The following is a 57,671-nucleotide window of genomic DNA, read 5'->3' on the forward strand; positions in this document are numbered from 1 at the left end:
TCCTACTGTCACGAGAAGCAAAAGATAAGTTTCAGCGCCCGGCTCGGAGTATTTTCCTGTCATAACAAAGGTTGTGATGACAATCGATAGTAGAAATACAATCCCCCCCATTGTCGGGGTGCCCGTTTTCTTTTGGTGCGACTGAGGACCTTCATCCCTGATGCTCTGACCAAACTTCAACCTTCGCAAGAAGGGAATAAATACCGGAGAGAGCAGAACGGTGATGAGAAATGCCATAATAATTGTGAAAAATATAACTTGCTCAAGCACTCTATTCCCCTCCTTTCTTACCTTGGTCCATATCTTCCAAGTTTTCTACATTCACTGCTGTTTTTAAATCAGATTCACTATTACAAATAAACTTCGTCATAATTTCCCACTTTTCTTCATTGGTTTTTTGTCTGTAAAAATGTTTAAGTTCCCGGTAAGCTGCATGGATATTATCGACCATGAACAACGGAAAATGGTTCGGTACAAATAGAGGAACCGTTTCACTTCTCTCCCATAAAGAAGCAACGGCACCATTGGTGATGCTGTCAAATAGCTTCACATGGGAATTTAATGGAATATATAACCCCTTCTCCAGTTTGACGCCGGAAAGCGGGGAAACCGTTTGAAATGCTGTCCCCCTCAGTTCGACACCCCGTGTATTTGGAAACAGTTTCTTGACATCTTCATAAAAAAGCATGATTACAGCTCCCTGATGATTTGCCTTGCAACTTCACGATCATCGAAGTCACATACATCATTCCCGATAATCTGGTAAGTTTCATGGCCTTTGCCCGCAATAAGGACAATGTCTCCTTCTTTTGCCTGAAGGATGGCTGCTTTTATTGCATCTTTTCGATCCGCAATCAACTTATATTCTTTTCCGACGACACCGGCTTCCATATCTTTTAAGATATCGATGGGGTTTTCCGTTCTTGGATTATCTGATGTAAAAATAGCAAAATCACCGTACTCACAAGCAATTTCTGCCATGATGGGCCGCTTGATTTTGTCCCTGTCGCCGCCGCATCCCACAACGACGATGATTTTACCGTCCGCTATGGATTGAATGGTCTCCAGGACATTTTTCAACCCATCAGGTGTGTGGGCATAATCAATGATCACAGAAAAAGGCTGGCCCTCCGACACCGCTTCAAACCTCCCTCTTACTCCCTGTGCGTTTTCAAGGGACTTAACACTTTGTTCGACCGGTATTCCGGCAGCTGCAGCTGCAGCAATCGCAGCGAGTGCATTATATACATTGAATTTCCCTGCAAGAGAGAGAACCATTTCCTTCTCTCCAAACGGACTGATCAGAGTAAAGGAAGATTCTGATGGATTTAATTGCAGGTCCCTGGCACGGAAATCTGCTTTCTCTGATAGACCATACGTGAATACATGCGCTGCTGTGGATTTGATAAAATAGTCCGCTGCATCGTCATCTTTGTTGATGATGGCATATTTAGGAGTTTTTTTATAATAAGTATTTCCTAATTGTGAAAACAATAAGCCTTTTGCATTGCGATACTCTTCCATGGAACGGTGATAATCCAAATGATCCTGCGATAAATTTGTGAATACGGCAATATCATAGTCACATCCATGAACCCTCCCTTGATCGAGTGCATGGGAGGAAACCTCCATGATCGCAGAAGTGACCCCTTTTCTGCAAAACCTGCGGAACGTCTGCTGCAGAGTCAAGCTGTCCGGCGTCGTATTATGACTCACCTCAAGCTCGTCGCCTGCTTTGATATGCATCGTCCCTATAAGCCCTGTCTTCATTCCATTGCTGGTAAATACCTGATCAATCAGATGAGTCGTTGTAGTTTTGCCATTCGTGCCTGTCACACCAACCAGCAACAACTGATGTGAAGGCTGTTCATAAAAATGATCCGAAAGAACAGCCATCGCTTTTTTCGTGTCCGGTACAATGATTACGGGTATAGTAACATCCACTTTCCTTTCTGCAAGGATAGCAGCTGCACCGTTTTTCTCTGCAATATGGGCGAGCGAATGACTGTCAACCTCCAAACCTTTGATGCAGATAAATAAATCCCCATTCTTTACTTTCTTATGGTGGTTTGCGATGTTTGAAATAGCCGGATTTCCTTCACCCTGTACTTTGTAAAACGGCAGTACTTCCAGCAAAGCGTGCAATCTCATCATTTCAACTCCTCACAGGTAGAAAGCAACCTTTTTATATTTTACATAAAAATAGTCTTGAAAGCTATCAACCTTTTAACTTAGTTCGTAACTTTCCTTTGACGCCCATTTATTCAGCCAGGTAAATCCGGACTGTGGAACCCTGTTTGATTTTCACACCCGGATCAGGTGACTGGTTTACAACCTTATCCCCGCTTCCACTTATATCAAGGTTTAAATTGACCAGTTGTTCCTGCAGATCTTTTTTGGTCAAACCGATTAAGTCGGGAGTTTCAATGAGAGGGATGTCATCCCATTTCATTTTCTTTTCAATTTGATCCTTTCTCTTTGGTACGCCCATTGCCACAAGACTATCCCCGATGATGCTACCGGCAATAGGGGCAGCTACGACTCCTCCAAATTGTATGGTTCCTTTTGGATTGTCGACGGCAACATACACGACGATTTCAGGATCATCAGCTGGTGCCACACCCATGAATGAAACAATATGATTATTCTCCAAGTACTTTCCATCCTTGGCTTTTTGGGCAGTCCCGGTTTTCCCTCCTACCCTGTATCCATCCACGAATGCATTGCCGCCTGTACCTTGTGCCACTACACTTTCGAGCGCTTCACGAATTTGTTTGGATGTTTCTTCCGAGATTACTTTCCTCTTTACCTGAGGTGACTTTCTCATCACAACTTCATTTGTCTCGGGATCAATCAGTTCTTTTGCGATGTATGGCTGGTACAGGGTCCCCCCGTTCACAGCGGCAGAAACGGCAGCCACCTGCTGGATCGGTGTTACGGCGACTCCCTGACCGAAAGCAGTGGTTGCCTGTTCAACAGGCCCTACACGGTCTAAATTAAACAGGATCCCTTTTCCTTCACCTTGAAGATCGATTCCTGTCTTTTGTCCGAATCCGAAGTCTTTAATATATTTAAATAATGTTTCCTTTCCAAGGCGCTCCCCCAGTTCTACAAACCCCGGGTTGCACGAATTCTGGACAACTTCGAGGAAGGTTTGAGTGCCGTGTCCCCCTCTTTTCCAGCAGTGAAGGGTAGAACCTGCCACCTCGACATGACCGGAATCATGAAATCTCTCTTTGTATAAATCTACCTTCTTTTCTTCCAGGGCAGCTGCCAGAGTAATAATTTTGAAGGTTGAACCAGGTTCATACGTACTCCATATTGGAAGGTTCCGGTTGTAAATTTCCTGTGGCACATTTCGGAAATTCGCAGGGTCAAATGTGGGACGGCTGGCCATCGCTAAAATTTCACCGTTCTTCGGATTCATCGCTATAGCAATCATGCCGTCAGGGTTATAAGTGGCCTGGGCAATATCAAGCTCCCTCTCCACGATCGTTTGAACCTTCGTATCAATTGTAAGTTTCAGGTCAAGTCCGTTCTCGGGATCTTCGAAATCATCCGCCATATCCCCCATCCTTTTGCCTTTCGCATCAGAGAAGAACTTGACATATCCTTTATCCCCCGTCAATTCTTCATCATAGGATAATTCAAGCCCCATCAGACCCTGATTATCAATACCTGCAAATCCCAGCACATGGGACAGATAACTTCCGTAAGGGTAATATCTCTTGGAATCTTCCCCAAGGTAAACCCCTTTCAAATTTAGTTCAGTGACTTCTTTTGCTTTATCATAGGATATCTTCCTGGCTTCTTTAATCAAAACCATACTGGCCTTCTGTGTTACATATTTATATGCAGTTTCTACTGAAATATTAAGAACAGGCGCCAGCTTCTCAGCTGTTTCCTGCGGATCGGCTATTTGCCTTGGAACGACAAATATCGTCGGGGCACTTTGATTACCCGCCAGCTCAACCCCGTTCCGGTCCACTATTTTCCCCCGTTCAGGCTGAAAGGGGATATTCCGGCTCCAAGAATCTTTTGCTCGGCTTGTCAGCATATCCCCCATAAAAAACTGCACATAACCAAGCCTTAAGTCAATGATGGAAAATATCAACACTCCCACTATCAGAGCAATCGCCAATCTCTTCCTTACTGTTACGTTCGATACTCTTTTCACAAATGGACCTCCCCTTCTATGGCTCGTTCCATTATATGCTTGGACACAGAGGGGTATGTATTTCTTTATCGGACAAACCATTTTCTGAAAAGGGACAAGGGTCCGCAGGCAATCCCATCTGGCTTCAAGCAAAAAGAAAAGGACGATTCTTTCGAAGCGCCCTCCAGCTCCTTGACGAAACCGTCCAGTGAGCATGGAAGGAAACATCTAATCGTCCATCCTTCTTTGCACTTATCAAATTCTATGGCCTTCCTTCTTCCGTGTCATCCTCTTGTTCTTGCTTTTGCAGTTGTTCTTCTGGAGTTTCAAAGTTAACTACAAGGGGCTCATCCTCTTTCACAGGAGTATCCGGCTGTATATTTTGGCTTATTGCAAATCCCTTGCCAACCATATTGATTCTAAGACCGGAAATATTCGCTACCTTGAATACATCCCTTATCGACCATCCCTTCATATTCGGTATGGTGACTTCTCCGTCCGTTCTCAGAATGATCTTTCCTCCTTCAAGGATCTCGTTTCCTGCTTGAGGAAGCTGTTTGATGACTTCTGATCCGTTCCCTACAATCACAGGTTCTCCTCCTGCTTCTTTGATTTCAGCCTTTGCTTTTTCCAAATTAAGGCCTGACAGGTCCGGAATTTGTTCCTGTTTCAAGTTTACCTTTTCCTGCGGCTTGATGTTCAAATATTTCAGGCTGTTCTGCATGACAGGTTTAAAAACTTGCGAGACTGGGTCGGACCCTATTTCGGTAGCCTCTAATTCCGGCTGCTGTATCCCTACATAAACAATCAACTGAGGGTCATCTGCAGGGGCCATCCCCATAAAGGAAAATAGATAGTTTTCCTTTCCGTATTGATACCCCCCTGTTTCCGGGTCGGGGATCTGGGCAGTTCCGGATTTACCGGCTACACTGTAGCCTTCTATCGCAAATCTCTTGCCGGTACCATTTTCCGAAGTTACAGTCGTCGCTAAATATTCTCTTGTCTTCTCTGCCGATTCCTTCGTTATGGGATTACCCGCCACCTGAGGTTTTGTTTCTTTCACTGTTTCTTTTGTATTTGGATCGACCACTTTCGAGATGATATATGGTTTCATCATCTTTCCATCATTCGCAATCGCTGATTCCGCCTGAATCATCTGCAGAGGGGTAACGGTCGTACCCTGACCGAAGATGGTGGTATATTTCTCGATTGGATAGTGGTAAAGGATAGAGCCTGAAGCCTCATGAGGCAGGCCGACATTCGTAGGTTCCCCGAATCCGAAATCGTGAAGGTATCCTTCAAACTCTTTAAAACCGATTTTATCCAACAGATATGCAAATGCAACATTGGATGATCTCTGAACACCTTCAAGGAAAGAAATGGACCCCCACCCTTCGCCGCCGTTGTGATCCCGGATAGGATTCGGTACATTATCCACTTTATAAGTACCAGATTGATATGCTTCATTAGGATTGAATTTCCCTTCATTCACTGCTGCTGCAAGCGAAAAAGACTTCATTGTAGAACCTGGTTCAATGGTTTCTTCCACGATGGTATTCGTCCAGTTATCCGTCAGTCCCACCCTCGTATCAGGATGGAATGTCGGGCGCTGGGACATCGCAAGAATTTTCCCCGTTTTGGGATCCGATACTATTGCGAACATATTCTTCGGCTTATACTGTTTTTGCACTTGATTCATGGCTTCTTCCAGGAACGTCTGGATTTTCTTGTCAATCGTCAAATAAATATCATTTCCATCCTTCGGAGGGGTGACATGCTCTTCAGAATTGGGAAGGAGATATCCCCATACATCACTTTTGTATTCAACTGAACCATTTTCACCGCCAAGGATGTCATTAAAGCTTTTTTCAATTCCCATCTTTCCTGTTGTAACGGGCTTGCCGTCCTCATTAGTCGACTTTTGCGCAAACCCGATCAGATGGGATGCGAAGGTACCATTGGGATAAAACCTTTTCGCTTCTTTCCTGAATGTAACTCCAGGAAGCTCTTCATCTTTTATGTCAAGCATCATCTGATGGGTAAGAGCCCTTCCTGCTGCACCGAATTCAACCTGGTAAGCACCCTCGGTTGTCAGTTTTTCATAGATTTCACTTTCATCCATTTCGATGTAGTCAGAAAGTACACTTGCAGTCTTTTTTGGATCGGTTACATGTTTTGGATTATCGGGATCGCTTGTCACTGTCGGGCTGAGGATGGCAACCAACGTGTAGGCTGAGGTGTCCTCTGCTATGACTTCCCCTTTTTGATCATATATGGTTCCTCTGTGGGCTTCCAGGATACGGCTTTTGATATATTTTTCAGCTGCCTGTGATGCCAGCACTTTCCCGTCTGCCTCACCAGTGACCTGGATTGTGATAAAACGAACCATTAATACAAAAAAGAGCAAGCCGAAAATCCCGAAAAGGATGGCTGCCCCTATGTTCATGCTTGGTCTCTTTTTCATTATTGTTCAACAACCTTCACGTTCTTTTCTTTTAAGTTAAGTCCAAGTTCCTTTGCTTTTTCCAAAATACGTTCATAAGTACTTAACTCGCTGATTTGAAGCTTAAGGTCATTATTTGCCTTCTCCTGCTTTTCAACGGCTGTTTCCATTACCTGCACTTCTTTATTCACGTCGTATATGGCTGCTTGAGTCTGGACGATTTGGACAGCCAGGAAGCAAAATACCACAGCAAAGAGTGCTACCAGAATCTTTTCCCCCGGTGTAATGACAGATCGCTGCTCTCTTCTTAGGGGCTGGGGATTCACCCCGACAGTTTGTGAAGACTGTTCAACTTGCTCCCTTTCATACTTTCTGGCTAAGTTACTCATTGTTTCTCCCTCCCATTTCCTTTTTTATTATCTATTTTTTTCTGCTATTCTTAACTTTGCTGATCTCGCTCTGTTATTTTCTTCTAGTTCCTCTTCACTGGGTAATATCGGTTTTCTCGTGACGAGCTTTAACACCGGCTCGTATTCTTCAGGAATGATAGGGAGCCCTGGCGGCAGTTCCGGGCCGGAGGCTTTCTCTTTAAACATCGTTTTGCACATGCGATCCTCTAAAGAGTGGAATGTGATAACACTGACCCTTCCCCCTTTTCCAAGCACATCGATCGCCTGTTCAAGGGAATCCTCGAAAGCCCCGAGTTCATCATTGACTGCAATCCTGATTGCCTGGAACACCCTTTTGGCAGGGTGGCCTCCTTTTCTCCTTGCAGGTGCCGGAATGCCTTCCTTTATCAATTCAACCAGCTCTCCAGTCGTTTCTATTGGTTTTAATTCACGTGCAGCTTCGATCTTCCTGGCGATCTGCTTTGAAAATTTTTCTTCCCCATACCGATAAAAGATACGGACAAGGTCTTCGAATGACCAGTGATTCACTACATCGAATGCAGTCAGATCACCTTCGAGGTCCATCCTCATATCCAGCGGGGCGTCGTGGTGATAGCTGAAGCCCCTTTCTGGTGTATCAAGCTGTGGTGATGACACACCAAGATCATATAGGATGCCATCTACATTATGTACCCCAAGCTGCTCAAGCTCATGTTTCAAATTTCGGAAATTCGATTGAACAAATGTCACTTTTCCTTTATAGGGGGAAAGTTTTTCCTGAGCGTGGCTGATTGCCGTTCCATCTTGATCAAAGCAGTACAGATGCCCCTTGTCGGATAATTGGCTCAGCAGGTATTCACTGTGCCCTGCACCACCAAGCGTACAATCCACATAAACGCCATCTTCTTTAATATTCAATCCATCTACTGTTTCCTTCAATAATACCGTTGTATGTTTAAACATGTTGACGTCACCTTTCCAATCGAACATTTTTGAGCTGTCAAATATCAAACCCTATCATATTCTCAGCTAATTCTGCAAAAGAATCTTCAGACTCTGTGAAGTAGTCTTCCCATAATGCCTTACTCCAAATCTCAATCCGATTGGAAACTCCAAGGATGATGCATTCTTTATCAAGCTTTGCGTAATTGACAAGAGTTGAAGGGATGTTGATCCTGCCGGTCTTGTCCAACTCACTTTCAGTTGCCCCAGAAAAGAAGAAGCGTGTAAAGGCACGGGCGTCTTTCTTTGTAAGCGGCAGTGCTTTCAGCTTTTCTTCAAGTGCCCGCCATTCATCCATGGGGTAGCCAAATAAGCATTGGTCCAATCCACGGGTAATCACGAAAGACTCGCCGAGTAGATCGCGGAACTTGGCAGGCACTATTAAACGGCCTTTATTATCAATGTTATGTTGATATTCGCCCATGAACATATGCACTGCCCCCACTTTCTATCACAAATGTACCACATCCCCCCACTTTTCTCCACTGTTTTCTAAATTCTCTTTTTATAAAATTTCCCCTTTAATTTTTCTTTTCCTTTTTCCCCCTTTTCTTGACAGGGAAAGGAAGAAAAACTTGTCTTTTTACCACACAAAAAGGACTTCTTTCGTCTTTTATTACGAAAGAAGTCCTTTTTTATTCGTTACTTATAATCAAATGTAAACAACTTTATGGGTTCCGTCAAAATCCATCGGGAGGGATGCCAGTTCCCGGATGAAATCCTCTCCATATTTATTAAGGAAGTAAAGCGCATTCCAAGTTCTTTCCTGGGGACCGTCGTTTGGGCGGAGACAGTTTTCCACCTTGGCGAAGTCTGAGAACGTCTTGTCATGTTTATCCCTCAATGCCTTATCTGTTCTTGCCCTTAAGAAATTTAATTGATGAAGATGGATAGATAGATTCTTTTCCGCTATTTGATCCAACCCGTATCCGATCTGTTCTGTCTTATGACGGATATCTTCATACTTTTTCTGCAGCATTTGTTCGAGATCGGATATTTCCATTTCCAGTCTGGGTAACTTAATGGAGTCCCAGTATCTCTCACGCTCTTCAGTCACACCATTCATTAATACCTGAGACAACGACAGGCCAAGGAGATTCATTTTCTTCTCCACGTCCCTTTCAATCAGGGTGATATTCAGCCTTGGAACGACAGGCGGGATTTTTAATCCGGCGTATTCGAAGGCTTTTTTCAATTCACCCCAATAGGCAATCTCACCTGGTCCTCCGATAAACGCAAGGGTCGGAAAAAGCCATTCTTGCATAATCGGCCTCGTTACCACATTGTTACTGAATTTTTCAGGGTTTTTTTCAAGCATCGACAGCAGTTCACCGGCCGGAATCACACTGCCGGTATTTTTTTCAGTAAAGCTGAAATCTTCTCTTTCCAGTAACGCTCGTTCGTTGTTTAAGTTGATGAATATATTCGCTGCATCAGGAGAGATATCCAATTGGGTGTTGAACCCATTTCTTTTTATTTCATCCTGCTGCTTTAGAACTGCATTCGTAATCTGCTGACTTCCCTCGATCAGATGATGAAAGTGGTGCTTTTCAAGGGACCGTATTTGCGGGTAGGCGGAATCGATCACAAGCAGTCCAAAGTCTTTGAACAGGTGCATGACGAAGTGGGCGAAGAATCTTACAATATCGTTCTGCTCTTCTATCATTTCTGTCAATTCGCCTGCCAGTTTTTTTGTATGCGGGGTTTCACCGAGGGTCTTTAGAATTTCTGTCACCCAGCTCTTCATCACGTTTTTATCATATAGAATGTCTGAAGTCATTTTCTTTCCAGACACTCTCTCCGGGTAGCCTTTTTTCTCGATTATGTCCCCTTTCTCGAGATAAATGTGATTCACTTCCTGATAATCATGATCTTCCCCGGCAATCCAAAAAACAGGCACTACAGGATGATTCAACTCTTTTTCCTGCTGTTTTGCCAATTTAATGACAGAGATGATTTTATGTATCGTATATAATGGACCTGTTAACAAACCAGCCTGCTGCCCAGCCACGACGGTGACTGCATCCTTGTTCAATTTTTCAAGGGAATCACATACTTCCTGCGATGCCGGCAGGCCTTTCATATACGAAGCGATACAATCCGTCAGCTCTTCACGAGGAAATTCTCGGGGCATCAAATCATTCAACCTCCGGGAATAGACATCGTGCTGATTTATATTATAGTGAAAAAAAGAAGTCACTGGTTCTTTTTGCTCTATATATAATGAAGCAAACTGATTGATCGCCGGAATGTTCAGACTCTCCAATTCCATATGAACTACTACTCCTTTTCTGGCTCTTTATTTCCTAACGATGAGTATAACATCTCACTGACCGAAAAGAAAAAAAACTGCCTGCAAAAAAAGACTAATTCAGTTCGATTATTCTTATGATCAGGCCCGTGATCATCAATGTTATATAGGCCGTGAAAAACAGAAGGAAATTGATCCGCCAAACACCCCTGATGAGCTTCGGATAATGGATTTCCCCTTTTGCCTTCCAATATAATACGGCAAATATCAATCCTATACAGCAAACACTAAGAAAGATAAGCCATAAATATGAAGTGTTCCAGATGGCCAGCACAATGAAGTGGACTGAAACCATCAGCAAGAATGTGGTTACGTCAATCGCCAGATGAACCGCTTTCCGGTGATTTTTCATTACTTCCTTTGCAATGATAAAGCTGATGAAATACCCCAAAAATGGGATAATGACAAAAATGGCAATGATTGTAGAAAAAATGGAAGCCATTTTACCCCCCCTGACCTTCTCTTTCGATTCCTTTTACTAATTCGTAAAGTGTTTTCATGATGGGTAAAAAATGGTTTTCTTTTTCGGCCTTTATCAATAAGGCTCCCAAAATGGTTTCAACCTCTGTATTTCTTTTCTCTTCTATATCCTTGAGCATGGATGAACGATTAGATGAAGTGCTTCTGGCTATATCCACCACTTCCTGAAAGCGGATATGGTCTTTCATGTGAGGAAAAAGAATCTGCAATTCATCGAATAACGTACGCTGTAAATGAAGGAAATGCGGGTTTTCCGCCAGCCTGCCATTCTTTATACGGGCAATTGAGGTTAGGGGATTAATCAGAACATTAATAAATAATTTCTTCAAAACCATTTTTTCATAGTCGTCTTGGAGTGAAAAAGGAAAATATTTTATTTCCTGTATTAATAGTTCTTCTATCCCCTTCGATTCTCCTCTTATAAAAGCTATATTTGTTCTGCCATTACCAGTGTGTACGACCGAGTGATCGTTTTCTTTAAGTGCTCCATGTTCGACTGAGCCTGCCAGAATGGTTTCATGAGGGAGATTTTTCACACGCTCTATGTGGCCTATGCCATTTTGCAGGAATAATAACGGGACTTTGACATCAGTATTTGACAATGCATTTATAACCGGTTCAAGGTCATATTCCTTTACAGCAATAATGAGCGCGTCAAACCCCAAGCTGCTTTCCCGGAGCATCTCTGTTTTGATAAAAGAATGATCATAACAATCATCCCTCTTAAGGGTTATACCATAACTGTTTATATCTAGTACTTGCTCAGCTCGCCTTGCCAGCAGGGTGACATCAAACTTCTTACTTAAATAATGGGAGAAAAGAAGTCCGACTGCGCCTCCCCCAATAATACCTATCTTCATGATATCTCCTTTTTTAAACAGATTATGTACTACTCATATTTTAGCAAATATTTCCCTTAAGGAAAACTCAGGAAAAACAAGCCATTAAAAAACTTGTTCCTGAATTTCTCAGGAACAAGTTGCTGTTAAAACTTTATACCGGATATACCGGATGCTTTCTTTCACTGAAAAGCACTTCTTTTGTTTCGTACAGTTTAAACCGCTCAATCAACACGGAACGCAGCTCATTAGGAGCAGTGATTTCATCGACGATCAATTCTGAAGCCAATTTATAAATATCGATGTGTTCTTTATATTCCTGTTGTTTCTCTTGAACGTATTTTATTCTTTCTTTCGGGTCTTCTATTGCCTGGATCTTATTCGAATATACGGCGTTGACTGCTGCTTCCGGCCCCATTACTGCGATTTGTGCAGAAGGGAGGGCAATGCAAACATCCGGATCGAACGCAGGACCCGCCATTGCGTACAATCCTGCGCCATATGCTTTTCTCACAATAACAGAAATCTTTGGTACAGTCGCCGAGCTCATGGCTGCAATCAGTTTGGCACCGTGCCTGATAATTCCCGCTCTTTCAACTTTCGTTCCAATCATAAATCCTGGGACATCTGCAAGGAATAGCAAAGGAATATGAAATGCATCACACAGCTGGATGAACTTGGCCCCTTTATCCGCTGAATCATGGAACAAGACCCCGCCTTTAACCTTCGGCTGGTTGGCGATAATCCCGACTACTTTTCCATCCATGCGGGCAAATCCTGTAATCAGTTCCGGCGCGAATAATTTCTTCATTTCAAAGAAGCTGCCTTCATCAATCAGAGTATTTATGCCTTCGTACATATCAAATGGTGCATTTTGATGCTGAGGTATGATATCTTCAAGCAATCTTTCAGCTTTTGGAGCCAACCCTTCTTTAACCGACGGCTTCTCCTTATAGTTAGCAGGGAAATAACCCAGATATCTTTTTGCCTCTTCGATTGCTTCTTCTTCAGATGAAGCCAGCAAGTCACCGCAGCCGCTGACGGAACAGTGCATTCTGGCACCGCCCATTTCTTCAAGCGTAACTTTTTCTCCTATAACCTTCTCCGCCATACGCGGTGACCCCAAGTACATTGATGCATTCCCATCAACCATGATGACGATATCACAGAAAGCCGGGATATACGCCCCGCCTGCCGCGGATGGGCCGAAAAGGATACAGACCTGAGGGACCATCCCGGACATTTTCACTTGGTTGTGAAAGATCTTACCTGCCCCCCTGCGATTCGGGAACATCTCAAGCTGGTCTGTAATACGGGCTCCGGCTGAATCGACTAAATAAAAGATAGGGACCTGTAGGCGCAGGGCCGTTTCTTGGATGCGGATGATTTTTTCTACAGTCCTCGCACCCCACGATCCTGCTTTAACCGTAGAATCATTGGCCATTACACAGACAGTTTGTCCGCCTACTTTGCCGATGGCTGTTACAACACCGTCTGCAGGAAGGTCTTCCGCTTTGTTGTTTGCGAACATGCCGTCTTCCTGATAATCCCCATTATCAAATAACAGCTGAAGACGATCACGGACAAAGATTTTGTTTTGTTCTTTTAATTTTTCGTGGTATTTCGGCTGACCGCCGGCGCTTATTCTTTCTTTTGTTTCGTTGAGTGTATCTATGAATGTTTTAGATGCAGTCATATGAATCCCCCTTTGTTCGTTATGTAGTGTTTGTACCCCTCTGAAAACGCTATTTTCATCTACTTTAAGTCATTTAATACGTTATGGCTATTCAACTCCGCTGTTGGTTTCCATGCAAGACTACGCTTTTCGCTGGTGACCCGTGAACTCGGCTTATTCACGGGTGAAGGAACTGTCCAGCTCCAGGGCTTAGAGGCACATGTCATAAGCCAAACCGACCAAGAAGGCAAAGAACGCCTTCTAGGCCGCTTCGTCTTATGCCACACGCCTCTGAGCAAAGCCCTTCCGCTTTTCTAGTAGGAGTCTTCGTCTTCCACTCCAACAAACAGCTGGAACAGTCTCTTACCATAAAATCACTTTTTATCATTATTCATTAGAATGTATCTTCATCAATATACGTCCGAAAATTAAAACATACCAATATCCATAGCTCTCTTATCCTTCAAGGACTAGAAGTACGTCGCCTTCGTTGACGAAGTCGCCGATGTTTACTTTTATTTCTGAGACTTTCCCTTGGGCTTCGGCCTCGACCGGGATTTCCATTTTCATTGATTCAAGCATGAGTACTGTATCACCTGCAGCGACACTCCCCCCATTTTCTACCAATACATTTAATACTGTTCCTGCCATTGCTGCTGTAATTTCTTTCATTTTCATTTCCTCCAATTGTGAGTTATCATCTTATGCTCTATTTGCGGTTAAATAATCCTGAAGCCACTTGGTTGTATACGTACCATCAAGAAACTCTTTTTCCCCTATGATTTCCTTGAAGAGACTTACATTTGTCTTCAGGCCTTCTATTTGTACCGCAGAGAAAAATGCTTTTGCCTTTTCAATTGCTTCTGTTCGGTTTTCACCTGTTATGATGCATTTTGAAATCATCGGATCATAGAAAGGTGAGACTTTATTTCCTTCTTCGTATCCAGAATCTATTCTTACATCTTCACTTCCGCCCCAATCAAGCACCTTTATCACACCAGGTGAAGGATAGAACGTTTTAGGATCTTCAGCATAAATCCTGAATTCCAGCGAGTGACCTTTAGAAGTGATTTCTTCCTGTTTCATTAAAGGCAGCCGCTCTCCCGCAGCCACCAGGAGCTGCCATTTAACAAGGTCAAGACCGGTGACGGACTCCGTAACCGGGTGCTCCACTTGAAGCCTTGTGTTCATTTCAAGGAAATAGAAGTTTTCTTCACCATCCACTATGAATTCAACCGTTCCCGCATTGATATAGTCAACTGCCTTCCCCGCTTTGACGGCAGCTTCATACATCGCTTGTCTTGTCTTCTCTGACAGGACAGGTGAAGGGGATTCCTCTATTACTTTCTGGTTGCGTCTCTGAACTGAACAATTCCTCTCAAATAAGTGGACAATGTTCCCATGGCTGTCACCGAATATCTGAACTTCAATATGACGCGCATTCTCCACACATTTCTCAAGGAAAACTTCATCTTTACCGAAATAAGCTTTTGCACGGTTTTTTGTAGAATCGAAGCTTTGAACGAGCGCTTGCTCATTTTCACAGCGGATCATACCGATCCCGCCCCCGCCTCCGCTAGCCTTAAGCATGACAGGATACCCGATTCTTTTGGCAAGTTCCTTGGCAGTGTGAATACTGTCAACCCCGCTTTCACTTCCCGGGACAACCGGGACCCCGGCCTGCTGCATAACCTTCCTGGCTTCTACTTTATCTCCCATTTTCCGGATGGTACTGTGGGATGGCCCGATGAAGGTAAAACCTTCTTCAGATACTCTTTTAGCAAAATCGCCATTCTCAGATAACAGGCCATATCCTGGATGGATTCCGTCTACCTTTTCCTTCCTGGCCACTTCAAGAATATGATCTATAACTAAATAAGATTTGTTTACGGGCGGTTCACCGATTCGATGAGCGATATCTGCATCCTTGACAAAAGGCAGGTCCTCATCTGCATCAGAGTAGACAGCAACCGTCTGAATGTTCAAATGTTTACACGTTTTAATGATTCTTGAAGCAATTTCTCCCCTGTTTGCAATTAAAACTTTTTGCACACTATCTCCCCTTTCGATACAAAAAAACTGCAATACATATAAAGATTTCTACAAAACTCGCCGAAATCCTCCTCTCTATTGTAAACGTTTTCTTATTTGAGTGCAGAATTTTTTGTTTATTTGTTATATAATAATAGTAAATAATTTATTTTTTTAAAAAAAATTTGCAAATGGATTCAGGACGAACCATTTATGCAGGTACTAAAGGAAGTAATAGTAGGAGGTAAAAAGGATGGCAGTAAAAGTTGAAAAGTTAAAAGTGAATTATAAAACTCTCGAAGAGTTTAAGAAGTTTAAAGAATATGGTGTACAGGAGTTATCCATGCTTGAGGACCTTCAGGCCAATATTATCGAAAACGACAGTGAGTCCCCTTTTTACGGTATCTATTTCGGGGATACATTGATAGCACGGATGAGTCTGTATCAAAGGGAATCCCGTTTTGATCAATATTTCGATCCTCCGCAAAGATATCTGGAATTGTGGAAGCTTGAAGTTCTGCCTAAATATCAAGGCAAAGGCTACGGCAAGCTGCTTGTTGAATTCGCAAAAGGGTTCGGCCTGCCGATAAAGACGAATTCCCGGATTAAATCCCAAGGTTTCTGGGAAAAGATGGGCTTTGAGCCAGTCACATATGATGTAGAAAGAGATCTTGGTGAAAACCCGATGGTCTGGTATCCTGAAGGTGTAAAAGAACAGAAAATCAGTTGAACATTTTAAAGGCTGGCTAATATAGCCAGCCTTTTATATTCTCTTTTATTTGTTGACCCTCTGAAGATTCCCATTCTTATCCATCTGGAATTTTACTTTTTCTTCATTCCCTTGCAGAAGGGCCATCTTTCTCGCTTTTTCAAAAATCGTCAACAGGGATTTATGATCTTCTTCCAGTAAGGAGAATTTGCTTTTATATTCTTTTAATTCCGATTCAACCTGTTCAAACTTATGTGTTAATTGAGAGATTTGTTCATGCAGCTGTTCATTCTCAAGCTTTACCTTGGCTTCATTACTGACCGCTTCTTCCGCTTTCTGTAAATACTGGATCATGCTGCTCATCGAGAAGTGCTCAGGTGAGATTTCCCCGATATCTGTTTGAAAAGTTGTTGTTTCCTGTGGAAGTTTTTTCACCGGCGGGGTATGTTTTTTTGCTTGTTTCCTTTGTTTCTTTGCTAACTCTATTCCGGATTTATATTGTTTACGCACAAATGAATTCCACCGGAAACCGCATGCGGCGGATGTCCTCGATAGCTTTCTTCCAACTTCTTCAAACGCCTTTAGCTGAGTGCCGCCTTCTCGTATATGGCGCAATACAACTTCAGCAAGTATTACATCCTCATCCTGACTCCAAGCATCCTGTCTATTTGAAGACATTTCCATCCCTCCTGTTAAGATCCATTTATTCATGCATATGCACTTACTAGAGAAGATAGAATCAACAGAATACTTGAGTTCAAAATAATTGGTTCGGTATTGCTATCTGGCTAAGAAACGGTCAACCGCCCTGTGATGTTCCTCCTTAGCCCACAACCTGGAGCATTCACGGATTTCACTTTCGATACTATCCTCCATCGCAGCTTGGTCCCAACTGTTCAACTGCTGTTTTTTGTATGCTTGGAGTACCCCGGCGGCCTTAGTCGATACAGCTTTTAATAACGGCAGTTCCCTTATATCTTCCGTCTCCTCCAGAAGTTCATTTATGAATCCAAATTCGTATAAATTTTCAGCTTCATGTACGCTTGCTTCCATGAGAAGGGATAATGCTCTTGGAGAGGAAATCCTTTTGTGCAGCAAAGTTCCTCCTCCCCAGCCGGTTGTAATGGCAAGGTTCCCTTGTACAAATCCCATCTTCACACCTTTCCTGGCAATCCTTACATCGCATGCAGCCGCAATCTCACAGCCTCCACCGATTGCCGTCCCATTGATAAATGCAAATGCCGGTTTTGGAAGGAATGCAATCCTTGTTAAGATACTCCCCATCCTCCTGAGCATTTTATAGCTTTCCTCTTCGGTTTTCAGCAGGTGAAATTCTGATAAGTCCCCTCCTGAACAAAAGGCTTCTTCACCGCTGCCTGTGATGACAAATGCTTTGACGGACGGATTCACATTACACTCATTTAACGCTTTATCCAAACCGTCCATGATTTCATAATTGATTGCGTTTCTTTTTTCAGGTCGGTTGATTATAAAATGAAGTATGCCTTTTTCATCTTTATGTATGATGTAGTCCCCCATGTTTTATGCCCCTCCTTTTTACTATAGTGTAATCGGATTCATCGGACTTGAACAGGGGCTCAAATAAAAAAAGCGTGAAGAGCCATGGTCTCTTCACGCTTTTTTTTATTGCAAACAAAATTATTTGCTTACAACTTCTTTTCCTTTATACGTTCCGCACTCTTTACAAACACGGTGTGCTAGTTTCATTTCACCACAGTTTGGGCATTCTACCATACCAGGTACACGTAGTTTGAAGTGTGTACGACGTTGTCTTTTTGCTGTTTTAGATGTTCTTCTAAAAGGTACTGCCATTCTTCCCACCTCCTTAAAGAGATAAAAATATTATGAAGCCAGAACGAACTGGTACTTCGCTTTTAAGAGTTCTTGTTTTGATCAAGAAGCTTTGCTAAATCAGCGAGCCGAGGATCAACTTTATTTTCTTTTTCCTCTTCGACTTCATAAGCTTGTTCTTCGGTCAGTACTTCCCAGTTCTTTCCGGAAGGAAGCTTATCCTGTTCTCTCGCTTCATCGCTGATTACCTGCAGTGGAATCTCAAGTAACAGCAATTCTCTGATTACTGGTTTTAAATCAATTACATCCCCTTCGATGCGGTGGACTTCTTCCTCTTCATATTGATCATATTCTGTCTCAGAAAGAAGGAAGGTTTCAATCGTTTTAAGATCGATCGGCAAATCCACGTCCAGAAGGGTTCTTGAACAAGGTAAGACCATATGCCCGGTTATGTTAAGATGGAATGTGACGCGATTTGTTCCGATGTCAGCCTTTCCACTTACATGGATCGGGGAAACTTCCCTGACTTGCGGATCAATTTCTTTGGGATCGTCGAAAGTCACTGTTTCATCAAGGGTAAGTCCTTTATCCCTGTACTTTTGCAATTGTATTATCGACCATTTCAATGTCATCACCTCAAGGCAACAAAGGTAATTATAGACTTGATATTACCGTTTGTCAATATTTTTTCTTTACACTTATTACTGTGTCAGTGTTGCAATTATAACGCTTTATGATAACCGGTTTCAAATATTTTTGAATATCCGATATGATACTTATAGATATTTAACATGTATTCATCCATTTTTTGCAGAAGGAGTGACATTTACTATGAAAGCAACAGGGGTAGTAGTTGAGTATAATCCGTTTCATAATGGACACCTGCATCATCTGACTGAGACAAAAAAAACATCGGAGGCTGATCTTGTAATCGCATGTATGAGCGGGCATTTCCTTCAGCGCGGTGAACCCGCCCTAGTCTCAAAGTGGGCAAGGACAAAAATGGCTTTGGCTGCAGGGGTCGATATAGTCATTGAACTGCCTTATGCATTTGCGACACAGCATGCAGAAACGTTCGCAAAAGGATCCATTTCCCTGCTCCGTGAAATAGGATGTGAGAGCTTTTGTTTTGGAAGTGAAGACGGGGGACTATCCGCATTTGAAAAAACGGTCGAATTAATCCTGAACAACCGGAGTGCATATAATGCATCGGTAAAAAACTATATGAAGGAGGGCTTAAGTTACCCTTCCGCTTTATCCAATGCTTTCAAGGATCTGGAAGGCAGCGAAAAACTGATAGACTTAAGCAAGCCGAATAATATTCTGGGGTTTCATTACATCGAAGCAAGAAATAACGCCGCTCCGGATTTAAAAGCTTTTACGATAACCCGCGAATCGGCAGGCTATCATGATGAACACTTTGCGTCTCCTTCAATCGCAAGTGCCACCAGTATCCGTAAGAATCTTTTTGATCCGGAACAAGAAGAAAGCGTGATTAACCGATACATACCATCCGCCACACACGGAATATTGGAACATTACAAGAAGGAATTCGGAGGGTATCACAGATGGGAAAATTATTGGCCATTGCTTCAATATAAGATCATGTCCTCTTCACCTTCCCAGCTCCGGGAAATCTATGAAATAGAAGAAGGCATCGAAAACAGAATGATCGAAAGCTCAAAGTCAGCGATTTCGTTTGAAGATTTCATGAAGAGGGTGAAATCCAAAAGGTATACGTGGACGCGCCTGCAGAGAATGGCGCTGCATATATTGACCAATACAACAAAAAGTGAAATGAATGAAAGGCATGCTGCCCCTTCTTACATCAGATTGCTGGGGATGAATAAGACCGGACAGCAATACTTGAATAAAATGAAAAAATCATTGGAACTTCCGCTGGTCAGCAAACTTTCCAGTGCTGATAAAAACGATATACATTTAGACATGAAAGCTGCCGAAATCTATTCACTTGGTCTTTCCTCTAATGAAGTAAAGAAAAAGCTCCTTCATCAGGAATGGTCTCAGCCTCCGATCTTGATGGGATAAGATGAAAGCAAAAAAGAGACTGCCTGCGCAGTCTCTTTTATTGTTTATTTCACAGGAAGTGATTGTAAGAATTTTATTGCTTCATCGAATGTCTTGATCGGAATGATTTTCATGTCTGTCCCGATGTCTTCAGCCGTCTTTTTGGCTGCTGAATAATTGGATTCAAGTTCTGGGTTCTCTTTCTTTATTTCCTCTGCAATTGTATCATCAGGGGCCAGGAAATACTCTGCACCAGCTTTATCAGCTGCGATGATTTTCTGCTCGATCCCCCCGATTCTGCCAACTTGCCCATCTTCAGAAATTGTTCCGGTCCCTGCGATGGGATACCCTTTAGTCAAATCCGGTTTCGTCAATTGATTATAAATTTCGAGACTGAACATCAAGCCGGCTGACGGACCGCCGATTTCTTCGGTATCAAGGGATACCTCAGGGTCGGTGACAATATCCTTGTCGTCACTTAATGAAATGCCAAGTCCCACTTTATCCGGCATTTCCGGAAATTCCTGTAATGGAACTGTTTCAATTTTCTCTTCATCATTTCTAATAAACTTTATCTCCACTTTATCGCCTTTTTCTTTCTTCCCGACATACTGGATGAACTCTTCAGAGGATTCAAATTCCTTTCCATCAATGGCTGTCACCCTGTCGCCCGGTTTCAGGATTTCAGAAGCAGGCATTTCTGGATACACATTCAAAACATAGATCCCTTTATAATTATAATGATAGGGTTTATTTGCTGCTTTGAAGGCAACTTCAATCGCGTGATTTTGTGAATTTTCCATGAGCTGAAGTTGTCTCAGATTATATTCTTCATCACTTTCATGAGGATTCCGGATTTCTTCAACAGGATAAATATACTCGTATTTTCTTAAACTGGCGATAAGATAGGCATATATATTGGCTTTCCCCATCCTTACTGTGGTAAGCATAAATTCACCCTCATCATCAAAGCCGTCTTCCACTTTTACGATGGGATCCAGCTCATGGGCGCCGCCTGGCTTCGTTACATAATATGGAAGATAATAAAAAGATGTTGCTACGATAAATACCGTCATCACAACCATAATTCTGATCAGCGTTCTGTTCTTCATAGATTTTACCCCTTCCATTCCTCAAGCGCTTTTTTAATAGAAGGAATAACCTTCCTCGCCTCCTCTTCCCCCATATCAATTATTTCTTCGATATTTTTGAAAGCCCGTGTACTGTACATTTCAACATGCGGGCGGATCATGAAATCAGAAGCGATTTCCCTATGTGCCACAATTTCAAGCTGAAGGATATCAATGCTCTGCATAATGACATCATAAATAGTGGTGATTTCAGCATTACGCTTGACGTGGGATACATCAACGCCGATAACCAGGTCGGCCCCCATTTCTTTCACGACTGAAACAGGTACCCTGTCGATGACGCCCCCGTCCACCAGAAGGCGGCCATTAATCTTCTCCGGAACGAATATGCCTGGAATCGCAATGCTTGCCCTTACTGCACTTGCAACCGGACCTGATGTGAAGACCACTTTTTCACCATTTGTGATATCCGTGGCAACAACACTTACAGGTATGTTCAGATCTTCGATGTTCTTATTATGAGAAAACAATTGAATGAATTCTTTTATACGCTTTCCTGCGATGAAACCCATCTTTGGGACTGTAAAATCCAAATAATATTTCCTTCTGAAGGTAGTCGATAATTTGTAGAGATCTTCCATTTTATGACCGACCCCATACAAACAGCCTACCAGTGCACCCATACTGCTCCCTGCAATCATATCGACAGGTATGCCTTCATCTTTAAGAGCCTTCAAGACACCTAAATGTGCAAATCCTCTAGCTCCACCTGAACCAAGGGCCAAACCTATCTTTGGTCTTTTCATATGAGTACCCCCTTCACCCTTAGTTAGCGGTTCAATTCATCATATGGTCTATTTCTAATATGTATGAGTATATTGATTAATATGAGGACAAGTTGAGGTTACTCTCATTTTATCATTCTTTCTGTGTTTCACAAGAATTTGACATAGCTCTCGGAGGAGGAGTCCGGTTGTTGAAGTCGAAATTGAAAACGTTGGTTTTATCGGCAAGTGTAACAGTTTTTGCTGCGGCATTAATTCTGATGCCTGATGAATCTTTGGAGGCTTCGATCAGGGGACTGGATATGTGGTGGGAAATTGTCTTTCCTTCACTGCTGCCTTTTTTTATCGTTTCCGAAATGCTGATCGGTTTTGGTGTTGTAAGATTTATAGGAGTGGTCCTTGAACCGATGATGCGTCCATTATTCAGGGTGCCGGGGACAGGCGGGTTTGTATGGGCGATGGGAATGGCATCAGGCTTTCCTGCAGGTGCCAAATTAACTGCACGCCTTCGTCAGGAAAAACAGCTTACTAAGATCGAGGCAGAGAGATTGGTTTCTTTCACCAACTCTTCAAATCCTCTATTTATATTTGGAGCTGTATCAGTGGGCTTTTTTCAGAATGCAGCACTGGGGGTCGTGCTTGCTGCTGCTCACTATATAGGGAATTTTTGTGTAGGTCTTGCGATGAGATTCTATGGAGGGAAAGACGAAGAAATCCTGGAATGCAGAACCGCTGAAAAGAAACGATTCTTTCTTAGGGAAGCATTCTCTGCCCTTCATCAAACGAGATTGAAAGATAATCGCCCGATCGGTAAACTGCTTGGAGATGCCGTAACTTCCTCTATCCAGACTTTATTGATGATTGGCGGGTTTATCATTCTTTTCTCTGTCATAAACAAAATGCTGTATCATCTTCATGTCACCACGTTTGCAGCTGCAGGTTTTTCTGCTTTGTTCCAGCTGGCCCATTTGACCGAACAACTGAGCATTCCCTTCATTTCCGGCTTATTTGAAATAACCCTGGGATCAAAATTGACAAGCGGTACGACTGAAGCAACACTGCTGCATCAGGCGATCATTACAAGTTTCATCCTCGGGTTTTCCGGTTTTAGTGTTCAAGCCCAGGTTGCCAGTATCCTTGCCCAGACCGATATCCGGTTTAAGCCTTTTTTCTACGCCCGATTTCTACACGGTGCAGCCGCTTCTATCGTGACCCTCATTATCTGGAAACCGGTCTATGAGAGGTTATCCGATGAACAGCTTTCAAATGCCGTACCCGTTTTTTCATATCGGAGTGAATATATATGGAATGAGATCCTTTACTGGCTGAAATCCGCAGGACCTCTCATTACCATCATCAGTTTAACACTCTACATTCTCTTATACAGCAGAAGGATGCTGAAAAAGGTTCATTAATCAAAAAGGGCGGTTCATGTGTTCGAATTCAGCATGAACCGCCTTTCTTTATTCACTTACAGTATACTTTTCTTTCAATGCGTTTTTGACCGGAGCAGGGACCAATTCGGAAATATTCCCTCCGTACTTTGCCACTTCTTTCACAATGCTCGAGCTCAGGAAAGAATACTGATTGTTTGTCATAATGAAAAACGTTTCAATATCCTCTTCGAGTACCCTGTTCATGGACGTTATCTGCATTTCATATTCAAAATCGGATACGGCTCTCAATCCCCTGATGATCGCGCTTGCTTTCACGCTTTTGGCATAGTCGACAAGAAGTCCCTGAAATGAGTCGACCACGACATTCGGAATGTCTTTGGTGGATTCACGGATCAACTCGATTCTCTCCTCCACTGAAAATAAAGGTTTTTTTGATGAATTATTAAGGACTACAACGTAAATCTGATCAAAAACCTTTGCTCCTCTTGTGATGATATCCAGGTGTCCATATGTAATGGGATCAAAACTTCCTGGACAAACTGCGATACTTGTCATGTTCATTTACCCCCAAATGTCTGCTTTTTGCTATTAATTAATATGTATAAATTGATATACCGATGATGCCGTAGGTCTCTTCTTTCACTTTATGCAATTTCCCGATCCTGTCAGACAGTCCGGTGTCTGAACTGTACTCACACATGACGTAACCGTTTTCATTTAAAAGGTTGTGCTCATCAATGTATTCTACCAGTCCCTCTAATCTTTTCTGTTTATACGGGGGATCCAGGAAGATGTAATCAAATGAAACCTCTCGTTTGACTAATGCTTTAAGCGCTCTTCCGGCATCATTCCGGTACACTTCACTCTGATCCATCAACTTACAATCGTTAAGATTATTCTTTATGGTTTGCAGTGCTTTCGAATCCTTGTCCACGAAAATTACTTTATCCAGCCCCCGGCTGAGAGCTTCTATTCCCAGTCCGCCGCTTCCTGCAAATAAATCCAGGCCGGTTCCGCCTTCAAAAAAAGGACCAAGCATATTAAAGATCGACTCTTTTACTTTATCTGTAGTCGGCCGCGTGCCGCTTCCCGGGACCGCTTTTAAAGGCCGTCCTTTTAATGTTCCTGAAATCACTCTCATAATCATCCACCATATATGTATTTTTTCCTCACTATCCTAACACAAATCTACATGATTCGCCACTTAGGAAAATTGCCTCCTACATGTATAAAATTAAATGGTTAGGTGATAATGGAAGTAACAACATTCTAATTGATGTTGTTGCCAACCGCGGAGAAGACTTACGTTTCCCCATAAGTTCTTCCTCCGGTTTCTCCTCTCCCTTTGCCTTCTTTCCAGAAATGGATATAGAAGGACCCTGCAGGTTTTTCTGCAGGGCTTTTTATTTTTTTTAGCCCCTGTCAATGACGCTTTAGTTCGCCCTTCCCTTTTTCTGCCTTTTATTTTCTTTACTTCTCAAAGCTTGTTTGAAATAATAAGTAACTGATTAACTATGAATAAAAAGGAGTCAAAACATGATTCAAAGATTTATTGAATTGGGAGAAGGATTATCCGATATTTATGAATTATTGGAAATGGCAAGATACAACAAGGAAAGGGTACAGCATTTGATGGCCTTTCATACCATCGTGAAAAACAGGCCGGTCACCTCGCTTGGAGTCGTTATGAAGCCGACAGCCGAAGGGAAATTCCAGGCAATCTATTTCTGCCGTGAAGGGGTGCCCAATCCAAATATAATGGAAAATAAAAGGTTTTCACTTTTCGAGCAGACCGCAGATGAACTTGACAAGACGATTATTCAACTCGACGTGAAGCCATCATCTTTCTTCCCGGAAAAAGATCTTTATTATCAGCATCTGATTGCCATCTTGAGATTGAATCACTATATCTCACCCCTGCAGTAAAGCACCCAAACGAAAAAAGCTGCCAAACAATTTTGTTGGCAGCTGATTTTTTAAAACCCCATCTTGTAATCATATTCTTTCGCCTTATCAGGTCTTGAATTTTCAAATACTGATTTAATGAATGGCTTGAAGGAAGGGTCCACTCTTTTCACATAAGAATAGGAATTGATTTTCTCCATGACGGATTCAATGTCTTCCTGATTACAGTACAGTACAACATATTTCATTTTTTTAGAAACATAGTGAACATTCCCGAATCGTCTCAAAGACTTTGCATGCTTCAAACTATGTAACCAAACAACTAAACCTTGTCTTTGCGTCAACATACCGTTTCCCCTCTAGGAATCACTTTTTTATCAGTCTAGCACAAAACCAGAAAAAGAGGAAGGGCTTAGGGCTTTTGGAATTCCCCCTGTCCGCTGGAACATTTTTATCTTATTTAGGGTATAGTACATACATAAACGAGAACTGAATGTCTGGATGGAGGGGTAAGATGGATTTAACATATATTTGGGATGATTTTATCGATTCTCTTCGTGATGAACCCGGTATTTACACCTGTTACGCCAAATGGATTGCAGGCATCCCGTTTCTATATGTAGAAACCGAAATGGACAGGGAGGACGTTGAATATTTGATCCGAAAACGGTCAGCACGTGCCATGAGAGGAAAAAGACTGCATTCCGATACGATATTCTTCAGATCCCAGCCTTCTTTATACGTATACCGCCATCGCTTTTACGTACCACAGGAAAAAATGTTCTGCTGCGGCAACTTATGCGTCGATTGTGTGAGACTCAAGCAATAAAAAAAGAGCTGACGAAGATCGCCAGCTCTTTTCCATCTGTCAGGCTGAACAGCCGCAGCTGCCTCCAGATCCGCAGCCCCCTCCACAAGAACTTCCACTGAAGAAAGGATTGCCGGATGGAACCTTAACATTTTTAGAAACAGAATGTCCTATTATCAAACTCACTTTATCCAGCAGATCCTGAAGTTCGTTTTCAGCCCGTCTGAATTCGGCTACGTTGTCATCCATATCCATTTCCCTTTTACGTTCACGTATCTCCTTCATGACCGTTTTGTAATCCGGGTGATAACGCCCAAACCTTTGCACCTCTTCGTAACGTTCCTTCATACGCGTAAACTGTTGTATTTTTGTCTGCGTACCGTCAGTATTACGAAGCTTATATAGAGACTTCCGATAATTTTCTGCCACATCGGAATTTAATATCCATTGGGATAGTTCATCTGCACTATCCAGAATTTCCATTCTTTCTATAGTAGCAAGCATAGTGCCCACCTCCATAACGTTATTTTAACACGTTTAGGAGCTGGAAGCGAATACGCTTTGTAAAAAAATCCCGCTTATTGATGAACCTCTAAGGGATTGTTACGTATACTTGTTTTTTTATTCCCAGTGATTTATTCTTTGGGCTTACTACTTCAATCGTCAATATATGATTGCCCTTGGGCAGGTTTTTTATGACGAATGCCGCAGTGTGATATTCCTTGTAAAGACCGTTTGTATTTGAAGTCACAACGATTTTCCCCTTTTTTGCTCCTTTTTTTGAGGAGGAAAACGTTACATCTGGCACGATGCATTCTATAAATACCTGATTACCCTGGACAATGTGCTTAACAGCCAGTGTTTCTTGGGCCTGCGCCTTTTTCACAAAGCTGAAACTTTCAGGTTCAGGGGGGGCATTGTCTTTACATCCGCTTAATACCATGAGCAGTGCAGCAGCCAGAACGATATACTTTTTCATAGTCGAAACCACTCCTTTATCTTAGCCATCCCCAACTTTACCGTTGTTTACTCACGTTTATTCAACTAGGAACGCCTTATTTGATATACAGAAAATAAAAAAAAGAAAAGCGGCCGCTTTCCTTTTTTTCACCCTATTGGGATGATTCATTCATGCTTTGGAACATGCTGATCATCATAGATGCCATCTGGACTCCATTGGAGAATTTTTGGACCCGGTGTGGAATCGTTTTTTGAAAGTGATTGATCGACGCGATTTCAAACTTTTCAAGCTCATTCGGATTTCGGGAAAGTCTCCTGTACCATTCAGGTTTTTCCCTCAAAAACAACTTCAATTCTTCATTGGAATGAATGTATTCAATGATATCCCCTCTCATGCTTTGACCCCCTAGTCTTTTCTGAATGAAAAGGGATGAGAAGGCTTGGCACGCGTCTCGTTTGTCACTGAGGTCCCTTTTGGATTAGATTGAAACTGACTGATGACACCCTGGACGGTTCCCAGCACTTCATTGATATTATTGATATGGCTTTGCAATTGATTGGCATCCATTTTCTTCACTAATTCACCTACGTGGTCAAACCAGCCATTTTTACTTTTATCTTCTTTTTCTACTTCACTGTCACTGCTGTTTTCAGCATCCCTGTATGCGTTCCACCGGGTATCTTCTTCCCCAAGCAAATACCAGTCTTCAAACAAATCCTGCCAATTTGCATTTCCGTTTCGCACATCTTTTACAATTCTGGGATGCTTTCTGACAAATTCTTTGAATTCCTTTACTTTAGGGTGTAATGATTTTCCCATTCCCAGCACCTCCTGCTCAGGACATTTACCTACATTATTTTATGACGGGAATGAAAAAATGGTGATACATTCCTTTTTGTAGTAAAATGCTCTTGTAGAAACAGCCGGATAAACAAAGCAGTCGTATTCAAATTATTTTACGCTGTGTAAAAGAAAAGGATGTTTGATTATGCAAGAAGAATTACATAAATTGCTGGATGAAGTACTTGAAACAGCTGATGAAGAAGAAGTAGTAAGTATCCGTCAGCTGCTGAATGGAGTGAAGCGGAAGCAGAATAATTTGAATGAATCCATAATCGGCGGAATTTTCGCCATGGATAAATCTACAGTGGATGGAAATTTCACAATAAGTATCCCAATTACTGAAGTCACACATAATTCATTGAATATAGTGCATGGCGGTGTAACTGCCACCCTGGTGGATTCAGCAATGGGGACACTCGCCAATATGATGCTCCCTGAAGGATATGGAGCGGTGACAACAAATTTAAATGTTCATTACCTATCACCCGGTGTCGGTGAAGAATTGTCTGCAAGTGCGACAATTGTTCATAAGGGAACAAAGACCATGGTGGTCGAAGGCAAGGTTACAAATTCCTCAGGAAAATTGGTAGCTCATTCTACCGGATCATTCTTTATTTTTGAAAAGAGATAAAAAAGGCTGGCCGTTTCAAGGACTGATGGTTTGTGTCCTGGAATGGCCAACCTTTTTTATTCGTCTATCGTAAATTTTTCGATGAAGTTCTGAGTATAATATCTTTTATGGACTCCCACTCCGAGATCGGTAAAATCTTTTTCGAGAAGGATTTTTCTGTGGCCTTCAGAATTCAGCCAGCCGTGTACTGCTTCAGGAGCATCAGTATATTGCGAGGCAATGTTTTCTCCTGCAGACTTGAACGTGATCTCATGGGATTCCAATCGATCAGTAAGACTTCCAAACACAGGAGAATCATGGGAAAAATAATCTTTTTCGTACATTTCCTCACTATGTCCCCTGGCTACTTCTGCCGTTTCTTCATTCCACTCTACCTCATCTGCCTCAAATTGAGCACGCATCACATTTGTAATATCAAATATTTGCTGTTCACTTGCGGTATCTATTTTATTCCACTCTTCATCAGTGGGTTGTGGTTCCTCAGCAAGCTCGCCCCGGTACATCATTTCATATGGATGCATTTTAATAAGGGTGGCGCTGTCCAAAAATCGGATACTCATTAATTCTCCTGTGAACTTATCAAGGTAAAGCTGTGCATAGATATCCCCTAACGAAACCAGCAGGCGGGTATTAAGATCTTCTTCATTTAGTTCAAATTGATAGGAGCCGGATTCATCATTGACTACAATTTCTGATTCGATAATGGTAAAACGATAGATGTCTTCAAGCTTCTGGCCAAGCTTATATGGACTGACATCGACTTCATTGCCGATTGCATAAAGAGTGACTACTTTATTATCTTCCACCCCCATCTGGAGGTATTGCTTCTGAGAAATCGGATAAATCCACCAATCATATCCGTACAGGCCGGGCTCGATTCGTTCAGGTTCGCCAAAAGCATCGATTACTTTATCGGAACCTTTCCCTATCCAGGTAGAGAGACCGGACACCGGCCGTTCCCCGGCATTCTCCAAGGGCTTTTTCAGCTGATTATCGTGATCCTTCTTAAGAGTCTGTGTATCAGGTCCCTTTAAAGGTTCGTTTTCGTCCTCGAGACTTTGATAAATACTTATTAATAGAATAAATACAAGAATAATAGCGATGCGAAAAACCGTCTTCAGAGATTTCCCTCCTCTCTGCCTTTTCTAGCAGGATATGCATAAAATACTAGCATTATTATACCATTTAAAATGTTTCTGATTATTATGTATTGTATAAAGCATAGCATATTTTATTTTTCGCTAAAACTGATGGGTATGTAATTATCATGTTAAATTAATTCCATATTAAAAAGGCGATGGTTGGATCGCCTTTTTTGGTTAACATGGTTTGTTGCTGAAGTGTGATTCAGAAATCTCTTCGAGCGCTATAGACGCTTGCGTCTCCAAAGATTCCCTTATGGCGAAATCTCCGAGGGAAACGACTCCTACGAGTCGGCCGCCTTCTACTACCGGAAGCCTTCTGATCTGTTTATCTGCCATCAACTTTGCTGCCTGGGCCGCATTGGAGTCCGGCGTGATCGTGATAAGCTCCTTACTCATGATATCCTCAACTTTTGATGAAGCAGGGTGTTTTTCTGCTACACATCGAGTGACAATATCCCTGTCTGTGATGACTCCCACAATTTTGTCACCGTCTACGATTGGGATCGAGCCCACATTATATTCCTTCATTTTCACTGCCACTTCATATACATTATCGAGAAGCGTGCATGTTTCAACATCTTTTGTCATAATTTCTTTCAGCGTCGGCACCCTAATCCTCCTCCAATCTATAGATCGTCCTTATTCTTCTCTTACATCCATAACTTATACACCTTAAAGAATCATAAATCGCTTTCATCCAAACATTGCAAGAAAAAGAATTTTACACTATTATAAAGAATGAGAAATACCGCATTTAGTATCATCTTACATATTGCCGATATAAATGCTGTTAACAAGAACATCAAAAAGGCAATGGGAACATGACATTATACCCTTGATCCTTTCGCCAGACACTATAGGAGGGAAATATTATGCGTTTTGAAGAAACAGGAATTGAGAGTGTAAAAGTAGATTTGAACCGTCTTGATGACATAATGGAATCACATGGGCTTGTCCGTGCAGGTCAGTGGGATTACGAAAGAGTAACATACGACCGAAAGTTTGAAATCAGAGAAGGCGTTTTCTATCTTCGTATTCAAGGACTGGCAGTGGAAGGCGATATCGGCAAGCATGACGCCGTTGTCCAACTGATGACCCCACTATTGGGCAAACACTACTACCCGCACGGTGTAGAGTACGGTGAGGGCGAAGATTTCCCTAAACACCTTCTGACATCTTGTGAAAAACTCATCGCAGACGTCAAAAAAGAAGTAACAGAATTCGCTTGGTAATACCTAAAGCGAAGGCGGCTCGCCCAGAGGCGACAAGCTTAAGATGAGCCGGACAAAAAGGCGTTCTTTGCCTTATTGTCCGGCTTAGCTTATGTCTCGAGCCTATAGCCGCCGTAGCTGGATGATAGAAATCCGTAAGGGCTTTGGTCAGAGGCCTTCTTGTCCGGTTTGGCTTATGACATGTGCCTCTAAGACCTGCAGCTGGACAATACCAAAAGCGGAGGCGACTAATACGCGGAAAATCCCTGAAGGCGCACTTTGCCTCCGGGGATTTTTTTAGAGTCTCAGCCTCAAAATTATCAAAATAAAATTTCTTCCCTACTGTTCATTCTTTCTTTACTTTAATATAATAAATAGTAAGAGGAAATGTTAGAAAGGGGTTCTCAATTGTCCAAGTTTTTCACCAGAAAAGTTTTTATCATTCTACTAAGCATCATCATCCTGGCAATCCTTTCATTTTTTATATTGCCGATATCTGTCCCCTTGATTACAGCTCTCATCACTGCATTATTCCTTGAGCCTGCAGTTAAGTTCACTCAAAAACGATTTTCCACCAACAGAAAGATAGCGGTATTATCCGTATTTATCCTTTTCTTGTTGTTAATAGGTTTATCCGCTGTCTTTGTAACGACAAAAGTTGTAGGAGAAGGAATCCAGCTGATTGAAGACACTCCTAAATACATCAATCAACTAAGTGAAATATGGCTGGATTACGAGGAAAAGCTCCTGGATGCTGCAGAAGACTTCCCCGATGAAGTGGTAACTGGGTTCAGTGAAGAGGTGCAAAACTTCCTTACATCCGTTAAGACGAAGATACTTAACTCGTTAAATATAGAAAAAATCAGCGCTTTTTTATCTTATATACCAAGCTACCTGGTTAGTTTTCTAGTATATTTAATCGCACTTTTTTTGTTCATGCTGGATCTGCCCGGAATAAAGATGAGTATATTCAGACATCTGACTGAACGGACTGCCGAAAAAGTAAATTTCATGACATCCCGGCTGTCTTATGTGATTTTCGGCTTTTTCAAAGCACAGTTTCTGGTTAGTATCATCATTTTCCTTGTCTCACTCATTGGGTTGCTTTTCATCTCCCCTGAAGTGGCGATTGTAATGTCTCTTGTAATTTGGATCATTGATTTCATCCCTCTGATAGGTTCCATTGTCATTCTGGGACCATGGGCATTATTCCATTTGATTACAGGAAACATTGCGCTGGGTACTCAGCTGGCCGTACTGGCCGCGATCCTATTAATCATCAGGAGAACCGTGGAACCAAAAGTCATGGGGACTCATATTGGATTGTCTCCTTTAGCAACCTTAATTGCCATGTATCTTGGCTTGAAGCTTTTCGGAGTACTCGGTTTCATCATCGGCCCGATGATATTGATTGTATTCAATTCAGCAAAAGAAGCCGGCATTATCAAAACAAATTTTAAAGTTTGATCAAAAAAGGACCAGCCATTTATTTTGGCCGGTCCTTTTAACAAACATTTAAAAGAAATCATAGAAAAAAGGAATCTTATCATTAATCAGTTTTTCCAATTTAAAAGTTTCTTCGCATGTACCTTCTATCTTTCCCATTTCCATCAGTGCTTTTGGCGTATAGATTCCAAAGAGGACTGCTGAAAGCGTGTTGATATCCATTTTCAAAGTATTTTCAACCGCTGAGCTTTTTCTTATATCATGCCTTTCTACTAAAAAAGTACCATTATTCCAATCAGCTTGTTCATCCCTGATTGTTATCATTAAACGGTCATCAAACTCACTATTCTTTAAATATTCCTTCAAGAAGTTTTCCACATTTACAATCCTGTTCATAAAATAAGGATAACGCTCCATTTTCACGCGAGGATTCCTGAGCAGAAATGGCAATGGCTCATTAGGATTCAGCACCAGTTCAGCCTCGTTTATCATCGAATCATGCTGACAGATGAAGCTCCATAAACCATGTCTCGCCTCGGCGCTCAATGGAATAAATTCCTCTACCTTCATCTTTTCATTTTTAACTTCATAACTTAAATATCCTTGCGGCACCTGATTTTCATCATAATAAATCGCAATCCATAAATCACCGATACATCTCTCTTTCCACCATTCCTCTTTACGGACAAGCATTCCATTATGGTTATTTGCATATCGGTCATACAATTCATTTAGTTCTGCAGGGCAGGTTTCCTTTGTGAATCTTTTAATGATACCATTTGTATTCTTTAATGGGATTAAATCTTTTTTTGTATATATAACTTGTTGAAATAAGCGAAAACCTCCCACCCGAATTTCCTGTAGAAATGAATATCAAAAGGATGCAGCATCGAGATCGTCTGCCCCTTATCATTCATTTCGTCAAGGGCATGAGACAGTAATCTCCTTACAAATCCATTTCGCCTATACTCCGGGTAAGTTGCAACACCTGCGACCCCACCCAACGGGTACTTCACATTCCCCAGCCACACTTCCAGTGATAGCAGGTGAAGCTTTGCGGCAAGCGAACCCTCTTGAAAGATACCGTATACATCCTGCTCATTTAACTGTTGAAGTCGTTTTTCTCTCTTCTCTGTTGGAACTTTATATTGAAAAGCATATTCTGATAACTGTAAAGATTCTTCAAAACGGTTTTTATCCAGTTTTTTTATACTATACGTCATTTCAGGATTTCCCCTTCCTCCTTTGTTAATTCGACATAGATGCGGCGTATCCTTTTCTGCAAAAAAAGTCCGTATAAGAAAAGTCTTATACGGACCAGGAAACTCAGCTCCCTATTATTGCTTTTATGACAGATGTCGTTTCCCCGCCTTCATAGAAGACGTATAGCAGCAAGTATACAGCCACCCCCGTGATTGCGGTGAAGAACCAAATGATACTGGTGACAGGTCCCAGCTTTCTGTGTCTTGCCAATTTTTCTTTATATCCTGTCCATAAACTCATTAAACCGAACACAGCCCCAATTGTTGCAAGCGTGATATGGAAAATCAAGAAAACTGTATAATAAATTTTAATATCATCAGGTCCGCCGAAAGATGTATTTCCGACGAAAATGGTTCTGCTTGCATAAATGATAAAGAAAATCAGTGCAAAAATTCCAGCCAGGGTCATCGTCCCCTGATGCTTCTCGATTTTCCTTTGTTTTATTTGCCACCAACCAATGGCTACTGTGATTGCACTTAGTACAATGAAGCTGGTACTGATTGTAGGTAAAATTGGTACACCCATTATTACTAGTCCTCACTTTTCTATATTTATTCTATGTACGGCAGGAATGCGGCAAGCTATCCCTGCCTGCATGATCACTCTGTCCTTGTTTGGTCGACCACCGGATCATACGAAAGTTTCTCCTGCTTTTCCATATCTTTTCGATACCATTGAAAGAAGAGATTAAAAAGCATAACACCAAAAACGATTTCCTGAATGATTTTCATGATGACGCCACCCAGCTGCTGATCATTCAGAATCGACATAGAGGTGAATAACTCCGGCCCGGTCAGCGACATGCCCTGTAGAGTATCAACCGGTACACAGAGGGCTAAGGATTTCATAAACGCCTCCGAATCATAATATGGCGCATACAGTGGATTTTCCGCGAAAATGATCAACCCGCATGCAGGCGTCAATAAAACAGCACTTCCTAAAATATATCCAATTCTCTTTAACCCTTCCAAGTCAATGTCCTCGTCAGCAGGATTTAAAAGCGGCCACCACATGACGACGGATAATAGAAACAGGATGACTGTAGCCAATCCGTGAGCCGTAACATCTGTTCTGACATGGTCAAATACCAGAGGAATATGATAAACCGAAAACACTACATTAAATGACAGCAGAGCAATCAAAGGCTTTGTCATGAATTTAAATACTGGTTTAACTACTGGCAGGTTTATTATTGCCTTCCAGACCCAATTTGGGATCCCCAAAATAATGAGCGGTGTTACAACCAAGTACAGCAGGGCCATCTGAGTCATATGAGCAGAAAATAATATCGTGCTCATCACTTCTACAGGCGAACCTTTGATGGCATATAAAAGGAGGATCGCCAATAAAAAATAAGCTGCTTCTTTTCCTGTCAGCGGAGTGCTTTCCTTAAAGCTCGTTCTCCACTTTACTGTGACCAAAAAATAAACAACTGTGATAAATACCAATGCCAAGATAAAAAACGGGCTCCATAAAGCCATAAAACCAAATATACCCAACGGCATATTCTCACCTCATTTCACTAATCACCGCTACCCCCATTATACTGTCTACTCCCCCCCACTTCAATCCAAGCTAATGACAAGTTCATGAACAATCAAGAAAAGCGGAAGGGCTTTGGTCAGAGGCGTGTGGCATAAGACGAACCGGTCGGGAAGGCGTTCTTTGCCTTCTTGGCCGGGTTGGCTTATGACATGTGCCTCTAAGCCCTGCAGCTGGACAATAGAAAAGCGGAGGCGGCTCGTTCAGAGGCGACAAGCATAAGATGAATGGGCCGGGAAGGCGTTCTTGGCCTTCATGGACCATTTAGCTTATGACCTCGAGCCTCTAGCCGCCGGAGCTCGACAATAGAAAAGCAGAGGCGGCTCGTTCAGAGGCGACAAGCATAAGATGAATGGGCCGGGAAGGCGTTCTTGGCCTTCATGGACCATTTAGCTTATGACCTCGAGCCTCTAGCCGCCGGAGCTCGACAATAGAAAAAAGCCAGCCAATAGAATTGGCTGGCTTTTCTTATTTAGATCCATACGATCGTCAAGAATGTTAACACTGTGATAAACGCTACAAGTGCTCCGGAATATAAGAACAATGCAGGAGCTTCATGACCTTTGTGACTCATATGCATGAAATAGTATAATTGGAAAATCAATTGTACTACTGCAAGCAGCAGGATGAATGGTACTACGAAGTACTTATCAAAATCACCTGCAACAGCGATGAATGCAACTAATGTTAAGAAAATCATAAACATGAATGAAGTAACCTGCATTCTCATGTCTTCTGCATTTTTCTTACGACGGTATTCGTAATCTACACTTGGGTTACCTGAATTTGATTGTTGATTCGCCATCAGTTTATCCCACCATTCCCATTAAGTATACTACAGTAAAGATAAATACCCATACAACGTCGATAAAGTGCCAATATAGTGAAGCTAAGTAAAACTTAGGTGCGTTGTAAAGGTTTAAACCACGTTTTGCATTACGGAGCATCAAGCTGATAATCCAAAGAAGACCGAATGCCACGTGTCCTCCGTGGAAACCGACAAGTGCGTAAAAGGCAGATCCAAACGCACTGCTAGTAAAAGTATGCCCGTATTCATGAACATAATGATTAAACTCGTAAATTTCCAATCCAAGGAACCCTGCACCTAGTAAGACAGTGATCAGTAACCAGGCCTGCATGCGCTGGAAATTGTAATTTTTCATGTGGTACATAGCATAAACACTAGTCAGTGAACTCGTTAATAACAGCATTGTCGCCACAAATGACAAAGGCAGATCAAAGATATCAGTAGTTAATGCATGGCTTTCACTTGGCACCTTATTCTTAAGTGCTAAATAAGTGGCGAATAGTGAGCCGAAGAGAACTGTCTCTCCACCAAGGAAGAACCAGAATCCCATAAACTTATTTTTCCCCTCAAGGGTAGCCTTTTCAGGGGAGGCCGGCCAGGTCTTCGGCGTGAATTTTTCTTCAGCGTGCATTATGCCTTACCCCCTTTATCATCATCCATTAAATCTTCTTTGTGAACATGATAACCATGATCGTCGATTACAGATCTCAAGAACATCGAACCTAAAGTGATCAGCATACCGATAATTAATACAGGCAGTGCCCATGCTTCTCCATCCGGACGGTACATGGCACCGAATGCTGCCACAAATAAACCAAATGAGATGAATACAGGCAGAATAGAGTTATTCGGCATATGGATATCACCAATCGGTTCTGCTGGAGTAAGATCTTTCTTACCTTCCATTTTCTCAAGCCAGTAAGCATCCAAACCACGGATAAGCGGAGTCTGCTTAAAGTTATAGAATGGCGGAGGTGATGGGATTGCCCATTCGATGGTACGGCCATCTCCCCATGGATCATTACCAACTTTTACACCTTTAACTTGCGTCATAATGATGTTGAATACCAGGATGATTACAGCAACTCCCATAAATCCTGCTCCGATGGAACTAACCAGGTTTCCTGTTTCAAACCCTTGACCAGGCAAGAACTTCCAAATACGACGCGGCATCCCCATAAGACCAAGGAAATGCTGGATAAAGAATGTTAAGTGGAATCCAATAAAGAATAACCAGAAAGAGATTTTTCCAAGGAAATCATTTAACATCGTACCGAACATTTTCGGCCAGTAATAATGCGTTCCAGCCAATAGTGCGAATACTACACCACCAACGATTACATAGTGGAAGTGTGCCACTACGAAATACGTATCATGGAATTGGTAGTCAGCTGCAGCTGATGCAAGCATGATACCTGTGACTCCCCCTGCAACGAAGGAAGGAATGAAAGCAACCGCATACAACATTGGTGTAGTGAACCGCAAGCTTCCTCCCCACATTGTGAGAAGCCAGTTAAAGATTTTAATACCGGTCGGCACTGCAATAGCCATCGTGGCAACTGCGAAGATTGCATTTGCAATCGGACCAAGGCCAACCGTGAACATATGGTGGGCCCATACCATGAATCCAAGGAAACCGATCAATACTGTCGCGAATACCATGGATGAGTATCCAAATAAGCGTTTTCTTGAGAAATGTGGAATGATCTCAGAGAAAATTCCGAACGCCGGTAATACAAGGATGTATACTTCAGGGTGTCCGAAGATCCAGAAGAAATGCTCCCAGATTATCGTATTACCGCCATTGGCAACATCAAAGAAATTAGATCCGAACATACGGTCGAACATCATTAAGAATAGTCCGACAGTCAATGCTGGAAATGCAAATAAGATTAGTGCTGATGTAACAAAAGCTGTCCAAGTGAACAATGGCATACGCATGTATGTCATCCCAGGGGCACGCATATTAATGATGGTAACAAGGAAGTTGATACCGCCAATCAATGTACCTGCACCGGCAATCTGTAAACCTAGGACATAAAAGTCAATTCCATGACCTTCAGAAGCCATTGACAAAGATGCATAAGATGTCCATCCTGCATCAGGTGCTCCTCCCATGAACCAAGAAAGATTCAGGAATACTCCACCGAAGAAGAATAACCAGAACCCAAGTGAGTTCACAAATGGAAATGCAACATCACGAGCACCGATCTGTAGAGGTACAACTGCATTCATGAATGCGAATATAAGCGGCATCGCTGCCAAGAATATCATCGTTGTACCGTGCATCGTTAATACTTCATTGTATAAGCCTGCACTAATGAAATCACTATTAGGCACTGCAAGCTGTATACGGATAATAAGAGCTTCTAATCCACCGAGTAGGAAGAAAAATCCTCCTGCCATAAGGTAAAGGATGGCGATCTTTTTATGGTCTACTGTAGTCAAGTAATCCCAAACAGTCGCACCGAAGCCTTTTTTCTGTGCTAAGCTACTCACGATTTAACCTCCCTTTTAACTTATCCCCTATTAATCTTGAACTTTCAGACCCATCAGGTATTCAGCAAGAGCATCCATTTCTTCATCGGAAAGCTCTCCATATGTACCAGTCATTTTATTTCCAGGCTTATATTGTTCCGGGTCTTCCAGCCAGTTCTTCAGTTCTTCTTCATTATGTTCCAAGATACCAGCGATCCGGTTGCGTTCTCCGAATGTTGCTAAGTTCGGAGCAAGGCGTGCAGATTCAGGTCGGCCGTCTTCAGGTGAAACAGCATGACAGCTTAAGCATTTTTGGTTGAAGATTTCTTGTCCTTGTTGAGCTAAATCAGAAGTCGGTTTAGGTTCTCCTGCCTTTTGCATATCGTCAACCCATGCAGTGAATTCGTCTTGTGGTAACGCTTTAACTTTAAAGTCCATAAGTGCGTGGGAAGGACCGCAAAGTTCGGCACATTTACCATAGAATACCCCGCCGGCTTCCTCAGACTTTTTACCATCAAACTCAAGGAAGAATGTGTTCACACCATCCACATTAGTATCAATCTTTCCTCCTGCTGCTGGAATCCAGAATGAGTGTTTTACATCAGAGGCAGTTACATTGAAGTAGACCTTCTGATCGGTTGGAACAACCAAATCTTGAGAAGTGATGATTTTTTGGTCTGGATATTCGAATTCCCACCAATAAAGGTTGGCACGAACATTTACGACCAGTGCTTCACGATTTCCGTCAGCGTCTTTTTTGTCCATTGCTTTCGTATCAGCAAGCTGGAACGTCGCAGTGACTGTCGGAACTGCAAGGATCAGAAGAAGGATAATCGGAATAACCGTCCATAATATTTCCAGAGTATGGCTTCCTTCAACTTGTTTTGGAATCGCAGTGTCTCCCTTTTTCCTGCGGAAACGGATGATTGCCACTGCATAGATGATAACAACTACAATAATAACTAATACCATTATTAGAGTAGCCAGAATCATTAGATCGTATTGTGTCTGTGCTACTTCCCCGGCCGGCTGCAGCGTCGAGATGAACGGCTCACCGCAACCGGAAAGAATAAGTGCCATCATGGCTACAATGGAGAATAAGCGCCACTTAGTTAGCCTTGCTTTCATAGCTTAATCAAACCCCTCTTTCGTGTAATGTACTTCCTGAAATAAAACAAGGACTCAAAAAATATCTATTTGGATTTCTTATCAGAAAGAATTCCCACTAATCTTATATAACGGTAACGATAACCATCGCTACAAACAAGATAGTCAAATAATTAAGTGAATATACAAACATCAATTTAGACCACTTGATATCATCCTTCATTTTATAGCCTGCAAGGCCAAGTGCTAACCAGCCGATATTAAAGGCTGTGGCAAGAATGAAGAAAAACATTCCCAGATCCATCAAGAAGAAAGGAATCGGAAGTAAAGCAGCGACCCAGACAACGATATGATGCTTGGTCACGGCAAAGCCTTTTACGACAGGGAGCATTGGAACACCTGCTGCCCTGTATTCCTCCACGCGTTTCATTGCAAGCGCATAGAAATGCGGCGGCTGCCAGATAAACATCATCAGGAACAGCATCCACGCTACCATGTCAAGGTTTGCATCTACGGCAGCCCACCCGATCAATGGAGGTACTGCACCGGAAATGCTTCCCACTATCGTGTTGCTTACATATTTCCTTTTGGACCACATTGTATATAATACAACGTAACTGAAAACACCTATAAGTCCTATAACACCTGCAGTCACAGTGGTCATGAACAACATGATGATTCCGAATGCAATCATCAGAAGCCCCAATAATGAAGCTTTTGTTCCATTAATCTTCCCAGTGACTGTCGGGCGTTCCTTTGTACGTTCCATCAAGTGATCGATGTCGCGGTCATAGACATTATTGATCACGCATGATCCGGCAATGATCAGGGATGAACCCACTAAAGTTAGGAACATGATATCAAGAGAATTCAGAAAGTGTGTATTAGTAAAATAAAATGCTAACCACATCCCGGTAAAAGTAGTGATTAGATTTGAATTAACAATTCCGACCTTAATAAGTGCCAAGAAATCTTTCCACACAGTGGATGTGGGGATCTCAGCTTTTTCAACATTTGTCATTATTCGACTGTTTGACATTTTACCCCTCCTCACGTTAAAACCAAACAGAGGCAGATGACACCCCTTACTACTATAAAGTATATGAACTACCATTTCTATATCAAATTCAAATTTTTAGCAAAGATAAGAAATAGTAATCATGCTATCAATATTATATTAAACCATATATTTTTTCTTTTTTGGGATAGAAAAAAATAATATTGTGAAGATATTGTGAAGAAGGCAGTACCTAATGCTTTCGAAACTTTATGTGGCATTGTCTTTATCATATCACATTTTCCTGATAAGCGCTTACACAATTACAGCAAAGTGAAATTCAGGAACTTTCGTTGTTTGGAATTAGTCTTCCCGTCTTGCGGACGAGTAATGCTCAATATTCTGTAACATTTTATACATTGAGTTTTAGCCTCTATTTCGTTATTATCGAAAGGCGACAAACTATTTTTCTACTATATTTTTATTTCTACATTACTTAAGACATAAACAAAGAAGGTGAATAGATTGCATAAAGGATTAAAGTGGCTTGCCGTCATCACGACACTAGGTATGCTTTTCGTACTATTAGGCGGTGCCCTGGTGACAAAAACCGAGTCGGGCATGGGCTGCGGCCGGTCCTGGCCATTGTGCAACGGCCAGCTGATCCCTACGGATATTACTATTGAACTCGTAATTGAACTCGCTCACAGATTGGTTTCCGGAAGTGTTGGATTATTAGTCCTCGCACTATCGATATGGTCATGGAAAGCCATTGGTTACAAGCGTGAAACCAAATTCTTATCCGTTCTCTCATTCTTTTTCCTGATGTTACAAGCGCTGATAGGGGCTGCTGCAGTTATCTGGAGTCAATCTGACTTTGTACTTGCTTTGCACTTCGGAATTTCTCTCATTTCATTCGCAGCCGTTTTGCTTCTGACTTTACTCATTTTTGAAGTCGATCAAAAATTCGAAGCCAGCTCACTCGTTATTGACCGGCGTATGAGATTTCATATGATCGGTGTAACGATATACAGTTACATGGTCGTTTATACCGGTGCTCTGGTCCGCCATACAAATTCAAGTCTGGTGTGTAAAGACTGGCCGCTTTGCGTGAATTCGAGCCCGGGTCTGCCTGCAAATATGTATGAATGGATTCAAATGGGGCATAGGTTTGCAGCTGGTCTCATTTTCATCTGGATAGGTTACATCACATTTATCGCAATTAAAGAACACAAGCATCAAAAGGTGATTTATTGGGGATGGATCATAGCATTCACCCTTGTATCTTTACAGGTTATGTCAGGAGCTTTGGTTGTCTTTACAAGGTTGAACCTTGGAATCGCATTGCTTCATGCTTTGATCATCTCCTGCTTGTTTGGATTGTTATGTTACTTCATCCTTCTCGCTTCAAGGAGCAAAATGAAAAACGATTAAAAAGGATGCCGGCAAAACCGGCATCCTTTTTATGTTGTTCTATTTTTGCATTTCTATCAATAAGTCCCCAGGGCTGATTGCATCCCCGCTTCCCACATAAATATCTTTTACGGTTCCTGAGAATGGTGCCTGGACAGTTGTTTCCATTTTCATCGCCTCAGTGATCATCAGGTGATCACCTTTTTCTACTTTTTCACCTTTATCAACAATCACCCTGATGACTGTACCAGGCATAGAGGCGCCGATATGCGTTTCGTCTTTTGGATCTACTTTCCTTTTCGCGGCCACCGTGGATTTTATGTTTTCATCTTTAATCACAACCTCACGCGGCTGACCGTTCAACTCAAAATAGACGACCCTTGTACCATCAGCCTGAGCCTGACCGATTGATACCAGTTTAACAATCAATGTCTTTCCAGTCTCGATTTCAACTTCGATTTCTTCGCCGAGTCTCATTCCGAACAGGAATGTAGGTGTATCAAGAACGGAAATATCACCGAATTGCTCAAGTGTTTGGGCATACTCTGAAAATACCTTTGGATATAATGCATATCCAAGTGCATCAAAGCTCGTGACCGGACGATTTAGTTGTTCATACAGCTTTTCTTTCAGTTTGGTAAAGTCTACGTCATCCAGCAATTCGCCAGGACGGACTGTTAAAGGGTTCCTTCCTTTAAGGATGACTTTCTGCAGATCTTCAGGGAACCCTCCGTGCGGCTGACCGAGGTATCCTTCAAACAGTTCAACAACTGAATCCGGAAAGTCTATCTTTTCACCCTTATCAATGACATCCTGTTCTGACAGATCATTCTGCACCATGAATAGTGCCATGTCCCCTACCACTTTGGAGGAAGGTGTAACCTTGACGATATCACCAAATAGATGATTGACCCTTGCATACATCTCTTTTACTTCTTCCCAGCGCTCACCAAGCCCGACGGCTTTTGCCTGCTGCTGAAGATTACTGTACTGGCCGCCAGGCATCTCATGCTTATAAACTTCAGGATGCGGCGACATCATACCGCTTTCGAAATCGGTATAGTATTTACGCACATCTTCCCAATAATGGGAAAGTGATTCAAGGGACCCAACATTTACATTCGGTTCTCTATCAGTACCTTTTAAAGCATAATAGAGGGAATTCGCACTCGGCTGTGAAGTCAGTCCTGACATCGTGCTGAGAGCTGTGTCAACGATATCCACACCTGCATCGATCGCTCTTGCATACGTATAAATACCATTTCCGCTGGTATCATGAGTATGCAGGTGAATAGGAAGGCTGACAGATTCTTTCAATTCGGAAATAAGCCTGTATGCAGCCTGTGGTTTTAAAAGACCTGCCATATCCTTGATTGCCAGGATATGCGCCCCGCTCGCTTCAAGTTCCTTTGCAAGATTCTTGTAATAGTCAATATCATATTTGGTACGTGTCGGGTCATCTATATCCCCGGTGTAACAAATGGCTGCTTCAGCAATTTTCCCGCTCTGTCTTACGGAATCGATTGCGACTTCCATTCCTTTCACCCAGTTCAGACTGTCAAAGATCCTGAATACATCGATACCTGCAAATGCAGATTTCTCCACAAACTCCCTGATGACATTATCCGGATAATTCTTGTAACCAACTGCATTGGAAGCCCTTAAAAGCATTTGGAATAACACATTCGGGATGCGTTCCCTTAATGTCAGCAGGCGGTTCCATGGATCTTCTTTCAAGAAACGGTAGGCAACATCAAATGTAGCCCCTCCCCACATTTCAAAGGAGAACATATCGGGCAGAAGATGGGATGTCGGCTCTGCAATCTGCTTCAGGTCATTCGTTCTGACACGAGTTGCGAGAAGCGACTGATGTGCATCACGGAAAGTAGTATCAGTCAATAGAACTGACTTTTGGTCTTTAACCCAATTCACCAGGCCTTCTGCACCATACTGATCCAGTATTTGCTTGGTACCCGGTTTTGCCGCTCCTGTCACATCGAATTCAGGCATCCGAGGTCGTGAGAAAACTGGTTTTTTCTTCTTTTCCACTCCTGGGAATCCATTGACGGTCACATTTCCGATATAAGAGAGCATTTTCGTTCCGCGGTCTTTCCGTTTAGGAAAAATGAATAATTCAGGTGTTGTATCAATGAAAGATGTATCATATTCCCCAGTAATGAATTTTTCATGTTTCACGACATTTTCCAGGAAAGGAATATTTGTCTTGATTCCACGAATTCTAAATTCTTGAAGATTTCTGACCATTTTAGATGCAGCTTGTTCAAATGTCAGGGCCCACGTCGAAAGCTTTACAAGCAATGAATCATAATATGGTGTGACGATTGCACCCTGATATCCATTCCCCGCGTCAAGACGGACGCCGAATCCTCCACCTGACCTGTATGCCATGATTTTTCCTGTGTCCGGCATGAAGTTATTCAGCGGATCCTCAGTCGTTACCCTTGACTGAATGGCATATCCATGCAGCTTAACATCTTCCTGCAGGGGTATACCCACTTCACGGCTGTGCAGGGCGTGACCTTCAGCAATGAGCAGCTGGGATTGAACGATATCCACCCCTGTCACCATTTCTGTGATGGTGTGCTCGACCTGTACCCTCGGGTTCACTTCAATAAAATAAAATTGGTTGTTTGCAACTAGAAATTCAACCGTACCGGCATTCACATATTTCACATTATCCATCAAGCGCACGGCCGCTTCACAAATATCTTCTCTTAATTTGTCATCAAGGGATACGGAAGGGGCGATTTCCACGACCTTCTGGTGCCGCCTTTGAATCGAGCAGTCCCGTTCGAAAAGATGAACAATGTTTCCATCGGCATCCCCAAGGATCTGAACCTCGATATGCTTTGGATTTTCCACAAATTTTTCTACATAGATCTCGTCATTTCCAAATGCCGCTTTTGCCTCAGACTTTGCTCGTTCGTAAGCTTCCTTCAGACTCTCAAGGTTTCGGACGATCCGCATGCCGCGTCCTCCGCCGCCCAGGGATGCTTTGATGATGATAGGAAATCCTGCTTCCTTACCGAAGCTGATTACTTCTTCAAGGCATGTAACCGGTCCGTCACTGCCTGGTATTACAGGGATATCTGCAAGCTGGGCCTGTTTACGTGCCTTGACCTTATCCCCGAACATATCCAGATGAGTTGAATGAGGTCCGACAAAAATGATCCCCTCTTCTTCACATCTTCTGGCAAAATGAATATTTTCAGAAAGGAATCCGTAACCTGGATGGATGGCATCTACATCTGATTTTTTTGCTATTTTAATGATGCCTTCGATATCAAGATAGGCATCGATCGGTTTCTTGTCTTCACCAACTAAATAAGCTTCATCTGCTTTATATCGATGATAAGAGCCTGAATCTTCTTTACTGTAGACAGCTACAGTCCTGATGTTAAGTTCCGTGCAGGCACGGAATACGCGGATGGCAATCTCCCCGCGGTTTGCGACTAATACCTTTTGAATTTTCTTCAATACAATCTCTCCTTTAAGTTAGTTCATGATTGAAAATCTTTCATTACTAGTCTATTAAAAAAGGGCTGACCCGAAAGATGGATACTAGCGTATCTTAGGGGGCAGACCCTAGACATAGAGACTTTACATTCCCTATAAGAGACCTACATTTTCACACCATATATTCTCTTGTTAGTAGACATATTCTCCAAAGGTTCGTCATTTTCCTTCTTTGTTTTATATTTTTCTTCATATTTCACAAACATGGATACATTCACAAGGACGCCGAGCGATAACGAGAGGACCAGCAGCGAAGAGCCTCCGTAACTGATGAAAGGAAGCGGCACCCCGGTAATCGGAATAAGTCCTGACACCCCTCCAAGATTGATGAAAGCCTGTATTCCAATCATACTTGAGATACCTATGGCGAGCATCGTACCAAATGGATCCTGGCATTTCACTCCGATATAAATACCTCTTAAAACGATATAGGTAAGGCCGAGTATGACAAAACTAACACCGAAGACACCCAGTTCTTCAGCAATGATCGCCATGATGAAATCAGTCTGCGGCTCCGGTATATAACCGAGCTTTTGAATACTCTGTCCCAGGCCAAGCCCCTGGACTCCGCCTGAACCAATGGCCAGATAGGAGTTTACAAGCTGATAACCTTCCCCCTGAGCGTCCTTGAATGGTGAAAGATAAGCCTCGATCCTGCTCATCCTTTCGGTTGTAAAGATGAATCCCCTGCCCAGATAAATGAAAGGTGAAACGATGACCAGCAAAGCGGAACCGATTCCTGCAAGCTTTGATATAGTACGAAAATTGATGCCTGAACACATGATGACGATGGCCCCGATCACAAAAATGATCGCTGCTGTCCCGAAGTCGGGTTCAAGGAAGACAATGAAGCATATGAACCCGAGAAAGATCAGCGGGGGAGCAAGGCCGCGATTCAAATCATTTATGTACGCCTGCTTCTTTGAATACACAGATCCCAAATAAATGACAACCGCAAGCTTAGCAAACTCAGAAGGCTGAATGCTCATGAACCCCAGATTGAGCCAGCTTCTGGCATTGTTGACTTCACTTCCGAAAATATGTACCGAAACGAGCATGATGATGATGACGGCCATTAACCCTTTGATGATTTTCCCTACCTGGAAGGCTTTATAAGGAAACCATGCAGCCACGGTAAAAGCAGCAAACCCAACGAGAACGTTGACCAGCTGCTTCTTATAGAAATAGTCACTCTCCCAGCCGAATCGTTCAACAGCCATTACCATGCTGGCACTGTAAACCATAACCAATCCGAAAAAGCAAAGGAATATATACACAGCTATTAAAGAATAGTCATAGGACTTCAATATTTTTTTAATCATGACAATTCAACCCTTTTTCTTAATTCATTTTCTTTCCCGCAATATATGTACCTCTATAAAAAAACTCAAACAACAGAGTTCAGTATTGTTTGAGTTGTCATGACTATTTTACTTTTTTGTGGATGCTTCATGAAGGGCAGAAAGTTCCCTTTCCAAAGAATCAATCAATTCCTTTCCATCTGCGTCATCCACCAGTCCCAACCGGACAGCAAATTCTATTTCACGGGATAATCCGAACATTTGGGTATCCAATACTTCCTCATAAAGAGGACATTGGGGCATCGTTAAATTATCCATTTGCACTTTAATTAGCTGTAAAATCTTTTCTGCATCAGCCTTTAATAACTCATAGGCTTTTTCTCGATGATTAACTGTCATTTCTGACGCCACAGTGATCCCCCCATTCCGTACAAATAGCATTCCTGTCTTAAAATTTTATCGTTAAACTGCACAAATTGCAAGAATAATTAACGTTTTTATAAGGAATGAATTTGAATAATGGGAAGCGATTCATCAAAATACGGCACTAGAAAATACTCCAGGAATATTTGGCACTGAGCCCTTCAAGGAGCTTGGTTCCCGCAATACTGTTCCCGACCTCATCCAGTGACGGGCCAAAGATGCCAATCCCGCATTTGCCGGGGACACTCCCCATGATGCCCCCGGAAACCCCGCTTTTTGCAGGGATCCCGACCTTGATGGCAAACTCCCCCGAGCTGTTATACATCCCGCATGTTACCATAAACGTTTTACATATTCTCGCGACATCTTTTGTAATGAGCTGCCTCCCGCTCTCGGGATCCAGTCCGTCATTGGCAAAGACGGCTCCCATTTTGGCCAGGTCCACACAATTCATTTCCACCGCACATTGTTTCGTGTATAAAACCAATAAATCTTCTACATTCCCGGTTATCACTCCATGCTGCTTCATAAAATAGCAAAGCGAACGATTCAGATTGGCTGTCTGCAGTTCTGAATAAGCTACATCTTCATTGTATGTAACCTGTTGTCCTGTCAAATGACAGATAAACTCAATCAGCCTGTCCCATTTCTCGATGACCGTATCACCCTTGATCATGTGTGTGACAGCCAAGGCGCCGGCATTGATCATTGGATTGAGGGGCTTTGATGGTTTGTTCGTTTCTAATTTGGCAATTGAATTGAATGGATCCCCCGTGGGCTCCATCCCTACTTTGGAAAAAACCTCATCTTCACCGTTGTCCATTAATACTAGTGCAAGGGTAATCACTTTCGAAATACTCTGCAGGGTGAATTTTTTAAGATGATCTCCTGCATAGTAAGATTCATTTCCGATGGAGTAGATACAAATGGCTAAATCATCCGGATTTTGATTGCTTAACGCAGGAATATAATCAGCGACCTTTCCGTAAGGGGCAAAGGCCCTCGCAATATCGACCAGTTCTCCCAAAAGTTTTTGATCTGACATTTTTCCTCACTCTCCTTCATTCTCTAGTAAGGTTCCCTAAATCGTTAATTCGAAAACAGTGAAAATGCTTACACAAAATCATGTGACAAAAAGATTTATAACCGATATACTAGAACTATTGTAAAGGAGGAATCTGTTGTGGAAAGCATCGTACCGATCAAAGGTAAAGTTAAGTTTGTCATCACGTTGGATTCCGGAGTGTGGATATTTGATGACAGAAAGATTGATTTAAACACTTTCTTTGAAGAAGGCAGCATTTTGAAAGATGAACTGGAAGAATACACAAAAGCCGTGTCGAAGCACTGGTCCCGCGAGATCCAGGAGGGCGCAACATATCCTCCAACATTGAAAACTGAAAAGAAATATGAAAAGGAAAAAGTTCTTACCGGTACTTTTGCCATGCCATTTGCACCTTTCTTAAAAAATGCGGAACCGCATGAAGATGCTTCTAGCATTGTAATCGAGACAGCGTGCGGTGAGTTTAGTTTCCCTGTCGAAAAAGCAGAAGAACTGCTCATGGCATTTTCAAAAGATGGGAAACCGTTAAAGGAAGACGGACCGGTTCATATCCTTTTTAAAGACGGCTCAAATAACGAAAAACCAATTACAAATGTAAAAGCTTTCCGACTGGAATAAATACCAAATGGTTTCTACATAAACGAATAAACCCGGTGCAGGAACCTCTGCACCGGGTTTTTCATAAGGTATAAATGGGATTGATTCCCATATCGTCATAAAAGATCGGCTGCAAGCTGGGCAAGACCTGACCGTTCGCCTTTCATCAATTTTACGTGGCCTGCTATCGACTGTTCTTTGAATTTTTCCACCACGTAAGTCAAACCATTATTATATTCATCAAGATAAGGATGGTCGATCTGTGCAGGGTCACCCATCAGGACAATCTTACTCCGTTCCCCCACCCTTGTTAATATCGTCTTCACTTCATGCTTGGTGAGGTTTTGCGCTTCGTCAATGATGATGAATTGATCAGGAATACTCCTGCCCCTTATATAAGTCAGGGCTTCTACTTCAATCGATGCCATTCCTGCAAGTATATCGTCGAGTTCTCCAGGTTTCTTTACATTGAACAGGTATTCGAGGTTATCATAGATCGGCTGCATCCACGGTCTCAGCTTTTCTTGTTTTTCACCCGGCAAATACCCTATATCTTTACCCACTGGTACAATCGGACGAGCTACCAGGAGCTTATTGAACTTATGAAAATCCTCTGTCTGCAGCAGTCCCGCCGCCAGAGCAAGAAGGGTCTTTCCTGTACCCGCTTTACCGATCATCGTCACCAGTGAAATATCATCCCTCAGTAAAAGTTCGGTTGCCATCGTCTGTTGTACATTCCTCGCTTTAATACCCCACATATGGTCATGATCATAAACTAATTTTTTCAGTTTCGTCCCGGATCCATCCACCATACCTACAGCAGAAGCAGAACTGCCCAATGCGTCTTTCAAAACGATGAATTCATGTGAATAGAATCTTTGCTTCGTTATTTCTTTTAGGGTCAATTCCCCATGTTCATAAAATTTGTCCACTGCACCTTTATCAACAAATAACTCAGTGAATCCGGTATATATATCGTTGACCTCCACAACCCGGTCGCTCAGAAAATCCTCAGCCTGCAACCCGAGTGCATCAGCCTTGACTCTCACCAACGTGTCTTTGCTTACCAATATCACCGATTTTCCGTTTTCTTTCGCTTCTTCCTCCAGAGAGAGGTTTTTTGCAACGGCCAATATCCGGTTATCATTGGTTTTTTCTACAAATATCTCTTGCAGTTCCTGAAAGGAACGATGGTTTAACTCTATCCTGATTGACCCGCCTGTGTACAACGGAATCTTTTCATGGAGCTTTCCTTCTTGCCTTAAATTATCGATCAGTTTCGATACATGTCTTGCGTTTCGTCCGATTTCATCCATATAACGCTTCTTCGAATCCACTTCTTCTAATACGACCGCTGGTATAACCACCTCATTGTCCTGAAACGAAAAGATGGCTTGTGGATCTTGTAATAAGACATTGGTATCTAATACATAAATTTTTTTCAAATCGATGCCTCCTGCTCCTCATTTCTTATTACTATTGTATGTAGCCAAAGTTGATCCGGTTATTCCCAGCTACTCAAATAGGACGGCCCGTTTCTTAAAATATATGAATAAACGTATAAAGATAGAAGAAAATTACACAATAAGAAAAGATATTGAAATTAACCCGGGAGGTACTGACATGAATAAAATCATCTCTCTGCTTGGGATTGTCCTCTTTCTATCGGCTTGCGCCAATAATAAAGAGGTCGGTTATAATAAAAATCCACAATCTGACCAAAACAAGCCGATCACCGTCCAAGACAGTAATATCCAGCATGTTGAAAGAAAATCGGGACAGCAAATATCCAAACACTTGGTTGATCTGACAACCAGAGTACCTGATGTAAGAGATGCCACAGCAGTCGTAATAGGTAAATATGCGTTTGTGGGAATCGATATCGACTCCGATGTCGAACGTTCAGAAGTAGGATCGATTAAGTACTCTGTAGCAGAAGCCTTAAAAGAAGACCCATATGGTGCCCAGGCAATCGTCGTAGCTGACCCTGATGTCACCGCCCGTTTGAAAGAGATCAATAAGGATATCCGGCGGGGGGAACCTGTCCAGGGAATCATGAACGAACTCTCTGATATTTCCGGAAGACTCATGCCTGAAATTCCACGTTCCCTTAAGCAGACTGACCCTGAAAACGCCCCAAAGGAACCAAAGAAAAAAATGAACCAGAAAAAAGAAAATCAGTTAAACAGAGAACAGGAAGACCAGAGCGAGAATTATATCGAATAGGCCCCGAAATATAAAAAGCCATGAAAAAGCTGACTCAGGCTTTTTTCATGGCTTCAATTACTTGGCGGTCCAACCGTTCCGCAGCAGTTTTATCATACGTCTTCTCATAAGCAGGCTCTGCTGAGATCCTCGAGCCGTAAAACATGACATCCCTCACCTCATCGATCTCCATCTTGATCAAAGTAAGCTTCAACGGTACACCTTCAAGCTGTACCTGACTGATTTCCGTCTTCCCGGCAATCGAATAAGTTGATTCATTCGCTATCAAATTAATGACCGCAAGGGGATTCTCCCTGATATTCTCAACGATTTTGGATTTCTGATTCACAGTGAAAAGCACTGTTTCTTCATCCTTAGCCAAAATCCATGAAACTGCATTGACATTCGGTCCTCCCGTTTCATGATCTACGGTGGACAAAGTTACAAAGCGTTCAGATTGAAGTTCCTCGAACAGTACCGGGATTAAGCCCGGTTCCACTTGGTTAGCCAAAACAATCACTCCTCCCTGGTCCTTCATTAGAAAAATTCGTCATGGAATTTAATTGTCCTTCTTTTTATTTTGATATCATTATACATCACATTCACAAAGTTTTAAAAAACGGTCTGTAAGTAAATTGAAGCGTTCTCTCATACTACATGATATACTGAAAAGAGAAATCTTATGAGAGAAAAAGCAATGAGGTGTTAAGTATGCGTGTTAAGTGTGCTCTATGTGAAGTAATAGAAAATATTGAAGATTATTCGCTGCAGGCGAAAAGATTAAGAAACAGACCCATTCACACTTATATGTGTGACTCGTGCCACAAACGGATCACTAAAAAAACTGAAGAACGTGCCGCTACCGGTAATTTCAATCTGTACCGTTCGCCAAAAGTTGAAGATGAATTCTAGTCATGCCATTAAGGGAATCGGTATCGGCATTGTCTCCGGCATTCTGCTTGGATTACTCCTGAAACTGCTGCAGGCATTGACTGGGATAAAAGTATACATACTCCTCCTGAATGTTGATTTCCTACCTTATATAGGATCCATACAATGGCCGGAATGGATTGAATTTATTTTCCATTTGATCGTTTCCTGCCTGATCGGAATCGTTTTTGTGATGATAATCCATCGCTTCAAACTTGCGGGCATGGCCGTATGGATAACATCATTTGCGTTGACCATGCCCGCATTCTTGTTATACTTTCCGCTTTCTTCACTTGCCATTAAGGATGTCCCGGCCCCTCATGATCCCTCAGCCATCCTGCTTTGGCTGTTAGGCCATCTGGTATATGGAGCATCCATCCCGCTTTTATATCCCGCTATAGAGAACCCTAAGAGGAAAAACAATTAAAATAAAAAAGCTGCAGTTTATGCCTGCAGCTTTTTTACTATACATTTCCTTTTTTCTTTTCATTGTTCAAGCGGATCTTATAAATGATTAATATGAGAGCCGCTACGACAAGACCCTCTGCAACCGGTAAAAAGATACCTAAAAACGTCAGAACCGTACACCCGACAATTAAGAATAAATAAATCACGATCGATTTACCAAGCGGCAGCTTTTTGGCAAAACCAAGCTTATACACTAATATAGAGAGTCCCACAATGGTTAAGTAAAGAAGCCACATCCCCAATTCCGCATTTTGATCAACACGGTAAAGGGATGCGAAAAAGGATAAACGCTCAGTTACATCCATTTCCTGCTCCCCCTTCACTCAGTTTATTGAGATACCTTGCTCTTTTTCTCCGCTCTTTCACGTTCATTCTTATCAAGAATTTTTTTACGGAGACGGATTGATTCCGGCGTTACTTCACAGTATTCGTCATCATTCAGATATTCAAGGGATTCCTCAAGCGTCATGATCCTCGCCTTCTTAATCGTAACCGTTTGATCCTTGTTTGCTGAACGGACGTTTGTCGCTTGCTTCACCTTCGTGATATTAACGGTGATATCATTTTCCCTTGTATGTTCACCAACGATCATACCACCATAGATTTCTGTACCTGCTTCAACGAAGATCGTTCCGCGGTCTTCCACTTGCATGATTCCGTATTGTGATGCTTTACCTGTTTCCATAGAAACCAGTACACCTTGGCGACGTCCGCCGACGCGGCCTTTTTGCAGCGGCTGATAGCTGTCAAATGTGTGGTTGATGATTCCATAACCGCGTGTAAGGGTCATAAACTCAGTTGAATAACCGATCAACCCGCGTGCAGGAACCATGAAAATCAAGCGGACTTGACCATTACCGTTGTTTACCATATCAAGCATTTCACCTTTACGCTGTCCAAGTGATTCGATGACTCCTCCCATATACTCCTCTGGGATATCGATTTGAACCCGCTCAACAGGCTCACTCTTGACGCCGTCAACTTCTTTGATGATAACCTGTGGTTTGGATACTTGAAGTTCGTATCCTTCACGGCGCATGTTTTCAATCAGGATGGAAAGATGAAGCTCCCCGCGGCCTGAAACCGTCCACGCATCAGGTGAGTCGGTCGGGTCAACGCGCAGACTTACATCTGTTTGAAGCTGAGCCAATAAGCGCTCCTCGATCTTCCTTGAAGTCACGTATTTACCTTCTCTTCCTGCAAACGGGCTGTTATTCACAAGGAAAGTCATTTGCAGAGTAGGTTCGTCAATACGAAGGACCGGCAGCTGGTCCTGATGTTCAACCGGGCAAACCGTTTCACCCACGTTAATATCTTCCATTCCTGAAACAGCGATCAAATCGCCTGCTTTTGCTTCTTGGATTTCTTCACGCTTCAGTCCAAAGAAACCAAAAATCTTTGTAACACGGAACTGTTTAACAGAGCCGTCAAGCTTCATAAGTGCAACCTGCTGACCAACTTTCATCGTCCCTCTGAACACACGTCCGATTCCGATACGGCCTACATAATCATTGTAATCAAGCAATGCGACCTGGAATTGAAGAGGTTCCTCAGAATTATCAACTGGTGCCGGGATATGCTCAATGATTGATTCATACAAACATTGCATGTTCTCATCTTGTTTGGCAGGATCTGGATCCGTGCTTGCAGTACCATTGATGGCAGATGCATAAACAACAGGGAATTCAAGCTGTTCATCATTCGCATCCAATTCAATGAATAATTCCAATACCTCATCAATGACTTCTTCAGGACGCGCTGAAGGCTTGTCAATCTTGTTAACGACTACGATCGGTGTAAGATTTTGTTCAAGTGCTTTCTTTAGGACGAAACGAGTCTGAGGCATACAGCCTTCATACGCATCGACAACAAGCAGAACACCATCTACCATTTTCATGATACGTTCCACTTCGCCGCCAAAGTCAGCATGTCCAGGTGTATCAAGAATATTGATGCGTGAATCTTTATATTGAATCGCCGTATTTTTCGCCAAGATTGTAATACCGCGTTCTCTTTCCAAGTCATTCGAATCCATCGCGCGCTCTGAAACTTGTTCATTTTCGCGGAAGATTCCAGATTGCTTTAACAGCTCATCAACCAATGTCGTTTTACCATGGTCAACGTGAGCGATGATAGCAATATTTCTAAGATCATTTCTTAAGTTCATATTTCCACTCCTGAATATATTGGATTTCTTTCCTGGAAGGCTAAAGATAATGGGTAATTCTGTTCAACTAGACCATTATAGCACAGCGCGGCTGAAATCCCTAATAAATATTGAATGAAACGGTACCAGGATAATATAACGCGCTGATATCACTCTTTAATATTTGCCATTGCACATTCTTATGGCTCTAGGTAGAATTTAAGTAAGCAGTTTCGTTTGCAATTCGTTTTTATATTTGCATAACTATCATTGAAATACATATTAGCGGAGGTGTTTATATGGGTAATATCAAATGGATCTTCGTCCTTTATTCTGTTTTGGCAGCCGTATCTCTGATGGGCATCGCCATTTCAATAAGTCTGGCAAGCCCTCTTTTAGCAGCGGGCTGCATCATTGCTCTCACCATTATCATGGGGTTCGGTTTCACTACGAAAAAGAGATACCGGGAAGAAGGCAGGCTTTAATAATAATGTAAAAAAAGCTGAATGAAGTGCTCATTCAGCTTTTTTCTATATAACAGGATCAGTTCTTAAGGTAATCGTTAAGGATTCTACCGTGCAGTCCTGGTTTTCCTACAAATAAAGAACTCTTATTCAAAGGGTTCAGATCATTTCCTTCTAAATCGGTAACAACCCCTCCGACTTCTTCTATAAGGATCTTTCCGGCAGCGAAGTCCCAGGGCGCCAGTCGCATACTTATATACGCATCGAGTCTTCCTGCAGCTATATACGCCATTTCGATAGCAGCAGAACCATATGAACGCGTCCCTCTTACTTTTTGAACCAATGGTGCCAAAACTTCAGGATCTATACGCTTATTAGTGGTCATCCATTGCGCATTCAATGCAATGATTGAATCCTCTACCGGTACATCATTTAGAGCTGGCAGCTTCACATCATTCATATAAGCTCCCCTTCCCTTTTCTGCGTGGTACAACTCATCATGAACCACATCATAAATGTATCCGAGCACACCCTGACTTTCATCATAAATCCCGATGGATATAGCAAAGTTCCTTTGTTGATGAACAAAATTCATTGTTCCGTCAATAGGGTCGATAATCCACGTTACTCCGGATAAATCGCTCAGTTCGTCACCGAACCCTTCTTCACCCATTATTTTATGGTCTTTGTATGTACTCCTTATTTTCTCAATGAAAAAACGCTCCGTCCCTTCATCCATGTTTGTAACCAAATCATTACGGTTGGACTTTGTTTTAATATTAAGTTCATCTTGAAAAGAATCGCGGATCGTCTTCCCCGCCTCCATGATCCAATCCCTGACATTCTGGTCTACTTCTTTCCAATTCGTCACGTTCATGACCTCCAATACTAGTCTTCATCTTAACACGAGGTGTTCCTTAGCTCTTTAGCTTAATGGAAAAAAAGGAAGGATTCAAGTTTTTCAACTCTTCCCTCAATATTGAGCTGCCGGACAAAAAAAAGAACTCTACGTATGGAAACGGAAGAGTTCGCCAGAATCGTTCATTTCGAATCCTTTCATCGTATACCCTTTCTGTGTTCAAATCATTATAGAGCCTTCATTTTTATTAACTCTTCACGAATATTCATTAGCTTCTCTTTTGACTTTGTTTGATTTTCCTTGTTTTTTGTCTGGATCGCTTCGAACAACACAGCTAGTTCATAATCCATTTCCAGTCTCAATACATTTAGACGCTGCTGCTGGACATCCCGTTTTTTAGACGTATTCATCACTTGTTTCATTGTCTTGCACCCCTTCCGCGTTTTCGATTTATCTGATTGTTCTGATAATATTTAATACATATTATGAAATTTCATCTCATCATGTAACTAAAATGTGCAGACACCCATTGTTGAAACGGATCATTACATTTATTCCATTTCCTTGTGTTAAAATAACACCATTAGGTAAGGAGGCTGCACTATGAAATTCAACGGATTTACTGACAAAGACTTTGATGTGTTTACAATTGATGGTTTAGAAAATAGAATGGAAGCCATTCAACAGCATATACGCCCCAAGCTTGAATACCTTGGACAATATTTTACACCTGAGCTCAGCACGTTGACCGGCGACGAGATGTTCTACCATGTAGCCAAACACGCACGCCGCTCTGTAAACCCTCCAGATGATACGTGGGTGGCATTCGCCAATAACAAGCGCGGTTATAAAAAACATCCCCACTTTCAAATTGGTTTATGGAATACCCATTTATTCATCTGGTTCGCAATGATTTATGAAGCTCCCCATAAGGAGGAATTCGGTAAAAAAGCCGAAGAAAACGCGGATGAGATAAGGGATATTATCCCCTCGGACTACGTATGGTCGGGTGATCATACAAAGCCTGATGCCGTATCATTCTCTTCAATGTCCCGGGACGAATTCCTATCGCTTTGTCAAAGAGTACAAAAAGTTAAGAAAGCGGAACTTCTGTGCGGTTTGCACTTGGATCGGGAAACAGTGACTGAACTTAATGGTGATGAGCTGATCCAAAAAATTAATAATGCCTTTGAAACACTTTTACCCCTTTATAAAATGAACTAAACCCTCTTAATAATGAAAAACGACAGCCCCGCGGCTGTCGTTTTTCACTTCATGGCGATCAGTTCTGAATCACCCGATTCTTTCATCTTTTTTACTACATGATAGGTGGAGTAGCCGCTTGACTCTTCAAATTCACTGCAGATTTTTTTCTCTTCCGATTTACTCGGTACGATCTCTTTGAATTTACGGTAACGGGCCATTAAATCTTCTTTTTTTATGCCTTTTTCATATGCTTTTTCAACCGCTTCAAAGAAAGAAATGACATCAATCACTTCTTCAGTTGTCCAATCTATCGAGAAAGGATATTGATATTCCATGTTAAGTAACAACTCCTTGATTAATTCCAATTCGAACGGATACGTTCTGCCTCATCAATCATTCTATTAATAAGCTGATCAACGGACGGAATATCGTTGATCAGCCCCATGACCTGCCCTGCCCAGCCGAACCCATCTTCTTTTGAACCGTCATATATAAACCTCTTATTAGCTTCTCCGCTTATATATCCTTTTAACCCTTCATATCCTGCACCCGTTTGTTCCGCCTGCAGTATTTTATCGGTCCAGGTATTTGAGATCGCCCGTGCAGGTGCACCGAGAGAACGTTTAATCACCACTGTATCATTCTCGCTGCCTTCCAACAAGGCTTTTTTATATTCTTCTGAAGCATGGATACATTCTTTAGCGGCTATAAATCTCGTGCCCATTTCAACACCTTCTGCACCGAAACTTAAAGCTGCCATAAGCCC

At 42.2% G+C, this 57,671-nt stretch carries 65 protein-coding genes (2 of these 65 cut by a window edge); 15 read left to right on the plus strand and 50 right to left on the minus strand.

The window, feature by feature from the left end; translation table 11 throughout:
- The 14 genes from mraY to BHE18_RS07630 all read right to left on the minus strand — a co-directional run.
- On the minus strand, nt 1-270 hold the beginning of the coding sequence (gene mraY, locus BHE18_RS07565; RefSeq protein ID WP_071617959.1) for a phospho-N-acetylmuramoyl-pentapeptide-transferase. Its footprint begins 705 nt before the window's first position; 270 of the gene's 975 nt are visible here — the first part of the coding sequence; it begins with the start codon at nt 268-270; its stop codon lies off the left edge, out of view.
- Between the two features lies 1 nt (nt 271).
- Entirely contained in the window at nt 272-688 is a 417-nt protein-coding gene (locus BHE18_RS07570; RefSeq protein WP_071617960.1) for a hypothetical protein, read from the minus strand.
- A gap of 2 nt (nt 689-690) precedes the next feature.
- Complete coding sequence (locus tag BHE18_RS07575; protein ID WP_071617961.1) at nt 691-2,151, minus strand: UDP-N-acetylmuramoyl-L-alanyl-D-glutamate--2,6-diaminopimelate ligase; 1,461 nt, start codon at nt 2,149-2,151, stop codon at nt 691-693.
- Between the two features lie 109 nt (nt 2,152-2,260).
- Nucleotides 2,261-4,177: a stage V sporulation protein D gene (locus BHE18_RS07580; protein WP_071618279.1), complete on the minus strand. Its 1,917-nt coding sequence runs from the start codon at nt 4,175-4,177 to the stop codon at nt 2,261-2,263.
- 241 nt (nt 4,178-4,418) lie between these two features.
- Entirely contained in the window at nt 4,419-6,620 is a 2,202-nt protein-coding gene (locus BHE18_RS07585) for a penicillin-binding protein (protein WP_071617962.1), read from the minus strand.
- Nucleotides 6,620-6,988 carry a cell division protein FtsL gene (gene ftsL / locus BHE18_RS07590; protein ID WP_071617963.1) on the minus strand — a complete coding sequence of 123 codons (369 nt, stop codon included), beginning with the start codon at nt 6,986-6,988 and terminating at the stop codon, nt 6,620-6,622. The genes BHE18_RS07585 and ftsL overlap by 1 nt, the downstream gene beginning before the upstream one ends.
- A gap of 27 nt (nt 6,989-7,015) precedes the next feature.
- The gene (rsmH, locus tag BHE18_RS07595) at nt 7,016-7,951 is read right to left on the minus strand and encodes a 16S rRNA (cytosine(1402)-N(4))-methyltransferase RsmH (protein WP_071617964.1); all 936 of its coding nucleotides are present in this window, start codon (nt 7,949-7,951) and stop codon (nt 7,016-7,018) included.
- A gap of 37 nt (nt 7,952-7,988) precedes the next feature.
- Nucleotides 7,989-8,420 (minus strand): division/cell wall cluster transcriptional repressor MraZ, encoded by a 432-nt coding sequence (gene mraZ / locus BHE18_RS07600; RefSeq protein WP_071617965.1) that lies wholly within the window; start codon nt 8,418-8,420, stop codon nt 7,989-7,991.
- Between the two features lie 222 nt (nt 8,421-8,642).
- Complete coding sequence (gene bshC, locus BHE18_RS07605) at nt 8,643-10,262, minus strand: bacillithiol biosynthesis cysteine-adding enzyme BshC (RefSeq protein ID WP_071617966.1); 1,620 nt, start codon at nt 10,260-10,262, stop codon at nt 8,643-8,645.
- A gap of 94 nt (nt 10,263-10,356) precedes the next feature.
- Nucleotides 10,357-10,743 carry a DUF3397 domain-containing protein gene (locus BHE18_RS07610; RefSeq protein ID WP_071617967.1) on the minus strand — a complete coding sequence of 129 codons (387 nt, stop codon included), beginning with the start codon at nt 10,741-10,743 and terminating at the stop codon, nt 10,357-10,359.
- A 1-nt stretch (nt 10,744) separates the two neighbouring features.
- Nucleotides 10,745-11,641 carry a ketopantoate reductase family protein gene (locus tag BHE18_RS07615; protein ID WP_071617968.1) on the minus strand — a complete coding sequence of 299 codons (897 nt, stop codon included), beginning with the start codon at nt 11,639-11,641 and terminating at the stop codon, nt 10,745-10,747.
- Between the two features lie 133 nt (nt 11,642-11,774).
- Nucleotides 11,775-13,316 (minus strand): acyl-CoA carboxylase subunit beta, encoded by a 1,542-nt coding sequence (locus BHE18_RS07620; RefSeq protein WP_071617969.1) that lies wholly within the window; start codon nt 13,314-13,316, stop codon nt 11,775-11,777.
- 435 nt (nt 13,317-13,751) lie between these two features.
- A complete protein-coding gene (locus BHE18_RS07625; RefSeq protein WP_071617970.1) occupies nt 13,752-13,967 on the minus strand; it encodes a biotin/lipoyl-binding carrier protein in 216 nt (71 codons plus the stop codon).
- A 30-nt stretch (nt 13,968-13,997) separates the two neighbouring features.
- Entirely contained in the window at nt 13,998-15,347 is a 1,350-nt protein-coding gene (locus BHE18_RS07630) for an acetyl-CoA carboxylase biotin carboxylase subunit (protein WP_071617971.1), read from the minus strand.
- A 232-nt stretch (nt 15,348-15,579) separates the two neighbouring features.
- Here BHE18_RS07630 and BHE18_RS07635 point away from each other — a divergent pair, with 232 nt between their 5' ends.
- A complete protein-coding gene (locus BHE18_RS07635; RefSeq protein WP_071617972.1) occupies nt 15,580-16,056 on the plus strand; it encodes an N-acetyltransferase in 477 nt (158 codons plus the stop codon).
- A 45-nt stretch (nt 16,057-16,101) separates the two neighbouring features.
- Here the strand turns inward: BHE18_RS07635 and BHE18_RS07640 are convergent, their stop codons facing one another.
- The 4 genes from BHE18_RS07640 to BHE18_RS07655 all read right to left on the minus strand — a co-directional run bounded on the left by BHE18_RS07640 (nt 16,102) and on the right by BHE18_RS07655 (nt 18,479).
- On the minus strand, nt 16,102-16,713 hold the full coding sequence (locus BHE18_RS07640) for an RsfA family transcriptional regulator (RefSeq protein WP_071617973.1): 612 nt from the start codon (nt 16,711-16,713) through the stop codon (nt 16,102-16,104).
- Between the two features lie 102 nt (nt 16,714-16,815).
- Complete coding sequence (locus BHE18_RS07645) at nt 16,816-17,574, minus strand: enoyl-CoA hydratase/isomerase family protein (RefSeq protein WP_071617974.1); 759 nt, start codon at nt 17,572-17,574, stop codon at nt 16,816-16,818.
- A 120-nt stretch (nt 17,575-17,694) separates the two neighbouring features.
- Nucleotides 17,695-17,868: a 50S ribosomal protein L32 gene (gene rpmF, locus BHE18_RS07650; protein WP_071617975.1), complete on the minus strand. Its 174-nt coding sequence runs from the start codon at nt 17,866-17,868 to the stop codon at nt 17,695-17,697.
- A gap of 62 nt (nt 17,869-17,930) precedes the next feature.
- Nucleotides 17,931-18,479: a YceD family protein gene (locus BHE18_RS07655; protein WP_440480378.1), complete on the minus strand. Its 549-nt coding sequence runs from the start codon at nt 18,477-18,479 to the stop codon at nt 17,931-17,933.
- A gap of 199 nt (nt 18,480-18,678) precedes the next feature.
- Here BHE18_RS07655 and BHE18_RS07660 point away from each other — a divergent pair, with 199 nt between their 5' ends.
- Complete coding sequence (locus tag BHE18_RS07660) at nt 18,679-19,896, plus strand: nucleotidyltransferase (protein WP_071617977.1); 1,218 nt, start codon at nt 18,679-18,681, stop codon at nt 19,894-19,896.
- Between the two features lie 44 nt (nt 19,897-19,940).
- Here BHE18_RS07660 and BHE18_RS07665 read toward each other — a convergent pair whose 3' ends face one another.
- Nucleotides 19,941-20,987 carry a SepM family pheromone-processing serine protease gene (locus BHE18_RS07665; protein WP_071617978.1) on the minus strand — a complete coding sequence of 349 codons (1,047 nt, stop codon included), beginning with the start codon at nt 20,985-20,987 and terminating at the stop codon, nt 19,941-19,943.
- Nucleotides 20,988-20,992: 5 nt separating this feature from the next.
- Entirely contained in the window at nt 20,993-21,772 is a 780-nt protein-coding gene (locus tag BHE18_RS07670) for a patatin-like phospholipase family protein (protein WP_071617979.1), read from the minus strand.
- A gap of 167 nt (nt 21,773-21,939) precedes the next feature.
- Between BHE18_RS07670 and ylbJ the strand changes: the two genes are divergently transcribed.
- Entirely contained in the window at nt 21,940-23,166 is a 1,227-nt protein-coding gene (gene ylbJ / locus BHE18_RS07675; RefSeq protein ID WP_071617980.1) for a sporulation integral membrane protein YlbJ, read from the plus strand.
- Between the two features lie 48 nt (nt 23,167-23,214).
- Here the strand turns inward: ylbJ and coaD are convergent, their stop codons facing one another.
- A complete protein-coding gene (gene coaD, locus BHE18_RS07680; protein ID WP_071617981.1) occupies nt 23,215-23,703 on the minus strand; it encodes a pantetheine-phosphate adenylyltransferase in 489 nt (162 codons plus the stop codon).
- Nucleotides 23,704-23,740: 37 nt separating this feature from the next.
- A complete protein-coding gene (gene rsmD, locus BHE18_RS07685; RefSeq protein WP_071617982.1) occupies nt 23,741-24,289 on the minus strand; it encodes a 16S rRNA (guanine(966)-N(2))-methyltransferase RsmD in 549 nt (182 codons plus the stop codon).
- 395 nt (nt 24,290-24,684) lie between these two features.
- Here rsmD and BHE18_RS07690 point away from each other — a divergent pair, with 395 nt between their 5' ends.
- On the plus strand, nt 24,685-25,074 hold the full coding sequence (locus tag BHE18_RS07690) for a DUF7147 family protein (RefSeq protein WP_071617983.1): 390 nt from the start codon (nt 24,685-24,687) through the stop codon (nt 25,072-25,074).
- Between the two features lie 50 nt (nt 25,075-25,124).
- On the opposite strand, the gene BHE18_RS07695 is transcribed toward BHE18_RS07690, so the two are convergent.
- Nucleotides 25,125-25,400, minus strand: a complete 276-nt coding sequence (locus tag BHE18_RS07695) for a YlbG family protein (protein ID WP_071617984.1) — start codon at nt 25,398-25,400, stop codon at nt 25,125-25,127.
- A gap of 167 nt (nt 25,401-25,567) precedes the next feature.
- Between BHE18_RS07695 and BHE18_RS07700 the strand changes: the two genes are divergently transcribed.
- Nucleotides 25,568-25,882: a hypothetical protein gene (locus BHE18_RS07700; protein ID WP_071617985.1), complete on the plus strand. Its 315-nt coding sequence runs from the start codon at nt 25,568-25,570 to the stop codon at nt 25,880-25,882.
- Between the two features lie 39 nt (nt 25,883-25,921).
- Here the strand turns inward: BHE18_RS07700 and BHE18_RS07705 are convergent, their stop codons facing one another.
- The 4 genes from BHE18_RS07705 to BHE18_RS07720 form a co-directional block, all read right to left on the minus strand.
- On the minus strand, nt 25,922-26,365 hold the full coding sequence (locus tag BHE18_RS07705) for a YlbF family regulator (RefSeq protein WP_071617986.1): 444 nt from the start codon (nt 26,363-26,365) through the stop codon (nt 25,922-25,924).
- Between the two features lie 88 nt (nt 26,366-26,453).
- Nucleotides 26,454-26,840, minus strand: a complete 387-nt coding sequence (locus BHE18_RS07710; RefSeq protein ID WP_071617987.1) for a hypothetical protein — start codon at nt 26,838-26,840, stop codon at nt 26,454-26,456.
- 133 nt (nt 26,841-26,973) lie between these two features.
- Nucleotides 26,974-27,216, minus strand: coding sequence for a YlbE-like family protein (locus BHE18_RS07715; protein ID WP_071617988.1), 243 nt, complete (start codon nt 27,214-27,216; stop codon nt 26,974-26,976).
- An 11-nt stretch (nt 27,217-27,227) separates the two neighbouring features.
- Entirely contained in the window at nt 27,228-27,641 is a 414-nt protein-coding gene (locus BHE18_RS07720) for a YlbD family protein (RefSeq protein ID WP_071617989.1), read from the minus strand.
- Nucleotides 27,642-27,810: 169 nt separating this feature from the next.
- Between BHE18_RS07720 and BHE18_RS07725 the strand changes: the two genes are divergently transcribed.
- Complete coding sequence (locus BHE18_RS07725; RefSeq protein WP_071617990.1) at nt 27,811-28,296, plus strand: PaaI family thioesterase; 486 nt, start codon at nt 27,811-27,813, stop codon at nt 28,294-28,296.
- A 56-nt stretch (nt 28,297-28,352) separates the two neighbouring features.
- Here the strand turns inward: BHE18_RS07725 and BHE18_RS07730 are convergent, their stop codons facing one another.
- Together BHE18_RS07730 and BHE18_RS07735 are read right to left on the minus strand one after the other, a co-directional pair.
- Complete coding sequence (locus BHE18_RS07730; RefSeq protein WP_235860263.1) at nt 28,353-29,270, minus strand: CAP domain-containing protein; 918 nt, start codon at nt 29,268-29,270, stop codon at nt 28,353-28,355.
- A gap of 345 nt (nt 29,271-29,615) precedes the next feature.
- Complete coding sequence (locus BHE18_RS07735; RefSeq protein WP_141771823.1) at nt 29,616-30,050, minus strand: CBS domain-containing protein; 435 nt, start codon at nt 30,048-30,050, stop codon at nt 29,616-29,618.
- A 263-nt stretch (nt 30,051-30,313) separates the two neighbouring features.
- Between BHE18_RS07735 and BHE18_RS07740 the strand changes: the two genes are divergently transcribed.
- A complete protein-coding gene (locus tag BHE18_RS07740; protein WP_071617992.1) occupies nt 30,314-30,673 on the plus strand; it encodes a YugN family protein in 360 nt (119 codons plus the stop codon).
- A 387-nt stretch (nt 30,674-31,060) separates the two neighbouring features.
- Complete coding sequence (gene ytvI / locus BHE18_RS07745) at nt 31,061-32,119, plus strand: sporulation integral membrane protein YtvI (protein ID WP_071617993.1); 1,059 nt, start codon at nt 31,061-31,063, stop codon at nt 32,117-32,119.
- Between the two features lie 48 nt (nt 32,120-32,167).
- On the opposite strand, the gene BHE18_RS22865 is transcribed toward ytvI, so the two are convergent.
- The 9 genes from BHE18_RS22865 to cyoE form a co-directional block, all read right to left on the minus strand.
- Nucleotides 32,168-32,824, minus strand: a complete 657-nt coding sequence (locus BHE18_RS22865; protein ID WP_141771824.1) for a GNAT family N-acetyltransferase — start codon at nt 32,822-32,824, stop codon at nt 32,168-32,170.
- Nucleotides 32,825-32,895: 71 nt separating this feature from the next.
- Entirely contained in the window at nt 32,896-33,321 is a 426-nt protein-coding gene (locus BHE18_RS22870) for a GNAT family N-acetyltransferase (protein ID WP_141771825.1), read from the minus strand.
- A gap of 103 nt (nt 33,322-33,424) precedes the next feature.
- Nucleotides 33,425-33,886 carry a DUF420 domain-containing protein gene (locus BHE18_RS07755; RefSeq protein ID WP_071617994.1) on the minus strand — a complete coding sequence of 154 codons (462 nt, stop codon included), beginning with the start codon at nt 33,884-33,886 and terminating at the stop codon, nt 33,425-33,427.
- A 74-nt stretch (nt 33,887-33,960) separates the two neighbouring features.
- Nucleotides 33,961-34,866 carry a cytochrome c oxidase assembly factor CtaG gene (gene ctaG / locus BHE18_RS07760; RefSeq protein ID WP_071617995.1) on the minus strand — a complete coding sequence of 302 codons (906 nt, stop codon included), beginning with the start codon at nt 34,864-34,866 and terminating at the stop codon, nt 33,961-33,963.
- A gap of 509 nt (nt 34,867-35,375) precedes the next feature.
- A complete protein-coding gene (ctaF, locus tag BHE18_RS07765) occupies nt 35,376-35,708 on the minus strand; it encodes a cytochrome c oxidase subunit IVB (RefSeq protein WP_071617996.1) in 333 nt (110 codons plus the stop codon).
- Between the two features lie 4 nt (nt 35,709-35,712).
- Complete coding sequence (locus tag BHE18_RS07770; protein WP_071617997.1) at nt 35,713-36,342, minus strand: cytochrome (ubi)quinol oxidase subunit III; 630 nt, start codon at nt 36,340-36,342, stop codon at nt 35,713-35,715.
- Complete coding sequence (gene ctaD / locus BHE18_RS07775; RefSeq protein ID WP_071617998.1) at nt 36,342-38,210, minus strand: cytochrome c oxidase subunit I; 1,869 nt, start codon at nt 38,208-38,210, stop codon at nt 36,342-36,344. Before ctaD ends, BHE18_RS07770 begins: the two co-directional genes overlap by 1 nt.
- Before the next feature lie 30 nt (nt 38,211-38,240).
- Nucleotides 38,241-39,317, minus strand: coding sequence for a cytochrome c oxidase subunit II (gene coxB / locus BHE18_RS07780; protein ID WP_071617999.1), 1,077 nt, complete (start codon nt 39,315-39,317; stop codon nt 38,241-38,243).
- Between the two features lie 103 nt (nt 39,318-39,420).
- Nucleotides 39,421-40,335 carry a heme o synthase gene (gene cyoE / locus BHE18_RS07785; RefSeq protein WP_071618000.1) on the minus strand — a complete coding sequence of 305 codons (915 nt, stop codon included), beginning with the start codon at nt 40,333-40,335 and terminating at the stop codon, nt 39,421-39,423.
- A 483-nt stretch (nt 40,336-40,818) separates the two neighbouring features.
- Here cyoE and BHE18_RS07790 point away from each other — a divergent pair, with 483 nt between their 5' ends.
- Nucleotides 40,819-41,727, plus strand: coding sequence for a COX15/CtaA family protein (locus tag BHE18_RS07790; protein WP_071618001.1), 909 nt, complete (start codon nt 40,819-40,821; stop codon nt 41,725-41,727).
- A gap of 39 nt (nt 41,728-41,766) precedes the next feature.
- Here the strand turns inward: BHE18_RS07790 and pyc are convergent, their stop codons facing one another.
- The 4 genes from pyc to glsA form a co-directional block, all read right to left on the minus strand.
- Entirely contained in the window at nt 41,767-45,204 is a 3,438-nt protein-coding gene (gene pyc, locus BHE18_RS07795; protein WP_216095299.1) for a pyruvate carboxylase, read from the minus strand.
- A 143-nt stretch (nt 45,205-45,347) separates the two neighbouring features.
- Nucleotides 45,348-46,565, minus strand: a complete 1,218-nt coding sequence (gene ftsW, locus BHE18_RS07800) for a putative lipid II flippase FtsW (protein ID WP_071618003.1) — start codon at nt 46,563-46,565, stop codon at nt 45,348-45,350.
- A gap of 108 nt (nt 46,566-46,673) precedes the next feature.
- Nucleotides 46,674-46,955: a YlaN family protein gene (locus BHE18_RS07805; RefSeq protein WP_071618004.1), complete on the minus strand. Its 282-nt coding sequence runs from the start codon at nt 46,953-46,955 to the stop codon at nt 46,674-46,676.
- A gap of 136 nt (nt 46,956-47,091) precedes the next feature.
- On the minus strand, nt 47,092-48,012 hold the full coding sequence (gene glsA, locus BHE18_RS07810) for a glutaminase A (protein ID WP_071618005.1): 921 nt from the start codon (nt 48,010-48,012) through the stop codon (nt 47,092-47,094).
- A gap of 138 nt (nt 48,013-48,150) precedes the next feature.
- On the opposite strand from glsA, the gene BHE18_RS07815 reads away from it, so the two are divergent.
- Complete coding sequence (locus BHE18_RS07815) at nt 48,151-48,648, plus strand: hypothetical protein (RefSeq protein WP_071618006.1); 498 nt, start codon at nt 48,151-48,153, stop codon at nt 48,646-48,648.
- 95 nt (nt 48,649-48,743) lie between these two features.
- Here the strand turns inward: BHE18_RS07815 and BHE18_RS07820 are convergent, their stop codons facing one another.
- Nucleotides 48,744-50,072 (minus strand): PhoH family protein, encoded by a 1,329-nt coding sequence (locus tag BHE18_RS07820; RefSeq protein ID WP_071618007.1) that lies wholly within the window; start codon nt 50,070-50,072, stop codon nt 48,744-48,746.
- 178 nt (nt 50,073-50,250) lie between these two features.
- On the opposite strand from BHE18_RS07820, the gene BHE18_RS07825 reads away from it, so the two are divergent.
- Nucleotides 50,251-50,853 (plus strand): YhcN/YlaJ family sporulation lipoprotein, encoded by a 603-nt coding sequence (locus tag BHE18_RS07825; protein ID WP_071618008.1) that lies wholly within the window; start codon nt 50,251-50,253, stop codon nt 50,851-50,853.
- 34 nt (nt 50,854-50,887) lie between these two features.
- Here the strand turns inward: BHE18_RS07825 and BHE18_RS07830 are convergent, their stop codons facing one another.
- Nucleotides 50,888-51,343: a pyridoxamine 5'-phosphate oxidase family protein gene (locus BHE18_RS07830; protein ID WP_071618009.1), complete on the minus strand. Its 456-nt coding sequence runs from the start codon at nt 51,341-51,343 to the stop codon at nt 50,888-50,890.
- A 200-nt stretch (nt 51,344-51,543) separates the two neighbouring features.
- Here BHE18_RS07830 and BHE18_RS07835 point away from each other — a divergent pair, with 200 nt between their 5' ends.
- Together BHE18_RS07835 and BHE18_RS07840 are read left to right on the plus strand one after the other, a co-directional pair.
- Nucleotides 51,544-51,744, plus strand: a complete 201-nt coding sequence (locus tag BHE18_RS07835) for a YlaI family protein (protein ID WP_071618010.1) — start codon at nt 51,544-51,546, stop codon at nt 51,742-51,744.
- Nucleotides 51,734-52,189 (plus strand): hypothetical protein, encoded by a 456-nt coding sequence (locus tag BHE18_RS07840; RefSeq protein WP_071618011.1) that lies wholly within the window; start codon nt 51,734-51,736, stop codon nt 52,187-52,189. Before BHE18_RS07835 ends, BHE18_RS07840 begins: the two co-directional genes overlap by 11 nt.
- 37 nt (nt 52,190-52,226) lie before the next feature.
- Here BHE18_RS07840 and BHE18_RS07845 read toward each other — a convergent pair whose 3' ends face one another.
- Nucleotides 52,227-52,535 (minus strand): YlaH-like family protein, encoded by a 309-nt coding sequence (locus BHE18_RS07845; protein ID WP_071618012.1) that lies wholly within the window; start codon nt 52,533-52,535, stop codon nt 52,227-52,229.
- 23 nt (nt 52,536-52,558) lie between these two features.
- Nucleotides 52,559-54,397, minus strand: a complete 1,839-nt coding sequence (gene typA / locus BHE18_RS07850; RefSeq protein WP_071618013.1) for a translational GTPase TypA — start codon at nt 54,395-54,397, stop codon at nt 52,559-52,561.
- Between the two features lie 278 nt (nt 54,398-54,675).
- Here typA and BHE18_RS07855 point away from each other — a divergent pair, with 278 nt between their 5' ends.
- Nucleotides 54,676-54,861: a YlaF family protein gene (locus BHE18_RS07855; RefSeq protein WP_071618014.1), complete on the plus strand. Its 186-nt coding sequence runs from the start codon at nt 54,676-54,678 to the stop codon at nt 54,859-54,861.
- A gap of 58 nt (nt 54,862-54,919) precedes the next feature.
- Here the strand turns inward: BHE18_RS07855 and BHE18_RS07860 are convergent, their stop codons facing one another.
- Nucleotides 54,920-55,711 carry an inositol monophosphatase family protein gene (locus BHE18_RS07860; protein WP_071618015.1) on the minus strand — a complete coding sequence of 264 codons (792 nt, stop codon included), beginning with the start codon at nt 55,709-55,711 and terminating at the stop codon, nt 54,920-54,922.
- A 215-nt stretch (nt 55,712-55,926) separates the two neighbouring features.
- Entirely contained in the window at nt 55,927-56,121 is a 195-nt protein-coding gene (locus BHE18_RS07865) for a hypothetical protein (RefSeq protein ID WP_071618016.1), read from the minus strand.
- Between the two features lie 181 nt (nt 56,122-56,302).
- Here BHE18_RS07865 and BHE18_RS07870 point away from each other — a divergent pair, with 181 nt between their 5' ends.
- Nucleotides 56,303-56,923: a YktB family protein gene (locus BHE18_RS07870; RefSeq protein WP_071618017.1), complete on the plus strand. Its 621-nt coding sequence runs from the start codon at nt 56,303-56,305 to the stop codon at nt 56,921-56,923.
- Nucleotides 56,924-56,967: 44 nt separating this feature from the next.
- Here the strand turns inward: BHE18_RS07870 and BHE18_RS07875 are convergent, their stop codons facing one another.
- Nucleotides 56,968-57,240 (minus strand): UPF0223 family protein, encoded by a 273-nt coding sequence (locus BHE18_RS07875; protein WP_071618018.1) that lies wholly within the window; start codon nt 57,238-57,240, stop codon nt 56,968-56,970.
- 20 nt (nt 57,241-57,260) lie between these two features.
- A protein-coding gene (locus tag BHE18_RS07880) for an NAD(P)H-dependent flavin oxidoreductase (RefSeq protein ID WP_268876301.1) crosses the window boundary here: on the minus strand, nt 57,261-57,671 show its 3' portion. Its footprint extends 579 nt past the window's final position; the window shows 411 of its 990 coding nt (coding positions 580-990); its start codon lies off the right edge, out of view; its stop codon occupies nt 57,261-57,263.

The sequence above is a fragment of the Rossellomorea aquimaris genome, from assembly GCF_001877785.1.
GTDB lineage: Bacteria > Bacillota > Bacilli > Bacillales > Bacillaceae_B > Rossellomorea > Rossellomorea aquimaris_A.

Coding starts and splice junctions, on each gene's coding strand:
- BHE18_RS07770 (WP_071617997.1), bottom strand. CDS start 36,342: ATGCACGCTGAAGAAAAATTCACGCCGAAGACCTGGCCGGCCTCCCCT.
- BHE18_RS07845 (WP_071618012.1), bottom strand. CDS start 52,535: ATGGATGTAACTGAGCGTTTATCCTTTTTCGCATCCCTTTACCGTGTT.
- BHE18_RS07725 (WP_071617990.1), top strand. CDS start 27,811: ATGCAAGAAGAATTACATAAATTGCTGGATGAAGTACTTGAAACAGCT.
- BHE18_RS07570 (WP_071617960.1), bottom strand. CDS start 688: ATGCTTTTTTATGAAGATGTCAAGAAACTGTTTCCAAATACACGGGGT.
- BHE18_RS07620 (WP_071617969.1), bottom strand. CDS start 13,316: ATGACTGCATCTAAAACATTCATAGATACACTCAACGAAACAAAAGAA.
- BHE18_RS07715 (WP_071617988.1), bottom strand. CDS start 27,216: ATGAGAGGGGATATCATTGAATACATTCATTCCAATGAAGAATTGAAG.
- typA (WP_071618013.1), bottom strand. CDS start 54,397: ATGAACTTAAGAAATGATCTTAGAAATATTGCTATCATCGCTCACGTT.
- coaD (WP_071617981.1), bottom strand. CDS start 23,703: ATGACAAGTATCGCAGTTTGTCCAGGAAGTTTTGATCCCATTACATAT.
- BHE18_RS07690 (WP_071617983.1), top strand. CDS start 24,685: ATGATTCAAAGATTTATTGAATTGGGAGAAGGATTATCCGATATTTAT.
- BHE18_RS07695 (WP_071617984.1), bottom strand. CDS start 25,400: ATGTTGACGCAAAGACAAGGTTTAGTTGTTTGGTTACATAGTTTGAAG.
- cyoE (WP_071618000.1), bottom strand. CDS start 40,335: ATGTCAAACAGTCGAATAATGACAAATGTTGAAAAAGCTGAGATCCCC.
- BHE18_RS07615 (WP_071617968.1), bottom strand. CDS start 11,641: ATGAAGATAGGTATTATTGGGGGAGGCGCAGTCGGACTTCTTTTCTCC.
- BHE18_RS07720 (WP_071617989.1), bottom strand. CDS start 27,641: ATGGGAAAATCATTACACCCTAAAGTAAAGGAATTCAAAGAATTTGTC.
- BHE18_RS07655 (WP_440480378.1), bottom strand. CDS start 18,479: ATGACATTGAAATGGTCGATAATACAATTGCAAAAGTACAGGGATAAA.
- BHE18_RS07610 (WP_071617967.1), bottom strand. CDS start 10,743: ATGGCTTCCATTTTTTCTACAATCATTGCCATTTTTGTCATTATCCCA.
- rsmH (WP_071617964.1), bottom strand. CDS start 7,951: ATGTTTAAACATACAACGGTATTATTGAAGGAAACAGTAGATGGATTG.
- BHE18_RS07585 (WP_071617962.1), bottom strand. CDS start 6,620: ATGAAAAAGAGACCAAGCATGAACATAGGGGCAGCCATCCTTTTCGGG.
- BHE18_RS07740 (WP_071617992.1), top strand. CDS start 30,314: ATGCGTTTTGAAGAAACAGGAATTGAGAGTGTAAAAGTAGATTTGAAC.
- BHE18_RS07825 (WP_071618008.1), top strand. CDS start 50,251: ATGAATAAAATCATCTCTCTGCTTGGGATTGTCCTCTTTCTATCGGCT.
- ftsL (WP_071617963.1), bottom strand. CDS start 6,988: ATGAGTAACTTAGCCAGAAAGTATGAAAGGGAGCAAGTTGAACAGTCT.
- ctaG (WP_071617995.1), bottom strand. CDS start 34,866: ATGCCGTTGGGTATATTTGGTTTTATGGCTTTATGGAGCCCGTTTTTT.
- BHE18_RS07575 (WP_071617961.1), bottom strand. CDS start 2,151: ATGAGATTGCACGCTTTGCTGGAAGTACTGCCGTTTTACAAAGTACAG.
- bshC (WP_071617966.1), bottom strand. CDS start 10,262: ATGGAATTGGAGAGTCTGAACATTCCGGCGATCAATCAGTTTGCTTCA.
- BHE18_RS07840 (WP_071618011.1), top strand. CDS start 51,734: ATGAATTCTAGTCATGCCATTAAGGGAATCGGTATCGGCATTGTCTCC.
- mraZ (WP_071617965.1), bottom strand. CDS start 8,420: ATGTTCATGGGCGAATATCAACATAACATTGATAATAAAGGCCGTTTA.
- BHE18_RS07865 (WP_071618016.1), bottom strand. CDS start 56,121: ATGAAACAAGTGATGAATACGTCTAAAAAACGGGATGTCCAGCAGCAG.
- BHE18_RS07700 (WP_071617985.1), top strand. CDS start 25,568: ATGGATTTAACATATATTTGGGATGATTTTATCGATTCTCTTCGTGAT.
- BHE18_RS07835 (WP_071618010.1), top strand. CDS start 51,544: ATGCGTGTTAAGTGTGCTCTATGTGAAGTAATAGAAAATATTGAAGAT.
- BHE18_RS07875 (WP_071618018.1), bottom strand. CDS start 57,240: ATGGAATATCAATATCCTTTCTCGATAGATTGGACAACTGAAGAAGTG.
- BHE18_RS07665 (WP_071617978.1), bottom strand. CDS start 20,987: ATGAAGAACAGAACGCTGATCAGAATTATGGTTGTGATGACGGTATTT.
- coxB (WP_071617999.1), bottom strand. CDS start 39,317: ATGAAAGCAAGGCTAACTAAGTGGCGCTTATTCTCCATTGTAGCCATG.
- BHE18_RS07705 (WP_071617986.1), bottom strand. CDS start 26,365: ATGCTTGCTACTATAGAAAGAATGGAAATTCTGGATAGTGCAGATGAA.
- rpmF (WP_071617975.1), bottom strand. CDS start 17,868: ATGGCAGTACCTTTTAGAAGAACATCTAAAACAGCAAAAAGACAACGT.
- ctaF (WP_071617996.1), bottom strand. CDS start 35,708: ATGGCGAATCAACAATCAAATTCAGGTAACCCAAGTGTAGATTACGAA.
- BHE18_RS07640 (WP_071617973.1), bottom strand. CDS start 16,713: ATGTCTTCAAATAGACAGGATGCTTGGAGTCAGGATGAGGATGTAATA.
- BHE18_RS07645 (WP_071617974.1), bottom strand. CDS start 17,574: ATGGGGGACTACATCATACATAAAGATGAAAAAGGCATACTTCATTTT.
- BHE18_RS07625 (WP_071617970.1), bottom strand. CDS start 13,967: ATGAAAGAAATTACAGCAGCAATGGCAGGAACAGTATTAAATGTATTG.
- glsA (WP_071618005.1), bottom strand. CDS start 48,012: ATGTCAGATCAAAAACTTTTGGGAGAACTGGTCGATATTGCGAGGGCC.
- BHE18_RS07855 (WP_071618014.1), top strand. CDS start 54,676: ATGGGTAATATCAAATGGATCTTCGTCCTTTATTCTGTTTTGGCAGCC.
- BHE18_RS07755 (WP_071617994.1), bottom strand. CDS start 33,886: ATGGGTGTACCAATTTTACCTACAATCAGTACCAGCTTCATTGTACTA.
- ftsW (WP_071618003.1), bottom strand. CDS start 46,565: ATGATTAAAAAAATATTGAAGTCCTATGACTATTCTTTAATAGCTGTG.
- BHE18_RS07635 (WP_071617972.1), top strand. CDS start 15,580: ATGGCAGTAAAAGTTGAAAAGTTAAAAGTGAATTATAAAACTCTCGAA.
- BHE18_RS07710 (WP_071617987.1), bottom strand. CDS start 26,840: ATGAAAAAGTATATCGTTCTGGCTGCTGCACTGCTCATGGTATTAAGC.
- BHE18_RS07660 (WP_071617977.1), top strand. CDS start 18,679: ATGAAAGCAACAGGGGTAGTAGTTGAGTATAATCCGTTTCATAATGGA.
- BHE18_RS22870 (WP_141771825.1), bottom strand. CDS start 33,321: ATGACGTATAGTATAAAAAAACTGGATAAAAACCGTTTTGAAGAATCT.
- BHE18_RS07870 (WP_071618017.1), top strand. CDS start 56,303: ATGAAATTCAACGGATTTACTGACAAAGACTTTGATGTGTTTACAATT.
- BHE18_RS07670 (WP_071617979.1), bottom strand. CDS start 21,772: ATGAAAAGACCAAAGATAGGTTTGGCCCTTGGTTCAGGTGGAGCTAGA.
- rsmD (WP_071617982.1), bottom strand. CDS start 24,289: ATGAGAGTGATTTCAGGAACATTAAAAGGACGGCCTTTAAAAGCGGTC.